This is a genomic window from Vibrio sp. Makdt (assembly GCF_027587015.1).
GTDB classification, from domain to species: domain Bacteria; phylum Pseudomonadota; class Gammaproteobacteria; order Enterobacterales; family Vibrionaceae; genus Vibrio; species Vibrio chagasii_B.
Genome location: NZ_JAPPTH010000025.1, coordinates 1 through 57,350 on the forward strand (window position 1 = coordinate 1; position 57,350 = coordinate 57,350).

General features: G+C 44.7%; 58 protein-coding genes and 4 tRNA genes (1 of these 62 running past the window's edge). 21 read left to right on the forward strand and 41 right to left on the reverse strand.

The genetic code is table 11. The features are described 5' to 3' along the window. Positions 1–76: 76 nt before the first annotated feature. From OH460_RS22310 to lolB, 8 genes are all read right to left on the reverse strand, one after another. A tRNA-Gln gene (locus tag OH460_RS22310) sits at positions 77–151 on the reverse strand. Positions 152–180: 29 nt separating this feature from the next. Beyond that, positions 181–265 (reverse strand) — tRNA-Leu (locus OH460_RS22315). Between the two features lie 66 nt (positions 266–331). Continuing rightward, positions 332–408: transfer RNA gene (locus OH460_RS22320), tRNA-Met, on the reverse strand. A 281-nt stretch (positions 409–689) separates the two neighbouring features. Continuing rightward, positions 690–1,781, reverse strand: a complete 1,092-nt coding sequence (gene ychF / locus OH460_RS22325) for a redox-regulated ATPase YchF (RefSeq protein WP_061034150.1) — start codon at positions 1,779–1,781, stop codon at positions 690–692. Positions 1,782–1,791: 10 nt separating this feature from the next. Next, the gene (gene pth, locus OH460_RS22330) at positions 1,792–2,382 is read right to left on the reverse strand and encodes an aminoacyl-tRNA hydrolase (RefSeq protein ID WP_004739815.1); all 591 of its coding nucleotides are present in this window, start codon (positions 2,380–2,382) and stop codon (positions 1,792–1,794) included. A gap of 200 nt (positions 2,383–2,582) precedes the next feature. Beyond that, positions 2,583–3,527: a ribose-phosphate pyrophosphokinase gene (locus OH460_RS22335; protein WP_004739814.1), complete on the reverse strand. Its 945-nt coding sequence runs from the start codon at positions 3,525–3,527 to the stop codon at positions 2,583–2,585. A 27-nt stretch (positions 3,528–3,554) separates the two neighbouring features. After that, positions 3,555–4,430: a 4-(cytidine 5'-diphospho)-2-C-methyl-D-erythritol kinase gene (gene ispE / locus OH460_RS22340; protein ID WP_102424663.1), complete on the reverse strand. Its 876-nt coding sequence runs from the start codon at positions 4,428–4,430 to the stop codon at positions 3,555–3,557. Then, a complete protein-coding gene (gene lolB / locus OH460_RS22345) occupies positions 4,427–5,074 on the reverse strand; it encodes a lipoprotein insertase outer membrane protein LolB (protein WP_061034148.1) in 648 nt (215 codons plus the stop codon). The genes ispE and lolB overlap by 4 nt, the downstream gene beginning before the upstream one ends. Before the next feature lie 160 nt (positions 5,075–5,234). Between lolB and hemA the strand changes: the two genes are divergently transcribed. From hemA to ybaK, 8 genes are all read left to right on the forward strand, one after another. Beyond that, positions 5,235–6,494, forward strand: coding sequence for a glutamyl-tRNA reductase (gene hemA, locus OH460_RS22350; protein ID WP_008224514.1), 1,260 nt, complete (start codon positions 5,235–5,237; stop codon positions 6,492–6,494). 28 nt (positions 6,495–6,522) lie between these two features. Continuing rightward, positions 6,523–7,611: a peptide chain release factor 1 gene (prfA, locus tag OH460_RS22355; RefSeq protein WP_116870164.1), complete on the forward strand. Its 1,089-nt coding sequence runs from the start codon at positions 6,523–6,525 to the stop codon at positions 7,609–7,611. 5 nt (positions 7,612–7,616) lie between these two features. Next, on the forward strand, positions 7,617–8,489 hold the full coding sequence (gene prmC, locus OH460_RS22360) for a peptide chain release factor N(5)-glutamine methyltransferase (RefSeq protein WP_116870165.1): 873 nt from the start codon (positions 7,617–7,619) through the stop codon (positions 8,487–8,489). Between the two features lie 196 nt (positions 8,490–8,685). Further along, a complete protein-coding gene (locus OH460_RS22365) occupies positions 8,686–9,069 on the forward strand; it encodes a SirB2 family protein (RefSeq protein ID WP_004739804.1) in 384 nt (127 codons plus the stop codon). A 27-nt stretch (positions 9,070–9,096) separates the two neighbouring features. Beyond that, the gene (locus OH460_RS22370; protein WP_061034146.1) at positions 9,097–9,906 is read left to right on the forward strand and encodes a SirB1 family protein; all 810 of its coding nucleotides are present in this window, start codon (positions 9,097–9,099) and stop codon (positions 9,904–9,906) included. Positions 9,907–9,931: 25 nt separating this feature from the next. Continuing rightward, positions 9,932–10,783, forward strand: coding sequence for a 3-deoxy-8-phosphooctulonate synthase (gene kdsA / locus OH460_RS22375; RefSeq protein WP_116870166.1), 852 nt, complete (start codon positions 9,932–9,934; stop codon positions 10,781–10,783). A gap of 446 nt (positions 10,784–11,229) precedes the next feature. Continuing rightward, the gene (ushA, locus tag OH460_RS22380) at positions 11,230–12,891 is read left to right on the forward strand and encodes a bifunctional UDP-sugar hydrolase/5'-nucleotidase UshA (RefSeq protein ID WP_116870167.1); all 1,662 of its coding nucleotides are present in this window, start codon (positions 11,230–11,232) and stop codon (positions 12,889–12,891) included. Positions 12,892–13,008: 117 nt separating this feature from the next. After that, on the forward strand, positions 13,009–13,482 hold the full coding sequence (gene ybaK, locus OH460_RS22385) for a Cys-tRNA(Pro) deacylase (protein WP_269999559.1): 474 nt from the start codon (positions 13,009–13,011) through the stop codon (positions 13,480–13,482). 90 nt (positions 13,483–13,572) lie between these two features. Here the strand turns inward: ybaK and rluF are convergent, their stop codons facing one another. The 3 genes from rluF to OH460_RS22400 form a co-directional block, all read right to left on the reverse strand. Beyond that, entirely contained in the window at positions 13,573–14,718 is a 1,146-nt protein-coding gene (rluF, locus tag OH460_RS22390) for a 23S rRNA pseudouridine(2604) synthase RluF (protein WP_105059140.1), read from the reverse strand. A gap of 168 nt (positions 14,719–14,886) precedes the next feature. Further along, the gene (smrA, locus tag OH460_RS22395) at positions 14,887–15,468 is read right to left on the reverse strand and encodes a DNA endonuclease SmrA (protein ID WP_008224527.1); all 582 of its coding nucleotides are present in this window, start codon (positions 15,466–15,468) and stop codon (positions 14,887–14,889) included. A gap of 166 nt (positions 15,469–15,634) precedes the next feature. Further along, a complete protein-coding gene (locus OH460_RS22400; protein WP_004739790.1) occupies positions 15,635–15,775 on the reverse strand; it encodes a DUF3149 domain-containing protein in 141 nt (46 codons plus the stop codon). Between the two features lie 255 nt (positions 15,776–16,030). On the opposite strand from OH460_RS22400, the gene OH460_RS22405 reads away from it, so the two are divergent. Next, positions 16,031–16,107 (forward strand) — tRNA-Pro (locus OH460_RS22405). Positions 16,108–16,444: 337 nt separating this feature from the next. Here OH460_RS22405 and OH460_RS22410 read toward each other — a convergent pair. The 3 genes from OH460_RS22410 to OH460_RS22420 form a co-directional block, all read right to left on the reverse strand. Further along, positions 16,445–17,113: a LuxR C-terminal-related transcriptional regulator gene (locus OH460_RS22410; RefSeq protein WP_269999560.1), complete on the reverse strand. Its 669-nt coding sequence runs from the start codon at positions 17,111–17,113 to the stop codon at positions 16,445–16,447. A gap of 493 nt (positions 17,114–17,606) precedes the next feature. Further along, entirely contained in the window at positions 17,607–18,464 is an 858-nt protein-coding gene (locus OH460_RS22415) for a curlin (protein WP_269999561.1), read from the reverse strand. Positions 18,465–18,547: 83 nt separating this feature from the next. Further along, complete coding sequence (locus OH460_RS22420) at positions 18,548–19,159, reverse strand: curlin subunit CsgB (protein ID WP_269999562.1); 612 nt, start codon at positions 19,157–19,159, stop codon at positions 18,548–18,550. A gap of 320 nt (positions 19,160–19,479) precedes the next feature. Between OH460_RS22420 and OH460_RS22425 the strand changes: the two genes are divergently transcribed. The 3 genes from OH460_RS22425 to OH460_RS22435 are packed head-to-tail and all read left to right on the forward strand — an operon-like array spanning position 19,480 to position 21,230. Further along, positions 19,480–19,956 (forward strand): curli production assembly/transport protein CsgE, encoded by a 477-nt coding sequence (locus OH460_RS22425; protein WP_269999563.1) that lies wholly within the window; start codon positions 19,480–19,482, stop codon positions 19,954–19,956. Between the two features lie 10 nt (positions 19,957–19,966). Next, positions 19,967–20,377 carry a curli assembly protein CsgF gene (locus OH460_RS22430; RefSeq protein ID WP_004739781.1) on the forward strand — a complete coding sequence of 137 codons (411 nt, stop codon included), beginning with the start codon at positions 19,967–19,969 and terminating at the stop codon, positions 20,375–20,377. A gap of 16 nt (positions 20,378–20,393) precedes the next feature. Beyond that, positions 20,394–21,230 (forward strand): CsgG/HfaB family protein, encoded by an 837-nt coding sequence (locus OH460_RS22435; RefSeq protein ID WP_128161703.1) that lies wholly within the window; start codon positions 20,394–20,396, stop codon positions 21,228–21,230. Between the two features lie 84 nt (positions 21,231–21,314). Here the strand turns inward: OH460_RS22435 and OH460_RS22440 are convergent, their stop codons facing one another. Beyond that, on the reverse strand, positions 21,315–21,737 hold the full coding sequence (locus tag OH460_RS22440) for a hypothetical protein (protein WP_269999564.1): 423 nt from the start codon (positions 21,735–21,737) through the stop codon (positions 21,315–21,317). 121 nt (positions 21,738–21,858) lie between these two features. Next, the gene (locus OH460_RS22445; protein WP_269999565.1) at positions 21,859–22,746 is read right to left on the reverse strand and encodes a TraB/GumN family protein; all 888 of its coding nucleotides are present in this window, start codon (positions 22,744–22,746) and stop codon (positions 21,859–21,861) included. A gap of 403 nt (positions 22,747–23,149) precedes the next feature. Between OH460_RS22445 and OH460_RS22450 the strand changes: the two genes are divergently transcribed. Then, on the forward strand, positions 23,150–25,801 hold the full coding sequence (locus OH460_RS22450; RefSeq protein WP_269999566.1) for a beta-N-acetylhexosaminidase: 2,652 nt from the start codon (positions 23,150–23,152) through the stop codon (positions 25,799–25,801). 533 nt (positions 25,802–26,334) lie between these two features. Then, the gene (locus tag OH460_RS22455; protein ID WP_105059144.1) at positions 26,335–27,048 is read left to right on the forward strand and encodes an oligogalacturonate-specific porin KdgM family protein; all 714 of its coding nucleotides are present in this window, start codon (positions 26,335–26,337) and stop codon (positions 27,046–27,048) included. A 239-nt stretch (positions 27,049–27,287) separates the two neighbouring features. On the opposite strand, the gene OH460_RS22460 is transcribed toward OH460_RS22455, so the two are convergent. Together OH460_RS22460 and OH460_RS22465 are read right to left on the reverse strand one after the other, a co-directional pair. After that, positions 27,288–27,728 (reverse strand): DUF411 domain-containing protein, encoded by a 441-nt coding sequence (locus OH460_RS22460; RefSeq protein WP_017631063.1) that lies wholly within the window; start codon positions 27,726–27,728, stop codon positions 27,288–27,290. Beyond that, complete coding sequence (locus OH460_RS22465; protein ID WP_269999567.1) at positions 27,718–30,531, reverse strand: heavy metal translocating P-type ATPase; 2,814 nt, start codon at positions 30,529–30,531, stop codon at positions 27,718–27,720. Before OH460_RS22465 ends, OH460_RS22460 begins: the two co-directional genes overlap by 11 nt. 300 nt (positions 30,532–30,831) lie before the next feature. Here OH460_RS22465 and gltX point away from each other — a divergent pair, with 300 nt between their 5' ends. After that, positions 30,832–32,259 carry a glutamate--tRNA ligase gene (gene gltX / locus OH460_RS22470; protein WP_008218185.1) on the forward strand — a complete coding sequence of 476 codons (1,428 nt, stop codon included), beginning with the start codon at positions 30,832–30,834 and terminating at the stop codon, positions 32,257–32,259. Between the two features lie 89 nt (positions 32,260–32,348). Here the strand turns inward: gltX and OH460_RS22475 are convergent, their stop codons facing one another. The 18 genes from OH460_RS22475 to OH460_RS22560 all read right to left on the reverse strand — a co-directional run bounded on the left by OH460_RS22475 (position 32,349) and on the right by OH460_RS22560 (position 48,537). Next, positions 32,349–32,813 carry an Sbal_3080 family lipoprotein gene (locus tag OH460_RS22475; RefSeq protein ID WP_061034130.1) on the reverse strand — a complete coding sequence of 155 codons (465 nt, stop codon included), beginning with the start codon at positions 32,811–32,813 and terminating at the stop codon, positions 32,349–32,351. 8 nt (positions 32,814–32,821) lie between these two features. Further along, positions 32,822–34,045 carry a beta-ketoacyl-ACP synthase gene (locus OH460_RS22480; protein ID WP_061034129.1) on the reverse strand — a complete coding sequence of 408 codons (1,224 nt, stop codon included), beginning with the start codon at positions 34,043–34,045 and terminating at the stop codon, positions 32,822–32,824. Then, positions 34,042–34,767, reverse strand: coding sequence for a 3-ketoacyl-ACP reductase FabG2 (locus OH460_RS22485; protein WP_019824153.1), 726 nt, complete (start codon positions 34,765–34,767; stop codon positions 34,042–34,044). Before OH460_RS22485 ends, OH460_RS22480 begins: the two co-directional genes overlap by 4 nt. Further along, a complete protein-coding gene (locus OH460_RS22490; RefSeq protein ID WP_004739763.1) occupies positions 34,764–35,228 on the reverse strand; it encodes a hotdog family protein in 465 nt (154 codons plus the stop codon). Before OH460_RS22490 ends, OH460_RS22485 begins: the two co-directional genes overlap by 4 nt. Continuing rightward, the gene (locus OH460_RS22495; protein ID WP_269999568.1) at positions 35,221–36,420 is read right to left on the reverse strand and encodes a beta-ketoacyl-[acyl-carrier-protein] synthase family protein; all 1,200 of its coding nucleotides are present in this window, start codon (positions 36,418–36,420) and stop codon (positions 35,221–35,223) included. Before OH460_RS22495 ends, OH460_RS22490 begins: the two co-directional genes overlap by 8 nt. A 5-nt stretch (positions 36,421–36,425) precedes the next feature. Continuing rightward, a complete protein-coding gene (locus OH460_RS22500; RefSeq protein WP_269999569.1) occupies positions 36,426–37,049 on the reverse strand; it encodes a DUF3261 domain-containing protein in 624 nt (207 codons plus the stop codon). Continuing rightward, positions 37,046–39,418 carry an MMPL family transporter gene (locus tag OH460_RS22505; protein ID WP_269999570.1) on the reverse strand — a complete coding sequence of 791 codons (2,373 nt, stop codon included), beginning with the start codon at positions 39,416–39,418 and terminating at the stop codon, positions 37,046–37,048. Before OH460_RS22505 ends, OH460_RS22500 begins: the two co-directional genes overlap by 4 nt. Then, positions 39,390–40,070, reverse strand: coding sequence for a LolA family protein (locus OH460_RS22510; RefSeq protein ID WP_269999571.1), 681 nt, complete (start codon positions 40,068–40,070; stop codon positions 39,390–39,392). The genes OH460_RS22505 and OH460_RS22510 overlap by 29 nt, the downstream gene beginning before the upstream one ends. Next, on the reverse strand, positions 40,057–40,560 hold the full coding sequence (locus OH460_RS22515) for an acyl-CoA thioesterase (protein WP_269999572.1): 504 nt from the start codon (positions 40,558–40,560) through the stop codon (positions 40,057–40,059). Before OH460_RS22515 ends, OH460_RS22510 begins: the two co-directional genes overlap by 14 nt. A gap of 90 nt (positions 40,561–40,650) precedes the next feature. Then, complete coding sequence (locus OH460_RS22520) at positions 40,651–42,195, reverse strand: HAL/PAL/TAL family ammonia-lyase (protein WP_008218206.1); 1,545 nt, start codon at positions 42,193–42,195, stop codon at positions 40,651–40,653. Continuing rightward, positions 42,173–43,972 (reverse strand): glycosyltransferase family 2 protein, encoded by a 1,800-nt coding sequence (locus OH460_RS22525; protein ID WP_269999573.1) that lies wholly within the window; start codon positions 43,970–43,972, stop codon positions 42,173–42,175. The genes OH460_RS22520 and OH460_RS22525 overlap by 23 nt, the downstream gene beginning before the upstream one ends. Next, on the reverse strand, positions 43,965–44,327 hold the full coding sequence (locus OH460_RS22530) for an ApeI family dehydratase (RefSeq protein ID WP_061034120.1): 363 nt from the start codon (positions 44,325–44,327) through the stop codon (positions 43,965–43,967). Before OH460_RS22530 ends, OH460_RS22525 begins: the two co-directional genes overlap by 8 nt. A gap of 88 nt (positions 44,328–44,415) precedes the next feature. Beyond that, a complete protein-coding gene (locus OH460_RS22535) occupies positions 44,416–45,804 on the reverse strand; it encodes an AMP-binding protein (protein WP_269999574.1) in 1,389 nt (462 codons plus the stop codon). 6 nt (positions 45,805–45,810) lie between these two features. Further along, positions 45,811–46,368 carry a septation protein IspZ gene (locus OH460_RS22540; protein WP_269999575.1) on the reverse strand — a complete coding sequence of 186 codons (558 nt, stop codon included), beginning with the start codon at positions 46,366–46,368 and terminating at the stop codon, positions 45,811–45,813. Further along, positions 46,368–46,625, reverse strand: coding sequence for an acyl carrier protein (locus tag OH460_RS22545; RefSeq protein ID WP_004739745.1), 258 nt, complete (start codon positions 46,623–46,625; stop codon positions 46,368–46,370). Before OH460_RS22545 ends, OH460_RS22540 begins: the two co-directional genes overlap by 1 nt. A 10-nt stretch (positions 46,626–46,635) precedes the next feature. After that, a complete protein-coding gene (locus OH460_RS22550; protein ID WP_004739743.1) occupies positions 46,636–46,896 on the reverse strand; it encodes a phosphopantetheine-binding protein in 261 nt (86 codons plus the stop codon). Between the two features lie 105 nt (positions 46,897–47,001). Next, positions 47,002–47,772 carry a lysophospholipid acyltransferase family protein gene (locus tag OH460_RS22555; protein WP_269999576.1) on the reverse strand — a complete coding sequence of 257 codons (771 nt, stop codon included), beginning with the start codon at positions 47,770–47,772 and terminating at the stop codon, positions 47,002–47,004. Beyond that, on the reverse strand, positions 47,773–48,537 hold the full coding sequence (locus OH460_RS22560) for a beta-ketoacyl synthase chain length factor (RefSeq protein ID WP_269999578.1): 765 nt from the start codon (positions 48,535–48,537) through the stop codon (positions 47,773–47,775). Positions 48,538–48,609: 72 nt separating this feature from the next. Between OH460_RS22560 and OH460_RS22565 the strand changes: the two genes are divergently transcribed. The 3 genes from OH460_RS22565 to OH460_RS22575 are packed head-to-tail and all read left to right on the forward strand — an operon-like array spanning position 48,610 to position 51,369. Then, positions 48,610–48,999, forward strand: coding sequence for a hypothetical protein (locus OH460_RS22565; protein ID WP_269999579.1), 390 nt, complete (start codon positions 48,610–48,612; stop codon positions 48,997–48,999). A gap of 29 nt (positions 49,000–49,028) precedes the next feature. After that, on the forward strand, positions 49,029–50,102 hold the full coding sequence (locus OH460_RS22570; protein ID WP_105059159.1) for a methyltransferase: 1,074 nt from the start codon (positions 49,029–49,031) through the stop codon (positions 50,100–50,102). Positions 50,103–50,127: 25 nt separating this feature from the next. Further along, entirely contained in the window at positions 50,128–51,369 is a 1,242-nt protein-coding gene (locus OH460_RS22575; RefSeq protein ID WP_269999581.1) for an NAD(P)/FAD-dependent oxidoreductase, read from the forward strand. 121 nt (positions 51,370–51,490) lie between these two features. On the opposite strand, the gene OH460_RS22580 is transcribed toward OH460_RS22575, so the two are convergent. Next, positions 51,491–51,997 (reverse strand): Fe3+-citrate ABC transporter substrate-binding protein, encoded by a 507-nt coding sequence (locus tag OH460_RS22580; protein ID WP_269999583.1) that lies wholly within the window; start codon positions 51,995–51,997, stop codon positions 51,491–51,493. A 139-nt stretch (positions 51,998–52,136) separates the two neighbouring features. Then, complete coding sequence (locus tag OH460_RS22585) at positions 52,137–53,270, reverse strand: flagellar assembly protein FlgT (protein ID WP_269999585.1); 1,134 nt, start codon at positions 53,268–53,270, stop codon at positions 52,137–52,139. A 192-nt stretch (positions 53,271–53,462) separates the two neighbouring features. On the opposite strand from OH460_RS22585, the gene OH460_RS22590 reads away from it, so the two are divergent. Both OH460_RS22590 and flgP read left to right on the forward strand, forming a co-directional pair. After that, positions 53,463–54,098, forward strand: a complete 636-nt coding sequence (locus tag OH460_RS22590) for a FlgO family outer membrane protein (RefSeq protein ID WP_032498316.1) — start codon at positions 53,463–53,465, stop codon at positions 54,096–54,098. A 9-nt stretch (positions 54,099–54,107) separates the two neighbouring features. After that, complete coding sequence (flgP, locus tag OH460_RS22595) at positions 54,108–54,539, forward strand: flagellar assembly lipoprotein FlgP (protein ID WP_008218224.1); 432 nt, start codon at positions 54,108–54,110, stop codon at positions 54,537–54,539. A 233-nt stretch (positions 54,540–54,772) separates the two neighbouring features. On the opposite strand, the gene OH460_RS22600 is transcribed toward flgP, so the two are convergent. From OH460_RS22600 to flgA, 3 genes are all read right to left on the reverse strand, one after another. Further along, complete coding sequence (locus OH460_RS22600; protein WP_004739725.1) at positions 54,773–55,198, reverse strand: flagella synthesis protein FlgN; 426 nt, start codon at positions 55,196–55,198, stop codon at positions 54,773–54,775. A gap of 62 nt (positions 55,199–55,260) precedes the next feature. Beyond that, the gene (flgM, locus tag OH460_RS22605; protein WP_061034108.1) at positions 55,261–55,578 is read right to left on the reverse strand and encodes a flagellar biosynthesis anti-sigma factor FlgM; all 318 of its coding nucleotides are present in this window, start codon (positions 55,576–55,578) and stop codon (positions 55,261–55,263) included. 178 nt (positions 55,579–55,756) lie between these two features. After that, positions 55,757–56,503: a flagellar basal body P-ring formation chaperone FlgA gene (gene flgA, locus OH460_RS22610; RefSeq protein ID WP_032498317.1), complete on the reverse strand. Its 747-nt coding sequence runs from the start codon at positions 56,501–56,503 to the stop codon at positions 55,757–55,759. Between the two features lie 77 nt (positions 56,504–56,580). Here flgA and OH460_RS22615 point away from each other — a divergent pair, with 77 nt between their 5' ends. Beyond that, positions 56,581–57,350: the 5' portion of a chemotaxis protein CheV gene (locus OH460_RS22615; RefSeq protein WP_004739721.1), read on the forward strand. Its footprint extends 157 nt past the window's final position; 770 of the gene's 927 nt are visible here — the first part of the coding sequence; it begins with the start codon at positions 56,581–56,583; its stop codon lies beyond the right edge, outside the window.

The following is a 57,350-nucleotide window of genomic DNA, read 5'->3' on the forward strand; positions in this document are numbered from 1 at the left end:
TCTGAGAGCGAGACAATATAATATAATCTTGCTTTCAATGCCATTATCTTTTTAAAGATAATTACACTTTAAATTGTGGCTGGGCTACCTGGATTCGAACCAGGGAATGCCGGCATCAAAAGCCGGTGCCTTACCGCTTGGCGATAGCCCAACAATGATATCATTTAAGACATCTCAATATGGTGCGGACGGAGAGACTTGAACTCTCACACCTTGCGGCGCCAGAACCTAAATCTGGTGCGTCTACCAATTCCGCCACGTCCGCTTTATTTCCTAAAAACTCTTTATAGTTAAAAACAAGTGTTTAATAACGAATAGAGTGCTTAGGAAATGGTGGCTACTGCGGGATTTGAACCTGCGACCCCATCATTATGAGTGATGTGCTCTAACCAACTGAGCTAAGTAGCCATTTCCAAATTGTTGCTCATTTTGAAACGTTGCCGCTTCGCTGTGAACGGGGCGCATTATGCGTAGTTGAGTGAAACCCGTCAACTTTTTTTTTGAATAAATCACGAATAAACATCTGTTCGGTTTCTTTTTAGTCAAAGAGGCGTATTTGTCGGCAAAAAATAGGTCAAAAGGGCGATATATATAGGAAGTTAACTTTCTGATGTCGAACTCTTGCTAAAGAGTAAAAACAAAAAGGCCAGTGAAATTCACTGGCCTTTTATCCGATATTTAATCAGCAATTATACGTTGAAGCGGAAGTGAACAACGTCACCATCTTTTACGATGTATTCTTTGCCTTCTAGACGCCATTTACCTGCGTCTTTTGCGCCGCTCTCACCGTTAAATTCGATGAAGTGATCAAAACCAACAACTTCAGCTCGGATGAAGCCTTTTTCGAAGTCCGTGTGGATCTTACCAGCCGCTTGTGGAGCTGTTGCGCCTACAGGAATTGTCCAAGCGCGAACTTCTTTAACACCCGCAGTGAAGTAAGTTTGAAGAGTAAGTAGTTCGTAACCAGAGCGGATCACTCGGTTTAGACCTGGTTCTTCGATACCCATGTCCGCTAGGAACTCTTCACGATCTTCGTCGTCAAGCTCAGAAAGCTCAGATTCGATAGCAGCACATACTGCAACAACAACGTTGTTCTCTTTTTCAGCGTATTCACGAACAGCGTCTAGGTAAGGGTTGTTTTCAAAACCATCTTCAGCAACGTTTGCGATGTACATTGTTGGCTTAAGTGTTAGGAAGTTTAGGTAGCCGATTGCTGCCGCTTCTTCTTTCGCTAGTTCAACAGTACGCGCCATACCACCTTCAGTAAGAACTGGTAGTAGCTTTTCTAGTACAGTGATTTCGAATTTAGCGTCTTTGTCGCCGCCTTTTGCTTTCTTAGCGTTACGTTGAATTGCACGCTCACAGCTGTCTAAGTCAGCCAGTGCAAGTTCAAGGTTGATCACTTCGATATCTTCGATTGGAGATACTTTACCAGAAACGTGAACGATGTTTTCGTTTTCAAAGCAGCGTACAACGTGACCGATCGCGTCAGTTTCACGGATGTTCGCTAGGAATTTGTTACCAAGACCTTCACCTTTAGATGCACCAGCAACTAGGCCAGCGATATCAACGAATTCCATCGTTGTTGGAAGGATCTTTTGTGGATTAACAATTTTTGCTAATGCATCTAAGCGTAGATCTGGAACCGGAACGATACCTGTGTTTGGTTCGATCGTACAAAATGGAAAGTTTGCTGCTTCGATGCCTGCTTTAGTCAGTGCGTTAAACAGAGTTGACTTACCAACGTTTGGTAGACCAACGATGCCACATTTAAAACCCATGATATAAACCTTATTCTGCTTTGAACGTATGTAAGCGATTTTGTGCTTTTGGTAGGCCATCTTTTAATAAGATGTCTAGGCTGCGAACCGATTCGTCAACGACGGCCTCGATACACTCTTGCTCTTTTTGCGGAGCTTTGCCTAATACATAACCTGCAACTTTATCTTTGTGTCCGGGATGGCCGATGCCTAATCTCAGACGATAGAATTCTTTATTGTTACCCTGTTTGCTGATGATGTCTTTTAGACCGTTGTGTCCACCATGACCACCACCTTTTTTGAACTTTCCAATACCAGGAGGAAGGTCTAACTCATCATGAGCAACCATGATCTCTTCTGGTTTAATTTGGTAGAACTTTGCCAAAGCTGCAACTGCTTTGCCTGACAAGTTCATAAAAGTCGTTGGGATCAGCAAACGAAGATCTTCACCATGAACCATGATACGACCCGTTAGGCCAAAGAACTTTGGTTCGTTCTTCAGTGTTACGTTGTGTACACGTGCTAATTCTTCAACTACCCAAGCACCCGCATTGTGGCGAGTTTTGGCGTATTCTGGACCTGGATTAGCCAGTCCAACGAGAAGTTTTATTTGTTGGCTCAAGGTATGGATCTCTCTTGGGATTTCAAAAAGCGCCGTATGATATCACAGTTTATGAAAAAGGTGCGAGCTAGCTGATGGCACCATGATTATTCCGAGCTGTGATAAACAACAGTCACCAGATATAAAAAAAGCACTTCATCAAATGAAGTGCTTAATGTCTTTCTCTAACGAGTTTCTAAAACAAAGCTAAATAGCCTTGATTAGTTGAACATCGCTGAGATTGATTCTTCGTTGCTGATACGACGAATCGCTTCAGCAAGCATGCGAGAAAGGCTAAGTGTTGTTACTTTACCTGTCGCAGCCATCTCTGGAGATAGAGAGATAGAATCCGTTACGATAACTTGGTCTAGAACAGAGTTCTTGATGTTGTTTGCAGCAGTACCCGAGAAAACAGCGTGAGTTGCGTAAGCGAATACACGCTTAGCACCGCGCTCTTTAAGCGCTTCAGCTGCTTTACATAGTGTGCCACCTGTATCGATCATGTCATCAACGATAACACAGTCGCGGCCTTCAACATCACCGATTAGGTTCATTACTTCAGAAACGTTAGCACGTGGACGACGCTTATCAACGATAGCGATATCAACGTCACCTAGCGCTTTAGCCGTTGCACGAGCACGTACAACACCACCAAGGTCTGGAGAAACCACAACTGGGTTTTCTAGACCACGGTTAGCCATGTCTTCTAGAAGAACTGGAGTACCGAAGATGTTATCAACTGGTACATCGAAGAAGCCTTGGATTTGCTCTGCGTGTAGGTCGATAGTAAGAACGCGGTCTACGCCAACGTTAGAAAGGAAATCTGCAACAACTTTTGCAGTAATTGGCACACGTGCAGAACGTACACGACGATCTTGACGGGCATAACCGAAGTAAGGGATTACAGCAGTAATACGGCCAGCAGAAGCACGGCGCATTGCGTCAATCATTACCACCAATTCCATTAGGTTGTCATTGGTTGGTGCACAAGTTGATTGAATCAGGAATACATCGCTACCACGAACGTTTTCATTGATTTGAACAGCGACTTCGCCATCAGAAAAACGGTCTACAGTAGCATCGCCAAGAGAGATGTATAGACGATCAGCAATACGTTGGGCTAGTTCAGGTGTTGCGTTACCAGCAAATAGCTTCATATCAGGCACGGTGGAAACCTCGGGTTGCGTCCAGTTTTAAATAGATTGTGGGTGGGCTGAGTGGTATTCAGCCAACGTTTCTTTTAAAGGAGAAGTGTTTCGTCCTTTCGCTACAAATGCGGAAACGGTGTCAGGCAGTTTTTCTAGCACCAATTCGGCTTCTTTTTTGCTGCTAAATTCAGCAAAAACGCACGAACCTGTGCCAGTCAATCTCGACGGCGCGTATTGTAGCAGCCATGAAAGTTGCTTATCAACCTCTGGGTACAGCATTCGAACAATTTTTTCGCAATCGTTTACGTATTCTTGCTCTAGAAGCGTTGATAGCGCTCGCTTTGGCGTATTTCTGGTTAATTCTGGATGTGTGAATATGTCTACAGTTGCTATGCTCACTTGAGGCTTAACCACGAGATACCATTTTTCATCTGGATTAGCAGGTAGCAACTGCTCACCAACGCCTTCAGCAAACGCGGCATGGCCTCGCACAAACACTGGTACATCAGCGCCAAGGTTCAGACCGATCTCTGCAAGTTGATCATCAGAAAGATTCAGTTGCCACAAGTAATTAAGCGCCACTAACACAGTTGCAGCATTTGAAGAGCCTCCGCCAATACCACCACCCATTGGTAGCACTTTCTTTAACTCAATATCGGCACCGAAAGAGGTCGAGGTGTACTGTTGAAGTGCAGTAGCGGCTTTCCAAATTAGGTTGTCTTCAAGCGCTACACCAGGTATTTCTGGCGTGATGGTTATCGAGCTCGTTTCTGAGTTTGCGGTAACCGTCAGTTCATCACCAAAGTCAACGAACTGAAAGAGTGTTTGAAGCTCGTGGTAACCATTATCACGTCGGCCAGTGATATAAAGAAATAGATTCAGCTTTGCTGGAGAAGGCCAGTGTGTTGGTGTTGTAATCATTTTTTCAGTGTCCACTTTGAAACTACGATGTTGATTTTGTTTTGGTCTTGCTTGAAAGAGAGTCGAGTAGGGAGCGGAATCGTCTCCACATTTACTTTGTCTTCACCAGATTGCAGTGTACTCGGCATCTCTGTATTGCGATAGTTAGCAAAACTCAGAGTCCATAGTTGGTTGCTGACTTGCTTGGTTAGTGACTCAAGGGTGTTCGTTGTATTTAGCTGATAGCTATCCGCTTGGTCTGGAATGCCAAGGAACCATTGTGGCAGATGATCAACAGGGATCTTCAAGCCTGTAAGCTGCTCAACCAAAATAGAGGCGCTCGCGTGGGTAAATACTTGGTCATCATAAGTGACGACTTTGGCGCCAGATGGATCAATGGTCAGGTTTAATGCGGTTTGACCAAGGAAAGTGGTGAGTCTTAATTGACTTTGATTTGGAGAGTGCTTCCAAACGAAATTGAGGCTTTGGCGCTGCTCGGGAGAGATGTAGGCAAGCTTACCTGAAGCTTGATAGTTTTCTATCTGTAATAGGCGGCTTTGGTGTGTTTGCCATTCAACACTCGTCGGTTGTTCCGGGATAGACGAGCAACCCACCATGATTATGGTAATAAAAATAAGAGACGCGATTTTACGAAGCTTGCCCATATTTGCTCACAACTTGTTCAAATTCATCTAAAAAACGCTTCAACTATAGCATTGAATTCACGAAGTCAGGAAAACAAATCCCGCTTGCTCTTTAAATAGAGCCATGCATCAAGTAAAATTCGCCCCTTGTTTCCATTCCCTGATCGAGAACTTCTGATACATGTCTTTGCTTGCCGTAGGTATCAATCACAATACAGCGTCGGTTGAATTGCGAGAAAAAGTCGCTTTTGGTCCAGATAAACTGTCTGAGGCACTCAAGCAACTTAACGCAAATGCACACGTAAATGGAAGTGTCATACTTTCTACCTGTAACCGAACTGAAGTGTATTGTGACGTTAAAAGCGGAGCGAAAAACAAGCTTATCGATTGGTTGTCGGTTTTCCACCAAGTGAGCCCTGAAGAGCTAAAGCCAAGTCTTTATATCCATGAAGAACAGGCTGCTATTAAACATTTAATGCGCGTTGCTTGTGGTTTGGACTCTTTGGTTTTGGGTGAGCCGCAAATCTTAGGTCAGGTTAAGCAAGCTTATACAGACTCTCGTGGTAGTAAGTCTGTCGATGCTTCAATGGAAAAGCTGTTCCAGAAATCATTTTCTGTGGCGAAGCGCGTTCGAACGGAAACAGAAATCGGCGGAAGTGCGGTGTCTGTGGCTTACGCAGCTTGTACTTTAGCCAAGCATATTTTTGAGTCGATTGCTGATTCAACCGTGTTGTTGGTTGGTGCTGGTGAAACGATTGAACTTGTGGCTAAGCACCTTTCAGCAAATGGCTGTACTAAAATGATTGTGGCTAACCGAACTCGTGAGCGTGCTTTAGGGTTAGCCGAAGAGTTTGGTGCTGAAGTGATCAGCTTAAATGAAATTCCAGATCACCTGCACAGAGCAGATATCGTGATCAGTTCAACCGCAAGCCCGCTGCCAATTATTGGTAAGGGTATGGTTGAGACCGCTCTGAAAACAAGAAAGCATCAACCTATGTTATTGGTTGATATTGCAGTGCCTCGTGATGTGGAATCACAGGTTGGCGAACTGAACGATGCTTACTTGTATTCGGTTGATGATTTGCAGTCGATTGTTGATGGCAACATCGAGCAACGTAAAGTGGAAGCAATCCAAGCTGAAGCGATCGTCAGTGAAGAAAGTGCCGCGTTCATGAGTTGGATGCGCTCACTACAAGCGGTCGACAGTATTCGTGAGTACCGAAAGTCAGCGAATGAAATCCGCGAAGAATTATTGAGTAAAAGTTTACAATCACTTGCCGCTGGCGGTGACCCTGAGAAAGTTTTACTGGAGCTTAGCAATAAGCTCACAAACAAATTGATCCATGCTCCAACCCGCGCACTACAAAGTGCTGCTGAGCAAGGAGAACCTGCGAAATTAACGGTCATTAGACAGAGTTTGGGCCTAGAAGACCCTCAATAATATTAGACCTCCAACAAGATAAGACATTATGAAAGCCTCGATTCTAGTAAAGCTTGAAACACTTGTTGAACGCTACGAAGAAGTTCAACACCTGCTTGGCGATCCAGATGTGATCGGTGATCAAAACAAATTCCGTGCACTATCTAAAGAGTACTCTCAGTTAGAAGAAGTGACTAAGTGCTTCCAAGCTTACCAGCAAGCTCAAGACGATCTAGAAGCTGCCGAAGATATGGCGCAGGAAGACGACGAAGAGATGCGCGAAATGGCGCAGGAAGAAATTAAAGAAGCGAAAGAAGCGATTGAGCGTCTAACTGATGAGCTTCAGATTCTTCTTCTACCTAAAGATCCAAACGATGAGCGTAACTGTTTCCTAGAGATCCGTGCTGGTGCGGGTGGCGATGAAGCGGGTATCTTCGCGGGTAACCTGTTCCGTATGTACTCTAAGTTTGCAGAGAAGAAAGGCTGGCGCGTTGAAGTAATGAGCAGCAATGACTCTGAGCAAGGCGGCTACAAAGAGATGATCGCTAAAGTAAGCGGTGAAGGTGTTTACGGCGTAATGAAGTTTGAATCAGGCGGTCACCGTGTTCAACGTGTACCAGAGACTGAATCTCAAGGCCGTGTTCATACTTCTGCATGTACTGTTGCTGTTATGCCTGAAATCCCAGAAGCGGATCTTCCAGAAATTAAGTCTGCAGACCTGAAAATCGATACCTTCCGTGCTTCTGGCGCGGGTGGTCAGCACGTTAACACCACGGATTCAGCTATCCGTATTACTCACTTGCCAACAGGTACAGTAGTAGAGTGTCAGGACGAGCGTTCTCAACACAAAAACAAAGCGAAGGCGATGGCTGTTCTTGCTGCACGTATTGTACAAGCTGAAGAAGAGCGCCGTGCGGCTGAAGTATCAGACACGCGTCGTAACCTGCTAGGCTCGGGTGACCGTAGTGACCGTATCCGTACTTACAACTACCCGCAAGGTCGTGTTTCTGATCACCGCATCAACCTAACACTTTACCGTCTGAACGAAGTGTTAGAAGGTGACATGCAAAGTCTGATTGATCCAGTTTTACAAGAGCACCAAGCAGACCAACTTGCTGCGCTAGCTGAGAACAACTAAACCTTATGCAATCTGCCTATACGGTTGAAAGTGCATTAAAAGCAGCAATCGTAGCGCTTCAAGAGGGTGACAACACGTCACCCTCAATTGATGCTGCGGTACTGCTTTGTCACGCCTTAGATAAACCAAGATCTTACCTACTTACTTGGCCTGAGAAGCATCTCACCTCAGAGCAAGAGTCTGAATTTCAAGCCCTTTTAAAACGTCGCTTAACCGGTGAGCCAGTGGCTTACATTGTTGGTGAGCGTGAGTTTTGGTCGCTGCCGCTAAAAGTTTCGCCATCTACTCTAATTCCTCGTCCGGATACCGAGCGTTTGGTCGAAGTCGCGTTGGATAAAACTTATGGCAAACAAGGCGCGATTCTCGATTTAGGGACAGGTACTGGTGCTATCGCATTGGCGTTGGCGTCTGAGATGCCAAATCGACCAGTGACGGGCATTGATCTTCGTCCTGAAGCTCAAGCGCTTGCAACAGAGAATGCGAAACGCTTAAACATCACCAATGCCACGTTCTTGCATGGCAGTTGGTTTGATCCGCTTAGCGGTCTGGCTTCTGATGGCGATGAGGTTAAGTTCTCTCTGATTGTCTCTAACCCACCTTACATAGAGAAAGATGATCCTCATCTATCTCAGGGCGATGTGCGTTTTGAGCCGATTACTGCGCTTGTTGCTGAAGAGAAAGGGCTTGCTGATATTCGCTACATTTCTGAAAACGCACGTGGCTTTTTGGAAAATGAAGGCTGGTTGGCGTTTGAACACGGTTACGATCAAGGCTTGGCTGTACGCGAGATAATGCAAGCACTAGGTTATCTCGATGTGGTTACAGAGAAAGATTACGGCGGTAATGACCGAGTTACATTAGGTCGTTATTGCTCATAGTTCGTTGTTGTTTGCTTGGGGGCTTAGTCGTTGCTAGCCACTCATGTAACCCTAGAGGGCGAACTTACGAAATTGATACCTTTAACGCGAAATTACATTTGACTCGGTAATGCATTTAACGCAGAAATACAGAGCACTAACGGGTACTGTGTCGCTCGTGTTAACGAAAGCACATATAAAAATATAAAGGAATACCATGTACGAAGGTTTAAAACATTTTCACCTACTAACGATTGCGATAAGCGTGTCACTTCTTTCAATTCGTTTCGTTCTTATGATGGCGAACTCACCAAAGCTTAAGCACCCTTTCTTGCAGCGTTTCCCTCATATCAACGACTCGTTGCTATTGCTATCGGGTATTGGTTTGATTTTTATCACTGGCTTTATTCCATTTACTCCAGCTGCGCCATGGCTAACAGAAAAGCTAACTTGTGTGATGGCTTATATCGCACTCGGTTTCTTTGCGCTTAAGTTGGGTAAAAACAAGTTATTGAGAGTATTCTCGTTCTTCGGTGCGCTTGGCTGGTTAGCGATGGCTGGCAAAATTGCGATGACGAAGACACCAACATTTTTCGGTTAATGATCTCCTTATTTCGGTTAACTACCTATGTACGAATTTTTTGACGAAGACTTTGACCAGCTAGAATTAGCTGAGGGTGCATTGATCTTAAATAAAGCGATTAACCCAGAGACTCAAGATAGTTGGGCTGAGCAAGAATTGGCGAGATTGTTTAAAGAAGCTGAGTTTGCTTTGGTTCATGAAACCGACGAGCAACAGAAGTTTGAGTCCTTTATTCGACTATTCTTCTATGAATGGGGCTTTGCTGGCGATAAAGATGCCTACTTCTCTTCAGAGAATGCTTTCATCGATAAAGTGCTAGAGCGTAAGAAAGGTATTCCAGTCAGTCTTGGCGCTATCTTTCTTTTTCTAGGTCGCAAGCTAGGCTTTCCTGTAGAGGGTGTCTCTTTCCCGACTCAGTTTCTGCTTAAAGTGACTTGGTACGGCCAAGCAGCAGTGTATATCAACCCCTACAATGGTGAATACGTTGGTGAACAGACACTGCGAGCGTGGTTGATCGGTCATGATGGACCATTGGCTAAGCTTAAATCAGAGCATTTAGAAGTGGCTGATCATCCAACAATCATTGGTAAGTGGCTAGCGCTACTAAAGAGTGCACTACTGAGAGAAGAGCGCTATACGCTTGCATTGAAATGTACAGACCTTGCATTAACGTTTGTACCGGACGACCCGTATGAAATCCGCGACCGTGGCTTTATCTATCAGCAGTTGGATTGTCACCAAGTGGCGGCGACGGATTACCAATATTTTATCGACCAATGCCCAGATGACCCTGCATCTGAGTTACTGAAATCTCAAGTGAACGTCATGAATGAAAAGACCGTGGTTGTTCACTAATTAATAATTATTTAGAGAGAATATGATGGAACAGAAAACAGTTCATATTGGCGACATGCCAATTGCTAACGACAAGCCATTTACGCTATTTGCAGGCATGAACGTTCTTGAATCTCGCGATCTAGCAATGCAGATCTGTGAGCACTACGTGAAAGTAACTGAAAAGCTGGGTATTCCTTATGTATTTAAGGCCTCTTTCGATAAGGCAAACCGCAGCTCAGTTCACTCATACCGTGGCCCTGGTATGGAAGAAGGTCTAAAAATCTTCCAAGAATTGAAAGACACATTTGGCGTAAAGATCATCACTGATGTTCACACCGAAGCACAAGCTCAGCCAGTTGCTGATGTAGTTGATGTTATTCAACTTCCAGCATTCCTAGCTCGTCAAACTGACCTTGTTGAAGCGATGGCTAAGACTGGTGCAGTTATCAACGTGAAGAAGCCTCAGTTCATGAGCCCAAACCAAGTTGGTAACATCGTGGATAAATTCGCTGAATGTGGCAACGACAAGATTATCCTTTGTGAGCGTGGCTCTTGCATGGGCTATGACAACCTAGTTGTAGATATGCTTGGTTTTGGCGTAATGAAGAATTCTTCAAACGGTAGCCCGATCATCTTTGACGTGACGCACTCTCTGCAAATGCGTGACCCTTCAGGTGCAGCATCTGGTGGTCGTCGTGAGCAAACGGTTGAACTTGCTAAAGCTGGCTTAGCGACCGGTATTGCTGGTCTATTCATTGAAGCTCACCCGAACCCAGACCAAGCACGTTGTGATGGTCCATCGGCACTGCCTCTGGATAAGCTAGAGCCGTTCTTGAAGCAGATGAAAGCACTTGATGACCTTATCAAAGGCTTTGACCACATCGATATTAAATAATCGAACTGTATAGAATTAAGAGCCGGCGCAAGTGCCGGCTTTTTTGTACCTATTGCTAAGTGAATGGCTACTAGCTTGAGCTCCTTAAGCTTGGCTTGTGATGTTATAACATACCCATTAAGGCTCTGATAAATCGAATAAATTTAACGAATGTCACTCTATGGGGAAGCGGGATTGAGTAAATCACAAATAATCTAAAAAATGATGAAAACGTTTGCCTGTGATCACTTATTTGCTCAAATGTAACTTTGTCGCTTTGTTACACACTCGATAGGGGATTAAGGTGATCTATCCTACATAAATATGAAATCACTCTGTTAGGTTTACCGTCTTAATTTAAACTACTTCAAGTTTTACCATTCTCTAACCATGTTTATTAAGTAAGCATTGGCTCTATGGGAGTGGGAGAAGCAGTGGATTCCCCTAAAAAGTTCAAAGGTATGACAATGAAGCAACGCCTTATTCTAAAGACAGCACTAAGTGCTGCAATTCTAGCGACTTTAGCTGGTTGTGCGTCTCAATCTGCTCATGATTGGAACCAAGACGAAACTTACAAGCTAACGATTCTTCACACTAACGACAACCATGGTCGTTTCTGGCAGAACAAATACGGCGAGTACGGCATGTCTGCGCGTAAAACGCTGGTTGATCAACTTCGTGCAGAAGTTGAAGCAGAAGGCGGTAGCGTGTTGCTTCTATCTGGTGGTGACATCAACACGGGTGTACCAGAGTCAGATCTTCAGGATGCAGAACCTGATTTCAAAGGCATGAACAAGATTGGTTATGATGCAATGGCATTAGGTAACCATGAGTTTGATAACTCACTAGAGGTTCTACAAAAACAAATCGATTGGGCTAACTTCCCAATGCTATCTGCAAACATCTACGATAAAGCGACTGGCGAACGTAAGTTCCAAGCTTATGAGATGTTTGAAAAGCAAGGTATTAAAATCGCGGTTATTGGTTTGACGACTGAAGATACCCAAAAGATTGGTAACCCAGAGTTTATCGCAGGTATCGATTTCCGTGACCCTAAAGAAGAAGCGAAGAAACTGATCGCTGAACTTAAAGAAACAGAAAAACCAGATCTTATCTTTGCTGTGACTCACATGGGTCACTACGAAAATGGTCAGCGTGGCGTTAACGCACCAGGTGATGTTGCACTAGCGCGTTACCTAGACGAAGGTGACCTAGACATGATCGTTGGTGGTCACTCTCAAGAGCCTGTATGTATGGAAGGCCCTAACGTTGCGAAGAAAAACTTCAAGCCGGGTGATGAGTGTAAACCTGACCTTCAAAACGGTACTTACATCGTTCAAGCTCACGAATGGGGTAAATATGTAGGCCGTGCTGATTACGAATTCCGTAATGGCGAGTTAGAGATGGTGAGCTATGACCTAATCCCAGTTAACCTGAAGAAAAAGGTTAAGATCGACGGTAAGAAGCAACGTGTACTTATCCAAGACGAGATCGCACAAGATCCTGAGCTACTTGAATTCCTACGTCCTTTCCAAGAGCAAGGCCAAGCACAGCTTGAAGTTAAGATTGCTGAAACAAATGGCAAGCTTGAAGGTGACCGTAACGTGGTTCGCTTCCAACAAACAAACCTTGGTCGTCTGATTGCAACTTCTCACATGGAGCGTGCAAAAGCAGACTTCGCTGTGATGAACTCTGGTGGTGTTCGTGATTCAATTGAAGCGGGTGAAGTAACATACAAAGATGTACTAACAGTACAACCTTTTGCAAACATCCTGACTTACACAGACATGACGGGTAAAGAAGTTCTAGATTACCTAAATGTAGTGGCAACTAAACCTATCGATTCAGGTGCTTACGCACAATTCGCTGGTATCTCAATGACGGTAGCGAACGGTGAAGTATCTAACGTATTCATCGGCGGCAAGCAACTTCGTTTAGACGAAACATACCGCTTCACAGTACCAAGCTTTAACGCTGCTGGTGGTGACGGCTACCCTAAACTGTCTGATCACCCTGGTTACGTAAATACAGGTTTTGTTGACGCTGAAGTATTGAAAGAGTACCTAGAAGCGAATAGCCCAGTTGACGTGAACAAGTACGCACCTTCAGGTCAAATTGTTTACAAGTAATTGAATTCGAAAAATTGAATCATTAAGCGCTAAATTCGATTGACTCTAGCGCCATGATAAATTTAACTAAAGCGACGCTCCGGCGTCGCTTTTGTTTATCTATCGTTTGGATTTGTTATGACCCCTGCAATCAATCTTGCCAAGAAAAAGAAAATCGCTCATACGGTGCATCAGTATCACCACGATGCTAACAATACCAACTATGGATTAGAAGTCGTTGAGGCGCTTGGTCAGGATCCTAAACGTGTATTCAAAACGCTGCTATTCTGCCTAAATGGTGTGGCTAAAGACTTGGCTGTTGCGGTGATTCCTGTCGACCAGAAATTGAATTTGAAACTTGCAGCTAAAGCGGCAAAAGGTAAAAAAGCAGAGATGGCTAACCCAGACATTGCTCAGAAAACCACAGGTTATGTCGTAGGGGGGATCAGTCCGCTTGGTCAGAAGAAAGCGCTGCCGACTTTTGTTCATTCCAGTGCGACGGATTTTGAAACGATCTGCGTAAGTGCAGGCAAGCGAGGGTTGGAAATTGAACTTGCCCCTAAAGATTTAGCTCAACTAACTCGAGCTCAGTTTACTGATTTGTGCTTGTAAGCTGTTGATTAGCCGTCGTCAGTCATGATGTATGAAGCAACAAATAAAAACGCCCACGACTAAGTGGGCATTTTTGTATAAGGAATCACTCTACTTTTTCAGACCTAGAGTACCACCAACACGTTTTGCTGCTGGCTTATTTGGTCGGTTTGACTCTTGGTGGCGATTAGTCGACTTGCCACCTCGGTGGTCGGCATTACCACGGCCAGCGCGATTGCGATCTGAACTCTTGTTGTCTGAGTTAGAGCGCTCTGATCGAGAATTCGATTTCCAATTCTCTGTATTGCCCTTGCTTTGGCCTTTGTTTTCGCCATTCGATGAATTACGACCACGCTTTGAATTAGGTGCATGACGGAATTCGTCCGCGTTATTACCGCGGTAAGTACGAGTACGGTTTTCTTTTTGATTACGGCGAGCGGTAGAAGCTTGGTTCTCTTCACGGCTATCAAACAGCTTAGCGTCTGTCGCCTTGCGGATACGCTGACCCTTCGCATTAATTTTAGATGCGTCTTCTGTACTTACAGAACCTTCACACATCGCTAGAATTTCTGCGATCTCTTCTTCGCTCAAGTAACGCCACTTGCCATTAGGGATACCGTCCAAAGAGATGTTCATGATACGAACACGACGCAGTTTGAAAACTTCATAGCCAAGTGCTTCACACATACGACGAATCTGGCGGTTCAGACCTTGCGTTAATGTGATTCGGAATGAGAACTTAGTCTCTTTCTCAACCTTACATGGCAAAGTCACCGTATCTAGGATAGGCACACCCGCTGCCATTTTCTGTAAGAACTCACCAGTGATTGGCTTATCGACACGAACCACATACTCTTTTTCGTGGTTGTTACCAGCACGAAGAATCTTATTTACGATGTCACCGTCGTTTGTTAAGAAGATCAAACCATCAGATGGTTTATCCAAACGGCCAATCGGGAAGATGCGCTTATGGTGACCGATGAAATCGACGATGTTCCCAGGAATATCACGTTCAGTGGTGCAGGTAATGCCTGTCGGCTTATTCAAAGCGATGTAGATTGGCTTCTCTTTTGAGCGAACTGGTTTGTTGTCGATCTCAACATCATCACCTGGCATTACTTTGGTGCCCATTTCTGGGATCTTGCCGTTAATAGTAACTCGACCTGCATCAATCAGTTTGTCGGCTTCGCGGCGTGAGCAAAAACCAGTTTCACTGATGTATTTGTTAAGGCGTTTAGCTTGGGATTCTTGTGACATGATATTCTCTTAGCGTTTCACAACGGAAATATAGGAAAACAAAAAAGCAACTACAGAGCAGTTGCTTTACGTTTGAATTCGTTAACTGATACCAATTTTAGCACTTGCTTTGAGTCTAGGCACTAAATATCGATCTTGGGGTGAAACCCCTATCCAGAATTTCAATGATCAGCTAGTGCGCTTTTGATGACGCTCTCTGTTTTCTAGTTTCTTCTCATTGCTCTTTCTAAGCATGACATAAACAGCACCGGTACCACCGTGAAATTGCTGTGCAGAGTGTACACATTGCACATCGTTGATCTGAGTAAGCCAGTTGGTAACGTAGCTTTTCATCATCGCTGGTGGATTTGAACGTTCTCCTTTTCCGTGAACGATAATGACAGTGCGAACATCCATTCTTAAGCATTGGCGTAAAAATGACAGCACTTCGTTGCGAGCATCTTTCAGCGTCTTTCTATGGAGATCGAGTTTGGCCTGAATGGGGTACTTACCAAGGCGCAGTTTTTTGTATACGCCTTCCTGAACACCATCTTTCTTGTAAGCAATAACGTCGTCTGGCTTAACCATCGGAGAGTAATCGAGTGATAGGTAATCTTTCTCATCATCAGAGAGCCACATAGCGGCTTCACGCTTAGCAAGGTGAGACTCTGTAACGCGATGTACTTTCTGGTGTTCTGCGGTGTCATGGTCGATACGTTTAACATCGCCCATCATTTGTTGGAATAGATCTAAATCGTCATCATGAGACATAGTTTGCATCTCAAGTTGGTAAGGATGGAGTAAGTATACCTAAGTTGGGGTAGGGTTTAAAAATGAAAAAACCGGAGGAGACAAGAGAAGTCAGCTCCGGTGCAAAGCGTTTTCAAGTTTACCTATAGCAACGAGGCTTGAGGTAAATGATTTAGGCTGAGCGACTCTAGTGAGGAGATTTGTCAGTCATAACTTTGTAGATGAAGAAGCCTCCATAAAACATCATGAGACCCAGAGCCCCGAAGATTACTATCATTGAAGATAGTCCCACCGCATTACCAAATAGGAGATCTAGCCAAAAGTCCATGTGTATACCTCAAAGTTATATGACATGGCTTAGTGTATTAAGTAGCATTATCAATTTACTGATCTGGATCAATCCTGTTGCATAAGTTAAATACTTGTTGGTAACTGTGTGTTTTTCGTCACATTGAGCTTGTTGCTGTATGTCTTTTGTTCGAACGATTCAAAATCGCAATAAATATGATAAAAAGCCCTTGCGGATAAACTCAGAATCCGTATTATACGCTCCATCGACAGGCAATGAGCCAGTAAGATATCTCGGTGAATAGCGCAGCTTGGTAGCGCATCTGGTTTGGGACCAGAGGGTCGGGGGTTCGAATCCCTCTTCACCGACCACATTAAAGAAAGCCGTAGCAGAAATGCTACGGCTTTTTTGCATTTACATTTACGGTTTCGATTTGGTTTAGACTCAGAGGGTGGGGGCTGGAATGCCAGTCCAATCGAATTCCTCTTCACCGACCACTTATAGAAAGCCTGCTCAATGAGCAGGCTTTCGTCGTTTAGGAGCGTAGAAAATAGGATTAGAACCCAAGCGGGGTTCGCCTGATGTTCAAAATAAGCTCTTACCGGCCGCATTAAACAAAGCCGCAGCACTCTCTGCAATAGAAGGGGCTACGGCTTTTTTGCATTTGAACTGCTTTGACCGTTTATGGTTTAGAGCAGAGAGTTAGGTCTATTGGACGAACTCATTAGTCGCGACATTATTCTTCACCCAGATCAAAGCTTGTAAGCGATTCTTCACCTTAATCTTTTTGAATGTATTGTGAAGGTGTGCCTTAACGGTATTTTCGCTTACATAGAGCGTGTCCGCAATTTGCGTGTTAGACGCGCCATCGCCGAGTAGTTTGATGATCTGCTGTTCGCGTTTAGTGAGCTTGAGGTAATAAGGACTGGTTTTCGCGCACTGCCTCTCTCTATAGAAGCTAATGTATTGGTAAATGAGCTTTCTGCTCATCCACATTTCGCCCTGTAAGATACAGTTAAATCCTGTCACTAGCTTATCAAGCGTGTCAGAGGCATAAAAAATACCAACGAGATACTGCCATTTGAGCATTTCAGAGTGAGGGAAGTCGCTGGGCGTATTGAGCAATACTTCATGAACATCACTCTCGATGTCATCTCTAAGCTCTTGATATTTTTCGGTGTACTGTTTACTCATTGTAGGGTAATCAATAATCACCAAATCTAGGTTAGGAGCTTGTAATGACTTAGTCGATAGCCTTTCTGGTGACACTAGTTTTATGTCTAAATTTACCTTTTGTTCTATAGATTCTTTGAGCAGCGTTGATTGCAAATTGTTCTCTGCTATTAAAATGGCTTGATGAACTCCCGGACTAGCCATGTGTAAACTCCTTTTACTGATCACCGCGTACTTATTAGACTTTAAAGTTTATAGCACGGACTAGTATTCCGCTAATCTGACCATTAAATATTTCAATTATTTTCAGCCTAATTAATAGAACACGTGAAGGTATATTCTATTCTTAACTGGAAGTGTATGTTTACTCTTAGTTTGTTTTCATTTTTTTGTGATTTTACAGGATTTAGAAATTTTCCATGCTTCGCTGTCGGTATGATTCTCTAATGTTGCAGGGAATTGATCTAAGCCTAATATTAAAGTTGTCTTACCACTATTAACTTTCTGATTATACACTGAATTGGCCTGTGTTTTTAACATTAATGAGAATGGAGAGTCGTTCTCAATTTTCAATATGATATCTTGTTTTTTTATTGAACACTCAATCGTGTCCAACGTTTTAGCGTAGGTATTTAAATGTGTTAGGTAAAATAAAGCGGCGATGAACGCCGCTTTGCCATATATAAAATATGTCATATTAATTTTGGTAGATAAGACCAACGTTTCCGTTTGCACCGTTACCTAACACAGCTGCATTATCGTAAGACGTTTGTTCAATCAGGAATTGGTTCATATCACTGTTGGTTAAACTAACCGTAGCGTTTGAATGAGAGCCGGTTTGAAGAGTGAACACGCGGTTATCGTTACTGTTCATTAGGTCGATATCAACATCGTTTCTATCACCACCACCAACATCGGTATTAACGATAGTTTCTACGTAGTTACCATCACCCCAGATATCGATAGCCACATCGTTTCTGTCAACACTGCCGTTACTGAACTCTGTGTAAGTCTTGTTAGAGTTACCGTTGATGTACACGTCAGCTTCGTTGCGGTCAGCACCACCTTTCGCTTTTACTACCGAAAGGTTCTCATCACCCATTTGCGTGACTCGTAGATCGTTATTTCGACCCGCTCCTTTCACTTTCACTCTAGCTTGGTTATGTAAACCGTCTTGGTCTATGAGCGCGTTGTTTCTTTTGTAACGTAGCTTAACGTGAGCTTCATTGAGATTACCACTTTGCTCAACAACCACATCTGATTTATAACTCGCATGTGTGTCCACAAGAGCCACATGACCATCTGTAACACCTGATGTATTTTGATTAATGGTTACGTTAGCCATGTCACCGCTACCCATTTGCCATACAGCAGTATTATCCATAGCCAAAGGCTCTATAGCTGCAACTTTTCCTTTGATACCAAGATCAGTTGTACCTTCTTTAACTCCGATTGCTGGCTCTGGAGCCGGGTAAGGTGCAGGAAGTGGATCTGCGTGAGCTGCATTAAAACCAATAATGGCACCGACTATAATTCCAATTTGTGTAAGTTTCATAGGTTGTATCCTTATACATTTCCATGTCGACTATGTGTCACTTCCAATGAAGCGACTTTGAATCAAGCTATCCATACTGCGCGCTAATTTGCTTGATTGATGTAGATCCTCATTGAGCTCGATGCATTGACGATCGCAAAGTCGTGCCCGTCTTGAGAAATCCCTAAGTTGTCCCCTCCTGAGCCAGCCATAAACGCCACATTGTGATTACCTTTTTGGTCAATGCTTAATTGGCTACCTTGTCCAGAGAAGTTTGCTTGTCCTATTACCGCCAAATTGTGGTTTCCATCTTGGGAAATTAACGCTTCGCTGTTCCCGCCGATCTGCCCAATTGCAGCGGTATTGTTGGATCCGTCTTGATTTATGTATGCGACATTATTCCGTCCCACTTGGTTAATATTCGCAGAATTAGAGTGTCCACTTTGTTTTATCTTCGCTCTATTATTTGCTTTTATTCCCGGGCTGTATTGAATAATGGCAGAACTTGAATCAGAACTGTTTGTTATATCTATTTCTGAGTAGTTATCTAAATCTCCAGAAGAGATGTTATATAAATCGCTGTAGTCATTAATAATGTCCTGATCTACATTATGTAAAAAGTCCCCTTCAACACCAGAGGCTGCAGCGATATTTAAACTACCTATTGATAAATATAAAAAAGTTAAGCTGGCAAGTGATGCTGTCCTACTTATCATTATCTTTACCTTAAAGTATCTGATGCTCGTGTATTCAACTAAATAATATATTCCGTGTTGAACGCCTTGTAACTCACTAGCATGACGAAATAGTAGGTTCACAGGTGAATATCATCTATAAACTTAAAGGTGAAAATATTTAATTGCATATGATAAATTTAATTAGTAATTGGCTTTTTTATCCCTTCATTAGTTAATTAAATCCTCTTAGAAATTAGTCCAAAAGTTTATATATGCCACTGGGAGCATGAATTAGGCTTTAATTGTGTTTCGATGAATCACATTCTCATTTTGTAAACGGACTTTGAATGGGAGCCCTTATGAAAATCAAGCTGCTTACAATTGCTCTACTGTCTTGCGTTGTGAACGCGGGCGAAAAGAGCCATGGTCTTGAAAATGGTGCTCCTTTGGAAAATGGAACAAAACTTGAGGATTCGACAAATAACCTGAAGGAACAGTTTAACGACTTTAGTGAAGTGAACGGAATAATAGTGGATAGAACAATCACGCGCTTAGGTGATGATTTCTATTTCTTCTTCTCGCAATCACTCAATGAGAGTTATCCCGACCTAAAGGAGAATTTGACGGTAAAAGAGAGGCCAACCGCTTTATCAGGAAGCATCATAGAGGTTCAACACTCTAGAAAACCGATCTTCCGTACAGCGTTGTCCCCCGGTCGTAGACAAGCAAAAGAACGAGCTGCTGATGCAACACGAGCTGTGGGAAATTACATCATTAGATGGCAAGCGGAAAGGCTCTTTCAGGATACTTACGACCTAGACCATGATGAATTTTAAGGAGCCAAGGATGTCGATACTTTTCAGAAAGGCAGCGCTTATTGCGTTGTTAGCTTCCCCTTCGATTTACGCGAGCGAATTGGTTTATACGCCCGTAAATCCAAGTTTCGGTGGAAACGCTTTAAATAGTTCTCATCTATTTAATCACGCTAATGCTATCAATGATTACGAAGACCCAAGTGCTAGGGATATTTTCGATGAACAAGAATCCGCATTAGATCGTTTAGCCTCCAGCTTAGAGTCTCGCTTGATTAGCCAATTGCTTGCTGACGTAGGCAATGGCAATACTGGGCAACTAGAAACGGAAGACTTCTTCCTAAACATCGTTGATGACTCAGGGACGTTATTGGTTCAAATCGTCGACAAAGCGACTGGTGAGTCAACTGAAATCAGCGTATCGGGATTAAATCCAGACCTCTAATCACAAGGATTGTGTTATGAAATCGATTATTATCGTCTTTCTAACCTTCGTGTTAGGGGGATGCACTTACTCTATGCAAATTCCAGAGACTTCTGAAACACCTAAGCTGATGCCGAGAGGATCGACTTACACCGATCTCATCTCATTACCTCAGCCTCGCGGTAAGATATTGGTGTCAGTCTATGACTTTAGAGACCAAACGGGGCAATACAAACCGCAGCCAAACAGTAACTTCTCGACGGCTGTACCACAGGGCGGTACATCACTACTCACGACAGCGTTGATTGATTCACAATGGTTCGTCCCTCTAGAACGTGAAGGGCTACAGAACTTGTTGACGGAACGTAAGATCATTCGTGCAGCTCAGAAAAAAGACAAAGTTGTGAATAATCATGGTGCGGATTTGTCATCCTTGAGTTCCGCTAACATTGTTATCGAAGGGGGGATTGTGGCTTATGACTCAAACATTGTTACCGGAGGGGCAGGCGCTAAGTATTTAGGTATTGGTGGTTCCGGGCAATACAGAACGGATCAAGTTACGGTGAATTTGAGAGCCGTCGACGTTCGAACTGGGCAAGTTCTTTTGAGTGTCACGACGACTAAAACCATTTCCTCCCATGAAATCGGCTTCGGTGCATTTCGCTTTGTTGACTATAAAGAGTTGTTAGAAGTTGAGATGGGCTACAGCCAAAATGAACCAGTGAATATTGCCGTAATGTCTGCGATAGATGCGGCAGTGATCCATTTAATCGTTAAAGGAATGAAACGTGGTATGTGGTCGCCTGGTGACCCGAACGCAATGCAAAACCCAATCATTGCTCGTTATTCCGAAGCGAGTACAGACATACTTTAAGCTACCGAGTAAGCAGCAAAATAGGGCTATGCGGAAAACGGACCTTTCCCTTAGCCCTGTTTTTTTCTTCAATCAACTCAATGATCAATTCACATCACACGTGATGTCTTTTATTGGTGTTTCCGAGGTAACAAAACAAACATACGCTTCCGCTGGCTTATTCGGGCCTATTCGAATGTAACCTGCCTTTACTTCACCTTCATCAAACGTCACCGAGTGAGAGCTTCCCGTTTGGTTGTCGTAAAAGTTTGCTTCAAAATTGTTGTTCATTTGGCTTGCGATACGGTTTCGTGTTGTAGATGTTGTGAACGTAATATTGGCGCAGCGCATCGGTGGTTTCTCAGTAATCAAAAACTGCCCGCTTTCTTTGTCTAATACACCGCCTTTGGTATCCGGTTGTATGTCTATCGCCTGAAACTGTTCGATGGTGCATGTTTCTTTGGCTGAGGCTATTGAGGGCATCAGCATCGTGAGGGCTAAAGGGAAAGCAAAAAGTACTGGTTTCATTAGAACAACGCCATAGGAAAAAAGAGCGAAAGATAATAGCACCGCAATGGTGCTATTAAATGTAAAGATTCTGTTATTAAGGAAATGCTTTTATAACGAAAACAAAATGAGGTGAGTATTGTTAGCCTTTTGGGCTAGCCTCAAATTGACATTGGGCTGGTTGGCTTTGCGATTGCTGGATGACACTGAAGCCTTTCTTTTCTAATAACTGTATAAGGTTACCTTCTCCAATTAGGTGCAAGGTGCCAACTACTATCAAGTAGTTCCCTTTAGACTTAAGTTTCCAATTATTGGCGGATAGCTTGTTTGCCCAATCAATGTTGCGATCCGTTAGGAACGCTTTCTCAAGATCGGTTGGCATTTCAGACAGCTCCGCAAAATCCTCAAGTTTGGTTACATCACCCGCCTTCCAGCTCTCAATTAGGCAATGAACCACACGGTCTGTTTTGTCAAATTCTTCAATGCCTGTCACTAGCCACTCTTTACCAGAATCTTTTTGCCCTGCAATAAGGTCTATTTGAAATTGTAGTGGCTCTAAGCTGATCACTGGAACGTCTTGTATTGTCGCTTTATAGGCGAGTGTTGCGTCTACACCGCCCGCCGAGCCATAGCCGAGATTCTTTAATTGCTGCATTTGTATCGATAGAGATGTCGCCCAAGGTGGAGAGCTCAATAGTTGCTGAGTCGGCATCCCCAAAGATTTTGAAATGCTTGTTAGTAGCTGCTTTTGTTCTGCGCTGAGCACATCAGCCGTGGTCACTGTTGTAGCCGGGTATACGACACCTTCGGATTTCCTGATATCCGTTTCGATGATTAGGCCATCGCTCTCTTTTAATGTGTCGGTAATCTGCGTGGGAAGTGGATACATGCTTTCATCCCCAACGTGTACAGAACCTAAAATTGTTAAGGTCAGGTCATCTTTTTTGGCTTGCCAATACAGAGGTTCTGCTAAAGCGTGCTTAGTCGTAAAGGTAAGAGCGAGTAACGTTAAGTATAAGAATGTGCGCAAAGAGAGCTCCTAGAGGAAGACGTAACTCGTTAAAAATGATTTTGACGGAGTTTTTTAACGGTTTTTTTTGAGAACAATGTCACGTTGTTTGTACGAAAAGTATAACAATACGCTGAAACTCTAAATCCTTTCTGACTACCAATGACACGATTTTATGAAATCGGTAAAAAAGATTGTGATTCATTTCTCAAATTTTACGTCAAAATTAAAATGACGGAAGTGCCGTTGCTTGTAACTTGATGATTTTATTTAAATTAAATTTATCAATATTTTTGAGATTTGAAGCCGATCACTTTATTAACTCGATTTAATTCACGGTAAAAAATAAGCCCATATAGTTTATCTAACTTTCGAAGCGCTCCATTTTGCTTCTTACTCAATTTTTAATTTATGGGTGAATACGATGTTGAAGAGAAACTTACTATCTGTAGCTGTATTGGCTGGCCTAACAGGTTGTGCAGTAACGCAAGCACCAGAACAAAAAGTAGTGAATGCACTGGCTGATAATCTTGATGTTCAGTACGAAATTCTAACTAACCATGGTGCGAATGAAGGCTTAGCTTGTCAGGACCTAGGTGCTGAATGGGCGTCATGTAATAAAGTGAACATGACGCTAACCAATGACGGTGAAGCGATTGACTCTAAAGATTGGAGCATCTACTTCCACAGTATCCGTCTTATTTTAGATGTTGATAATGAGCAATTTAAGATCACTCGCGTTACTGGTGACCTTCACAAGCTAGAACCTACTGAAAAATTTGACGGCTTTGCGGCTGGTGAAGAAGTGGTTCTTCCGTTAACGAGTGAATACTGGCAACTGTTTGAAACTGACTTTATGCCAGGTGCATTCGTGACGGCGCCAAACGCAGAACCTAAGATGATTGCATCATTGAATACAGAAGATGTTGCATCGTTCGTAACCGGCCTTGAGGGTAATAACCTTAAGCGTACGCCTGATGATAATAACGTAATGGCGACAGCGGTGACGCGTTTTGAAAAGAATGCTGATCTAGCAACTCAAGATGTATCAACAACGCTATTGCCAACGCCAATGTCGGTAGAAGCGGGTGAAGGTTCAGTAAGTATTGCTGGTGGTATTGCTTTACCAAAAGACGCATTCGACGCTGAGCAGTTCGCTGCAATTGAAGAACGTGCAGGTGTGGTAAACGTAGATGTGAGTGGTGACCTTCCTGTAAGTGTTGCCGTTGTTCCTACTCAGTTTACGGGTGATTTAGCAAAATCTGGCGCTTATGAACTAAGCATCTCGGAAGAGGGGATTGCGATTAAAGCGTTTGATAAAACGGGTGCTTTCTACGCAGTTCAGTCTATTTTTGGCCTAATAGATAGTCAGAACGCTGAATCATTACCACAACTGTCAATTAAAGATGCGCCGCGCTTTGATTATCGTGGTGTGATGGTGGACGTTGCTCGAAACTTCCACTCAAAAGATGCCATCCTAGCAACGCTAGATCAAATGGCGGCATACAAGATGAATAAACTGCACCTTCACCTAACGGATGATGAAGGTTGGCGTTTAGAAATTCCAGGTTTACCAGAGCTAACGGATGTAGGGTCTAATCGTTGTTTTGATTTGGATGAACAAAGCTGCTTACTGCCTCAGCTAGGTTCTGGTCCAACAACAGACAACTTTGGCTCTGGTTTCTTTAGTAAAGCGGATTACGTCGAGATCCTAAGCTACGCTAAAGCGCGCAGCATCGAAGTTATCCCTGAAATTGATATGCCAGCACACGCTCGTTCAGCTGTGGTATCAATGGAGGCACGTTACACGCGTCTCATGGCGGAAGGCAAAGAAGCAGAAGCGAACGAATACCGCTTGATGGATCCGCAAGATACATCGAACGTAACCACGGTTCAGTTCTACGATAAGCAAAGCTTCATTAACCCATGTATGGAGTCATCAACTCACTTCGTCGATAAAGTAATCTCTGAAGTGGCGGCAATGCACCAAGAAGCGGGCGTCCCGCTAACGACTTGGCACTTCGGCGGCGATGAAGCGAAAAACATCAAGTTAGGCGCAGGCTTACAAGATATTAATGCAGAAGATAAAGTGGCTTGGAAAGGCAACATCGACCTGTCTAAGCAAGATAAGCCGTTCCAACAATCACCACAATGTCAGTCATTGATCGCTGATGGTACTGTAAGTGATTTCGGTCATCTACCAAGCCACTTCGCAGAACAGGTGTCTAAGATTGTTGCTGAGAAGGGTATTCCACACTTCCAAGCATGGCAAGATGGTCTGAAATACAGCGAAGGTGAAGAAGCATTTGCAACCGAAAGCACTCGCGTGAACTTCTGGGACGTTCTTTACTGGGGCGGAACTTCATCAGTATACGATTGGTCAGCAAAAGGGTATGACGTGATTGTCTCTAACCCAGACTACGTATACATGGATATGCCATACGAAGTTGATGCAGCTGAGCGCGGTTACTACTGGGCAACACGTGCAACCGATACTCGTAAGATGTTTGGCTTCGCACCAGAAAACATGCCACAAAACGCAGAAACATCATTAGACCGTGATGGTAATGGTTTCTCAGGTAAAGGTGAGGTTGAAGCGAAACCTTTCTACGGATTATCTGCACAGCTTTGGTCTGAAACAGTGCGTACTGACGAGCAATATGAATACATGGTGTTCCCTCGCGTATTGGCAGCAGCAGAGCGTGCATGGCACCGAGCTGAGTGGGAAAACGACTACAAGGTTGGTGTTGAATACTCTCAAGAAACTAACTTAGTGAATAAGCAAGCGTTGAACAGTGACTTTAATCGCTTCGCGAATATTCTTGGTCAACGTGAGCTAGCTAAGCTAGAAAAAGCGGGTATTGATTACCGACTACCAGTTCCAGGTGCGAAGGTTGTTGACGGTAAGCTAGCGATGAACGTTCAATTCCCAGGTGTAGAGCTGCAATACTCTGCTGATGGCGAAAACTGGCTAACGTACGATGAGCAACAACGTCCATCAGTTTCTGGTGAGACTTACATCCGCTCTATTTCAGAAAGTGGTGAGAAAGTAAGTCGAGTGACCTCAGTTAAATAATCGATAAGCACTATTAATAGAAGAGCTCCTGACCTTTATCTTATTCAAGATAAAACGGGAGCTCTTTTTGTTTACTGCGAATTAGGTGTTTATCCAAAACTGAAACATATAGAAATCGCCTTTGTTCATATCATCAACAATGCACATAAGGTGACTTTAATCCCAAAAGTGACGAGCCTCTCATTATTCTCTTCAAAAAATAAGTCCCCAATAAAAAACTCTAAATCAGATGTGATTCAACTATCTAAATCTAATTTTTCTACGTGAAATAACGTGATCCCGATCTGTACGCTTTTCCATCTTGAGTTTTTTATCAATTTTTATATTTTTAAATTGCTGATTTTAAAGGGTTAAATAACTTGTCTTTTTTTGATAGTGAGAAGGATCACTCTGTCGGCCCTTTTATTTTGAAACGCAAATTAATTCGAGCAACATAGATTTCATGCCAGGGAGGCGACCAATTACTCAAGCGGTGAAGGTGAATGATGTACCGAAGATATGCCGCTGAAAAAATCAAACTAAGGCAGTTTACTATGAAAAAAATTATCGCTCTAAGTGCTCTTTCTCTTGCTTTCGCTTCTAGTGCTTTTGCTGGTTCTTCTTACGTAACAGGTAACATCCAAATTCACGATGACGGCCGTATCCACGGTTCTGATATGACTTCTACGCTAGAAGCTGGCCACACGTTTGACAACTCTCTAGGCGGCTTCACGGTTTACACTGAGTTTGACGGCATCCAACTGGGTGAGCTTGAAGGACTAACTGCTGCTGAAACTGGTGGTTTGCCAACGACTGGTCAAGCGAACGCATTCATCACGGTTGGTGGTGAGCAAGCGTTCAATATCACTGACAACCTATGGGTTGCGGCGGGTTACCAACATGTATTCTCTGCGGGTGAGAGCATTCAATTCCGTCCATTAGTTAAGATCGGTTACAACTTCGATAACGGTATCTCGATTAGCAACCGTACTCGTGCTCACATCGATGATACTTCTGCTGATGCTGATACAGACTACCGCATGGATAACCGCATTGCTTACACAGTGAATGAAGACCTAGCACTTAGCTACAACAACGTTTACATGATTGACGCTGAAGCGATGGACCACGAGCTACGTGCAACATGGACTCGTCAAGGTGTTCAACCTTACTTTGAGTTCCGTAGCCAAGCTAACGGCGTAGATTTCGCAAACGGTGCTTCTAAGCAGAACAACGCATTCGTATTCGGTGCTTCTTACGGCTTCTAAGCTGATTCGCTTAGCTGCTTAGTCGATTAGATTATTAGCTGAGTGAACTTCTTTGTTAAATAGCTTGTTAGCTAATTAGCGGGGGAATATAGCGGTACTAACAGCCCGGTTGGTACCGCGACAAGATTTGCTTTACTGTCCAAAAGCAAAGAGCCTAGTAAGCAAACCACAGTCTTGGGTTTGCTTGATACTAGGCTCTATTTTTATGCTTTCAATTCTACCGTAGGTGAATTGGTACTCTAGTTACCTTTATAGTGACGGTACTCAAACACCTGACCCTTATCATTAAACGCGTACACCGAGTACTCGTCTTTCTTATCGCCATATTCCATACCCGGTGAGCCCATTGGCATGCCCGGAACCGCCAAACCAATCGCATTACGTGGTGGGTTTTCTAAAAACGCTTTTACGTCTTCTGCTGGAATGTGACCTTCAAATACATAACCGTCGATCTCTGCGGTGTGGCATGAAGCCAGCTCTTGCGTTACGCCTAACTTTTGCTTGATAGGGTTCATATCATCGTGGAGCTTCTCTGTTACATCGAACCCGGCATCACGCATATGCTCCGTCCATTCTGTGCAGCAGCCGCAGTATGGAGATTTATGGTTTAGAACATCAGTAGCTAAAGCCTGTCCTGAAATTGCAGCGAGTGCAGTAAGAGTCATAACTTTACGAATCATGGTTAACCTCATGAATATGGTTTTTATTGATATTAGAATGAGTGGGCTTGAACAATCTCAGCCTGTTGGCATTGCTTACCACAGTAATTGACGACATCGCCATAGCAGCTCCTGCAACTACTGGGCTAAGCAGAAATCCAAAAAACGGGTAGAGCACACCGGCAGCAATAGGGATGCCAAGCGAGTTGTAGATGAAGGCCCCAAACAGGTTTTGCTTCATGTTTCTTACGGTCGCTTGAGATAGCTCGATCGCGTTGCTTACAGACAGTGGCGACGAGTTGAGGAGTGTCATTTGTGCACTTTCAATCGCAACATCACTGCCACTGCCCATTGCGATACCTATATCGGCTTGAGCCAGTGCTGGTGCGTCGTTAATACCGTCTCCAACCATGGCTACACTATTATATTGTTGTTGAAGTTGAACAATATGTTGCGCCTTCTGCTCTGGAAGTACTTCAGAGATAACCTCATCGATACCGACGCTTTTGCCAATCGCTTGAGCAACCGAGTGGTTGTCACCAGTGAGTAGCACAGTGTGAATTCCGGCGGATTTTAGTTGAGCAATAGCTTGTTTGCTATCTATTTTTAACGCGTCTGAAATGCCTAATATGCCTTCCAGTTTTTGGTCGATGACTACGAAGATGGGTGTCCATGCTTGTGTACGGCAAAGCTCGATGAAATCTGTGCCAATTTCTGTATTTACGCCTAATTGTGTTAGGTATTTCAGCGAACCGACTTGAACGTGTTTTCCGTTAATGTTGGCTTGTACGCCAAGGCCGCGGCTGTTTTCAAAGTCGCTGTGTGGGATTGCTGAAACTTCTAAGTTCTCGGCATATTGGCAAACAGCTTTGGCGAGTGGGTGCTCAGATCCTACTTCCACGGAATAAGCGTAAGCCAGTAATTCCCGTTCCGTTAGATTAGGGTAAAAGGCCTGTTGAACGCTTGGTTTACCTTGGGTTAGGGTGCCCGTTTTATCAAATACCACAGCATCAATTTTGCTCGCTGACTGCAATACATCGGCGTCTTTGATTAGAACACCAAACTCAGCAGCTTTTCCGACACCGACAGTAATAGAAAGTGGAGTGGCTAAGCCTAAGGCACACGGACAAGCGATGATCAGCACAGTCGTGGATACCACAAGCATGTAACTTGCACTTGGTTGTGGGCCAACAAAAAACCAAACTAAGGCGGCAATGGCAGCGATCGCGACTACAACGGGTACGAAAACGGCAGATATAGAATCGGCTAGTTTCGCAATTGCAGGTTTACTGCTTTGTGCTTGGCGAACCATCTGGATAATGCGAGCCAACATAGTGCTTGAGCCAATTCCTGTCGCTTCAATAAGTAAGCTGCCATCACCATTAATGGTACCTGCAGAAACGCCATCATTAACTGATTTTACGTTGGGAAGCGGCTCACCAGTTAGCATGGATTCATCGATGTAAGACTCACCTGATACCACAACGCCATCAACCGGTACTTTCTCACCCGGTTTGACACGTATCTGCATACCCACTTGGATAGCTTCTACAGCAATGATTTGCTCTTTGCCATCGACGATAACCATCGCTTTTTGAGGTTGTAAATTAATCAGTGCTTGTAGCGATTTCGTAGTGCGTGCTTTGGCCTTGGCTTCGATGTAGTGACCCAAAGAAATAAGGCCTATTATCATCGCGCTTGCTTCAAAGTAGACATGGCGAGAGGCTTCTGGAAACCATGATGGAATCAGCACAATCAACATTGAGTAGAACCATGCTGCGCCTGTACCCAAAGCAACTAGCGTGTCCATGGTCGCACGTTTATGCATCAGAGATTGCCAAGCATTGGTGAAGAAGCTGCGTCCAGAGGTGGCCAGCAGCACTAAACAGACCACACCAATGAATCCCCAAGCCAGTTGGTCGTTAAATGTAGTAATGGTCATGCTGCCGCCGAATACACCCCAAGCCATCAGCGGAGCTCCCAGCAGTAGCGCACTTACTGAGTTTTTCAGGAAGGCCTGTTGAGTGCGAAGTTGTTGTTCTTGCTGTTTTTGTTGTTGTGTTGCCGCATCATCAACAAACTCGGCGCCATAACCTGCAGTTTTAACCGATTCGATGAGCTCGTTTTCGATGAGGTCACGTGTTTTAGAGGTGAAAACCAAGGCAGTTTGCTCGGCAAGGTTGATCTGAGCTTGGTCGACGAACTCGTTCTTTTTCAGTGCTTTTTCGACTGAAGAGACACAACTCGCGCACGTCATTCCTTCAAGGACAAGGTGGTAAGTGTATTGACTCGCAACGGGGTCAGTTGGCGTCGCTTCTGTAGGATCTAATTTTTTATCTTCTTCTAAATCTGAACTCGGTGAGAGCTCATTTGCTTCAGAGTAGGGAGCTGCGTGGTAACCCAGGCTTTCGACCAGCTTAATCACCTCAGACTCAGAAAGCATAGTAACCAGTGATAATTCATGTTTGCTGATTTCTAGGTTTGAGGCTTGCTCAGTTTGTTCAAGCGCTTTAGTCAGTTTGCTCACACACTTGCCGCAGCTCAGACCGGATAGCGAAAGGTGCAGCTGATTACCCATAGAATAGCCAAGCGTTGCTAACTGTTCGTTGAGCTGAATGTAACTAAATGGAGTCGAAATATCGATGTAGGTCGGCGATATGTCATTAATCATCGTGCTGTCGAGATCGCTAAACAGTGTGCGAACTTTCTTCGCGCAACCCATGCAATTTAGGCCGTTGAGCGCCGTTGTGTAGTGGTTCATATCGATACTCCAATTCTCATCTACGCCTAACATAAACCTTCCCGTAAGGGTAAGGTCAAACATAAATTCAAGAATTTGATCTTGGTGGAGTGCTAGCTGGTGGTTTCAGTTTGAAATGGAAGAGGGAAATTAAGAATGTGCGGCTATAATCTACTGGCTAAGATTATCTATTTACGACTTTAAGGGCGTAATTGGCCTTTCAATAACGGCTTTCGTACAACAACAGCGCATTAATCATTCACTACTGATTGTAGATTTAAGCGGTGGTGATAAAATAGCGCCCAAAATTTAGTGATGTTTGACTATTGCAGGTCTTGTAATAGGCTCCACTAAAAGAATCACCTACATAATCAAGGTATTTAAATGACGGTTAAAACTCGTTTTGCTCCTAGCCCAACTGGCTATCTTCACGTTGGTGGTGCACGTACTGCACTTTACTCTTGGCTATTCGCTAAAAACCAAGGCGGTGAATTCGTTCTACGTATCGAAGACACAGACCTTGAGCGTAACTCTCAAGAAGCGGTTGATGCAATTCTAGAAGGCATGCAATGGATGGGTATGGAATGGGACGAAGGTCCTTACTACCAATCTAAGCGTTTTGACCGTTACAACGAAATGGTTGATAAGCTTCTAGCTGAAGACAAAGCATACAAATGCTACGCGTCTAAAGAACTGCTTGATGAAATTCGTGCAGAGCAAGAAGCAAACAAAGAGATGGCTCGTTACGATGCGAACCACCCTAAAATTATTGCAGCAAATGAAGCAGCACAAGAAGGCGATGCGTGCGTTATCCGTTTCCGCAACCCTAAAGAAGGCAGTGTAGTATTTGATGACCAAATCCGTGGTCGCATCGAAATTTCTAACAGCCAACTTGATGACCTAATCATTCGTCGTACAGACGGTGCTCCTACTTACAACTTCGTAGTTGTAGTGGATGACTGGGACATGGGTATTACACACGTTGTTCGTGGTGAAGACCACATCAACAACACACCTCGTCAAATCAACATCTACGAAGCACTAGGCGCGCCAGTTCCAACTTTCGCTCACTGTGCAATGATCCTAGGTGATGACGGTGCGAAACTGTCTAAGCGTCACGGCGCTGTATCAGTAATGCAATACCGCGACGAAGGTTACCTACCAAACGCACTAAACAACTATCTTGTTCGTTTAGGTTGGTCTCACGGTGACCAAGAGATCTTCTCTCAAGAAGAGATGATTGAATTCTTCAGCCTGAACGCAATCAGCAAGTCTGCATCAGCATTCAACACTGAAAAGTTACTTTGGTTGAACAATCACTACATCAAGACTTCTGAGCCTGAGTATGTTGCAAAGTACCTACAATGGCACCTAGACGCACAGAAGATCGATACCACAAATGGCCCAGCGATCACTGAAGTGATCAAGCTAGTTGGCGAGCGTTGTAACACGCTTATCGAACTTGCTGAGCAGTCTCGTTACTTCTACGAAGATTTCTCTGAGTTTGAAGCGGGCGCAGCGAAGAAGCACCTACGTGGTGTTGCTAAAGGCCCACTAGAGCTTGCTCTTGCTAAGGTTGAAGCTCTTGAAGAGTTCACGACAGCAAACATCAAAGATGGTGTGATTGCAGCAGTATGTGAAGAGTTAGAGATCGGCATGGGTAAAATCGGTATGCCACTTCGCGTAGCAGTAACAGGTGGCGGTCAGTCTCCTTCTGTTGATGCAGTGATGGAGCTTGTTGGTAAAGAGCGCGTAATCGCTCGCATCAAGATGGCTCTTGAGTTCATCGCAGAGCGTGAAGCTAACGCTTAATTGAGCAGTTGTTAGATTCAAAAAAGGGTCAGTAACTTGGTTACTGACCCTTTTTATTTGTCTCAAATTTTATTGTCTAAATAACTTTGCTATAGCTGGTCGTCGGCAATCATTTGGGTTGCTTGCGCGGCTGATTTCTTATCGAACAAGATATCCATCATCGCTTTGATGCGTTCCATATCGTCACCAAACTTGGAAAAGTTGCCGCTATTCGGCGCCTTAAACTCTACGTTACCAACGCGCTGTTGATCTTGATAAGCCGAGATCTTTGCGTCTGCCACAAAGGTTCTCAAATCCCAGCTCCAACGAGATACGTAATCTAGCGTGACTTCTTCAGGCTTGTGTTCAGAGCCGTCTGCGACAACCTTACACTTAACTTGATTGTTCAAACACCAATCGAGCATCGAATCAAGAAACACAGTGCGCGTCTTGGTGTCTTCTACGATGGTGATGTTTTTAATGTTGTTTGCTTCTGGCAGTGCGTTTCCTGAATATTTAGGAGCACTACAACCTGCGAGTAAAGCGACAGCAGCAACGGCTAACCAGTTTTTCATTACGTATCCTAGATTTTCTTGAAGATGATTGAAGTGTTGATGCCGCCAAAGGCAAAGTTGTTGCTCATCAGATATTCAACATCCAATTCGCGACCTGAGCCCGTGATGTAATCGAGCTTGCCGCACTGTTCATCGACATTCTCTAGGTTTAGGGTTGGGCTGAACCAACCGCTGTGCATCATCTCTAGGCTTAACCAAGCTTCAATTGCACCACATGCGCCAAGCGTATGCCCAAAGTAACTCTTAAGAGAGCTAATTGGCACTTCACCAAAGATATTCGCTGTTGCATTACTCTCTGCAATGTCGCCTTTTTCAGTCGCAGTGCCATGAGCAGAAACGTAACCAATCTTCTCTGCTGGAAGTTGTGCGTCTCTCAATGCTTTTTCCATACAGATTTGCATGGTTTCCATTTGAGGTTGAGTGACATGAGCAGCATCGCAGTTGCTAGCGAAACCAATGATTTCGGCATAGATTTTTGCGCCGCGAGCAACCGCATGTTCGTATTCTTCAAGGATCAGGGTTCCAGCGCCTTCGCCGATAACCAAGCCATCACGCTCGCTGTCGTATGGGCTAGGGGATTTCTTGGGTGTGTCGTTTTTTAAACTGGTAGCGAAAAGGGTATCGAAAACGGCAGACTCAGTTGGGCATAGTTCTTCACCACCACCGGCAACCATCACGGTTTGGTAACCATGCTTGATCGCTTCATAGGCGTAGCCAATGGCTTGGCTTCCTGAAGTACATGCGCTGCTGGTGGGAATCACGCGACCACGTAGACCAAAGAATAGACCTACGTTTACCGCGGCTGTGTGCGGCATCATTTGAACGTAAGTGGTTGCTGTGATTGCTCGTGTCGACTTCTCATTGAGCATCACACCAAACGCACCAACCGCATCAGTACTGCCGGTTGAAGAGCCGTAAGCGATACCAGTCTCACCATTGGTCAATACATCGTGACCAATTAAGCCGGCTTGCTCTAATGCATTCTCAGTAGCAACCGTTGCTAGGCGTGATACACGGCCCATGCCACGCACTTGCTTACGCTTGTAGTGTTTCGGCAGTTGGAAGTCATCAATAGGCGCTGCAAGCTTAGTGTTGAGACCGTCATATTGCTCGAAGCTTGGCATATATTGAGTCGCATTTTCACAGGCTTTTAGCTTTGGCTCTATCTGTTGCCAGTCGTTACCAAAAGCAGTGACACCAGACATTCCAGTTACAACAACGCGGCGGGTCATACTAAGCCTCCATTTACTGAAATCACTTGGCGAGTTACGTAGCCTGCAATATCAGACATTAGGTAGCTCACTAGACCTGCCACCTCTTCCGGCTCACCCATTCGGCGCAGTGGTACTTGAGGAAGCGCATGATCTTTCACGTGCTCGTCAACCATACCTGTGTCAATTAAGCCAGGAGCGACACAGTTTACCGTGATCTTGCGTTTTGCGAGCTCTAGAGCAAGAGACTTAGTTGCGCCAATCACCCCCGCTTTTGCCGCTGCATAGTTAGTTTGCCCACGGTTACCCATAATGCCTGATACAGACGCTAGAGTGACGATACGGCCACCTTTACGCTTTTGAACCATAGGCATAACACAAGGGTGAAGTACGTTGTAGAAGCTGTCTAGGTTGGTGTGGATCACGCCATCCCACTCTTCTTCTGTCATCGCAGGGAATGCAGTGTCGCGAGTAATGCCTGCGTTGTTTACCACACCGTAGTAAGCGCCATGTTCAGCAATATCTGACTCTAGCTTTTCACGACATTCGCTGCGGTTGCTGATATCAAATTGGATAAGACGTCCAGCGCCACCTTGCTCGGTGATCGATTGTAGAGTCTCTTCAGCACCTTGCTTGTCACCCATGTAATGAACGGCGATTTCAAATCCGTCTTTCGCGAGTTGAATAGCGATCGCTTTACCAATGCCTTTGCTGGCACCAGTGACTAAAACCTGACGGGTCATGATGGGCTCCTAGTTTTCATTTCTTGTAATTTTTGTTCGGTCGGCACGTAAACATTGAGTTGGCATTGAGCTACCAACTCGCCTTGGTCTTCGACTCTTGCGGTAAATACGGCCATACCACTGTCTTCCATAAGCTGTTCGGCATAGATATCAAGGGTCTGACCTTGAGTAAACTCATCACACAGTGACTTATAGCGACGAGAACCAAGCAGGAAACCGATAGGGGGAGTGGTGCCGTTTTTCAGCGCATGGTATCCAGACCATGCCGCTACAGACTGCGCCATAAACTCGATGCCAACATAAGCTGGTACTGTTTGAGATTCGGCATTAAAGAACAGGTTATGGTCACCGATATCGACCTGACAGTGGATCGACAACGCCTCTACGCTGATAGCACGATCGATTAATATCATCGGATCATCGTGAGGGAGAAGTTGGTCTACAGAAGGGATATCAGTCATTTACTACACCAAAAATCAGGCTAATGTTGTTACCACCAAAAGCAAACGAGTTGCTTAAGATGTTCTTTACTTTAAGTTTCTGGGTACAGTTTACCAAATCAATCTCAATATCTTCAGCTTTATCCTGACATTTTTGTAAGGGAAGCGGTAAGTCATATTTTAAAATATGCCATGCAATCGCCGCCTCAATCGCACTTGCTGCGCCTAGAGTATGCCCGGTAAGCGGCTTGGTAGAACTTACGGGAACCTTGTTTGCAAAAATACGATGGATGGCTTTGCTTTCCATTGAATCGTTGAGTGGCGTTGCTGTGCCATGGGCATTGATATAACCGATGTCCTCTGCTTGTAACTGTGCAGAATCTAACGCTTTTTTCATGGCTTGCTCGGCGCCATTGCCTTCAGGGTGGGGCGCTGAAATATGGTGTGCATCAGAGCTATCACCACAGCCTAATAAGGCAATGTTTGACGTGTCTTGCGCTGCATTAACACCGGCTAGTTTTGTTCTGCTGAGCAACATAAATGCCGCGGCTTCGCCGATGTTAATACCATCTCGGGTTGCACTAAATGGCTTACAATGTGTGGTTGAAAGAGCTTCAAGACCATGAAACCCATTGAGTGTCAGCTTACATAAGGTATCAACACCACCGACTAACACAGCATCAGCCATGCCTGAATCTAGCAAACGTTGCGCAGTCAGAAATACGCGACCACTGGATGAGCAAGCCGTAGAGATGACATAGTTTGGTCCCGTTAACGCGCAATATTGGCTAACGAACTCAGAAGTGTCACCAAGCTCTTGTTTTGAGTAATGGTAATCTTCTGGAAATGCACCATTTGCCAGTTTCTGTTTAAATGCCGCTTCACCGTCTGAGATACCCGAAGTACTGGTGCCAATTACCACAGCAATTCTATCTGCGCCAAATTGTGACTTTGCTTTCTCAATAGAGTCTTCAATTTGATTTAGAGCCGACAGCGCCAGTTGATTGTTGCGAGTGGCGTATTGCGCAAGATCTGAAGGAATAGGTGGCAGTTCACCCGCGATTTGACCAACGACAGTATGTTTACCATCGTTCAGCATATCACTCACTTCAATCATGTTTGGTTCACGTTCGCCTTTTAGGCAGCCATGAATGTCAGTAATACTTGAGCCTAGCGCTGAGTGGAAACCACAGTCTTGGATATAAATAGGCATAGTGTTTAGCTCTTACTTGGGTTATCGATAATCGTTGAATTCAACGTTTGTATCGTAATGGTGTAGCCTTGGGTCAAATGTTTAAAAACAATGTTGCCTGCTGTTTTGTGTGTATTCGGTTGCGCTTGGTAATCAATTCGGATGATTGCCTGCTTCTTGTCATTAAACACAGTGCGGCTGTTATCTGTATCGACCAAATGCCATCCTATACCTTGTAGCGGTTGGGCCCATGCTTCTGCAGGCCACAAGGTGAGCATTAAATTAAACAGTACCTGTTCGGGCTGCGGTAGGGTAGCTCCGAGGCCAGATAGCACTTGTGTTTCAATGGCTTGGTTTTGATACTGCAGCGATAGGATACGCGTACCCCAAGAAGAGAAGCCCGCTAAAACGACCTTATCAGGCGTGACTTCAACTTGAACCGGTAACTGCTGGGTATCCTCTTGCCAAGTCGCGCTGATCAACTGACTTGCCGTCAATGAGTATCCAAGATCCGCAGGAAGGGGTAAGGCTAATTCTGTCTCTGGATCGATTGCGACACTTGCACCTGTCGGTTGCTGAGAAACCATTGAACAGGCGTTGAGTAGTAACCCTAGCACGATGGCGATCACTATCTTGATTGTCTTGTTCATCTAAATGCCTCACGAGGTTTGTTCTTTTCTGTGGCTTGCTCATTGTTGATCGCGAGTGGGGAAAGCAGCCACGCCACAAAAATTCCGGTTAACACGGTAATCCCGAAGCTATGAATGGCATGAGTCTGACTCAGTGACAGTAAGCCGAATGACAGCAGTGTCGTGAGGCCAGACAAAGTGATCGCTAATAGGGTGCTTAGCGACTTCTTCTGCTCCGCAAAGAACAGGGTATAGTCGATACCGATCCCTAAAATCAGAATCAAACCAAGCAGATTAAATAGGTTCAATGTTGAGCCTAAAACGCCAGTCACCGCTAACCCCGCTACACCTGCAATAAGAGATGGTAGAAGCATTAATAGGCTTTGTTTCACGCCATATCGCCAACCTAGCACCATGCCAATAGCAGCGAAGGCAATCAATAACAGCTCGGTAATTTTGACGCGGTACTCAGCAAAAAGAGATGAGATTTCATCTGCTTTATTGAGGTATTTCACACCTTGTTGCTGAGCGAAGTCTGACTCCAACCACTGTGAGAACAGCTCAGTGTTAATGACGTCTTTGATCATGATAACCGACGCTGCTTGGTTATTGATTGGTTGTAACCAAAGCGGACGAATCGGCTCTGATACAGGCGACAATAGAAACTCATCGAGCGTGATCGGACTGTATTTAGGAAGCTCTGGGAAGCTCGGCCAGCCAAGCGTACTTTGCAATGTGGTGTTTTGACTATCATAAAGTTGCTTAACTAGCTGATAGTTTTGGTGTTGTTCTTGTTCACTTGGTAGGTGTTGATTGACGCTGCGATAGCCTGAGATAGCTTGCTGAGCGACTACGTTATCAAGATTAGAACTGATCAATGCTAACTTATTGAGCAGCGCTTGGTTGCTTTCGGCAGTAACTAACAGCATGTTCTGAGCACTGCCTAGGCCAGATATTTCTGATATGGCCTGCTCTTGTTGTTTTAGCTCGTCAGGCATTGCTTGAAGTTGCCTGATATCGTCGTCGTAGCGGACCTGGGTGATTGACGCCAAACTTAAGACGGTCACTATCAATGGCAAGCCGATTCTAAATCTGGGGTTGCTCCACAAGTTTAACCATGTCTGCCAAAGGCCGGCTAAAGGAAGCGCTCGCTCTTGGCTTGGTTTAGAGGCCAATACAGGGTACCAGCACACCACGCTGGCGTAAGCCGCGATAAGCCCGATAGATGAGAATAGCGCAAGTTGCTGTAGACCAGGGAAAGGCGCAACCAGCAGCCCAAGGTATCCGATTAAGCTAGTGATTAAGCCTAGGGTGATCGCAATGAAGATGTATTTTAAGCCTTTATCGCTTTGCCACTGACTTCCTGCTGCCAAACGGTCAGTGAGGTAATGAAATGAGTAATCGATGGATACGCCAATCAAGCTCGCGCCAAATACCAAGCTGAATAGGTGGACCTTACCAAAAATAGCGACGGTGCTCGCCAATGCGACTAATAATCCGGTACTAATTGAGAGCAAAGACAAGGCAAGTGGTAGTGCGCTACGAAAGGTTAACCACACCAGCAGAATCACGCCAGCCAAGGAGCCTAAGCCAATGGTGCTGATTTCAGACTTCGCACTTTGGGTGCCGTAATTTGCGTAGAAAACCACACCAGTGTGCTGAACTTTGACGTCAAACTGCTTCTCGATTTCTCGCTCTAAAGTATCTAGCGCAGGCAGCTGCTCTTGAATCGTCAGGCTATAAGGAGAGCCCGCCAGCGTTGCCGTAACGAGAATATGTGATTGCTCTTGAGATTGAGCGGTGAGATAGCCATCTTTAAGCCCAAAGTTACTCGAACGAGTGCCAACCTCGCTTATATAGTCACGAAATAACAGGAATGGGTCTAAGTTTAGCTCAGTCGCTGTTACGCCTGAAAAAGGGTTGTACAAAGATTGAATCACATATTGAGCACGTGATTCTGGTGCGTGTGTTAGTGTTTCTTTCTGTTGCTCTGTCAGTAGCTGAGCTCGATGACGGAAGTAGAAGTCACTCCATTGGCTTTGCGTACTTGAGTTGATTTTACCTTGTACATGCTTGAAGAGTACTGAACCACCTGAAAATGAGTCGTGATTGAGTGCTTTTTCAAAGGCTTTGGTTGCCGCGATGGTGTTCTTGATGTCTGATCCACTCAAGATAAATACCACTTGCTCACTCATCGAGTTGGAAATCTGCTGGAAAGCTTGTTCAACCATAGGATCTTGCTGATTTTCAGGCAGCAATTTCATGATGTTGCTTTCGATCGGCACTGAAGAAGAAAAAGCGAACTGTTTAATCAACAGTCCGCTAAAAAGCGCCGCAATTACTAGCCAGACAAGGGCGAGCTTAGAGTTGAAATTGTTGCGCTTCGGCATCTGACAATACTTCCGGTTGGTGGCTTAGCTGGCTAAATTCGATCACCGTGCTATCTCCACGAATCTCTTTTAACTCGATACGCTCAATATCACCGTTGCCTTGCAGCGTGATGGCCTCAAATACTGCATTCATTGGCGCGCTTTTGGGCTTAAGAGTCAGTGTCCAAGAGCCTGTATTTTCATCTGAGCTTTGCACGGTTGCAGGCTGGAATGACAGTGAGAATTGGTCTTGAAGTTTTTGTGTATCACCGTGGAACACAGATAGGAAAATATGGCTGAAATAAAACGCCATTGGGTTTTCTTTATCAGTGATGATCTTTGCGGGCTGGTCGGCAAACCTTTGGCTCAACTTGTTGTCGGTGAGCACTAAGTTCACCGGAAACGGTGTGGTTTGTGTCCAGAGTAAGCCGTTTGATTTGTCTAATAGGAATGTACCTTGCGACGTCAGAGGCTGGGCGAACATCTCCATATTGCGCGTTTGAGTAAACTCGCCACGAACAATGCTATTTTCGCTGAGTACCGTCTGCAGCTCTGAGATAGAACCGACAGCAGCAGTGCTCTCTTCAGCGGTTACAAGGCCACTCGTTATTATCGCTGTAAGCCCAAGTAGCACAATATTGATGTGTTTGCGGCTGCGTTTAAACAGATTCATGATTCACCTGCTGTGTGCTAGAGGCCTGAGGTTGCTGTTCAGCTGTGAGAGGTAAGCAACCAAACTGGTGCCAGTGTTCTACTTTTTCAGTAAACACTTTCGGTGAAGCAAAGCACATTTCTTGCTCTTCAATGGTTACCGCAACCTGCATAGTGTGTGCTCGAGTCATGCGAGCACCGGTTAGGGCATCATGAATCTCATAGTCGACGCGCAGGCGGTTTTCCCACTCGGTGAGCTTCGCCGTGACCTTAATCTTGTGATTAAACGGTATCGCTTTAATGTATTTTACGCGGGTATCGATGATAGGCCACATGTAACCTGAATCCTTCATCTCATGGTAGTTGTACTCAATCTTATCCATCATGATGCGTCTTACTTCTTCAAAAAATCGGAAGTAGTTGCCGTGATAGATCACGCCCATTGGGTCAGCATCTTGGAATGAGGTGACAAGTGTCACCTCAGATTGTAATGGATGAAGGATTTCAGACATAAATCGCTCTCAACAATATTGCGTAAAGGGGTGGTTACTATATGAACTTAGCTACTTTATGAAGTTAACTACTCTATGAGTAAAGTTCTTTTAGTAAAGTGACCAATGCTGATTTTGAATACGAGCAATAAAGTGGCGTAGATCGCCTTCAAGCGGGCGGTCCTCGACTATAAACTCAAACTCTTTCAGTACTTCGTCGCGAATGTGCTTGAGATTCTCACTCATGTGGTGCTCATCAAGTTCATTGTGGCGTTTACGTAGTTCAAGCGCTTGCGTACCAGCCAGAAGTGACGCTGCCGCGACTTGTTCGGTTAGCTCTAGAACACGTAAACAGTCACGAGCAGCAATGGTGCCCATGCTTACTTTGTCTTGGTTGTGACACTCAGTTGAGCGAGAGAACACACTTGCAGGCATGGTGTGTTTCAATGCTTCTGCTGTCCAAGCTGACACGCCGATTTGTACTGCTTTGAAGCCGTGGTTGATTGGCTTACGTTCGCCTTCAGCACCCGTTAGATTGAATGGCAGACCGTTGTTGAACTTGTAATCCATCAGCTGGGCCATTTGGCGATCAAGCAGGTCAGCAAGGTTGGCTACGGCAGTTTTTAGTGTATCCATTGCCATTGCGATATGACCACCATAGAAGTGTCCACCGTGCAGTACGCGTTCGTTATCACCATCGATAATTGGGTTGTCGTTGGCACTGTTTAACTCGTTCTCGATCATCTGGCGAAGCCAAGGTAGAGAGTCCTGAACTACACCGATAACATGGGGTGCACAGCGCAGAGAGTAACGATCTTGTAGGCGGTCACTGTTACGTGGCGGGCGATCTGCTTGCAGATCATCACGAAGCCATGCCGCAACCTGTTGTTGGCCTGGATGAGGTTTCACAGCAAACAGCGCTTCATCGAAGTGGAAGTCATTGCCGTGCATACCGACCGATACCATAGCCGTGATCTTAGTTGATAGCTGAGCTAGGTATTCTGCACGCTTATAAGCGATGCACGCTAATGCTGTCATTACAGATGTGCCATTCATCAATGCCAAGCCTTCTTTTGGCTTAAGCTTGATAGGGCTAATGCCTAGCTCTTTGTAGACGTCACTGGTTGGGCGCACTTCACCTTTGTAGATGACATCACGCTCACCAATCAACGCGGCTGCTAAGTAAGACAGAGGTGTTAAATCGCCACTGGCACCCACCGACCCTTCTTGAGGAATACGTGGTGAGATATCTTGGTTGATTAGGGTAACGATCTGGTTAAGCAGATCATGAGTCACACCAGATACGCCTTGTGATAGCGAACAAAGACGAGTTGCAAGTACCGCACGTGCTTGCTCGTGAGACAGTATGTCACCCAAGCCACAACCGTGGAAGCGTGTTAGGTGAAGAGGTAGTTCATCGACAAGGCTTGGCGGAATCGCAACCGTACAAGAGTCACCGTAACCTGTTGTTACGCCGTAAATCACACCTTCTTCTTTAAGTAGGCGCTCTAGGAATGCCACACCGCGGTCGATTTTTGAAGTGAACTCGTCACTGGTGTTCATCGAGGCTTTTGCGCCCTGTGAGATAGCGACAACATCCTCAATTGTGAGGCGTTCGGCACCAAAGGTGATGCTATTTGGATTCTTTTTCGTCATGGTGCTTGCTCAATGTCCAAAAATTAAAAAAGTTATACCACTGAAGCGGTGCTTTCAGTGTGTAGTGCTGAAGTCGGTCTGCGTATTGTTGAACGACTTGCTTTAAAGATTGTTCGCGTGTTTTTCTGGGTAGCTCGATTCTGTCGCTAAAATGCTCGAAATAGACATTAAAGTGCGGCTTTACTTGCGAATCGTCACGTAACCCAAATAGCAAAAATACGGGTGCTTTGAGTACAGAGGCTAACATAAATGGCCCTTGAGGGAACGGCGCTTCCTTACCCAAGAACTCTGCCCATACCGAGCGGCTCTCTTTGCTGGTGGAAGTTCTATCCCCGACAATCACGATCCACTCACCTTGTTCTAACTTCTGCTGTAAAAGGATAGCCGTATCAGGCCCCATGGAAGTCACTTGAATTAGGTTTAGATCTGACTGCGGATTAACCGCTTTCATTACTGAATTAAAACGCTCTGCGTGTTCTGTAAAAACCAGCGCATTGATTTTGATGTTTGAGTGTCTGCGACCTAAAGCGCGACATAATTCAATGTTGCCTAGGTGTGAGCCTAAAATCAGCACACCTTGCTTATTTGCCACCATGTTTTCGAATTGGTCTTGGCCATAGATGGTGAGGTTCTCTACTGAGAAATCACCTTTCCATGCCGCGAGTTTGTCGAGCATGGTATGCCCAAACGAAAGCAGATGGTTGTAGCTGGTTAGTTCGCCGGGCAACTCAATATTTTGCTGTTCCGCATAGGCCTTCAACTGAAACAAGTATTGCTCAGAAGCGTTTCGCGCGCGCTTGCCCGTTAAGTGGTAGTAACGCATGACGGCACGCAGAATGAGGTTGAACACACCGCGACCTAACAAGGTATAAATGGCTAATAACAGTTTGATACCTAACACGGTGCCGCGTTCCTGGGTGCGAGACCAGTGCGGTTGCTCTGAAGTTTTCAGTTCTGAAACCGCTGTTGAACCTAGGTTACTTTCAGTAGAGTCAGATTTGAAATGGCGAGCAATCAGCTTTGGTGCTCTTGGCAACATGCCGAAGAACAGGCGTGTATGCATCCAACTGATTTTGATGTTATCCCACAATGCATCGAAATGAGAGATGCCGTTTTCAGGATAGATGACTCGAGTTTCAACGAAGTCTATGTCGCAGCCTTCCCAATACAGGCGAACTAGAATTTCGATATCGAAGTCCATTCTAGAGCCAACATCGTATTTGCTAAGTACCGCTTGTGTTTGGTTGATAGGGTACGCTCTAAAGCCGCACATGCTGTCTTTAATTGATAAAGAAAGGGTTTCTATCCATACCCAAATGTGTGTCGCGTAGCGCCCGTACAGTCTCGCCTTGGGCACACTCTCGTCGTAGACAGGCTGGCCTGATATCAGACGTTGTGGCTTAGCTTGTGAGGCCTCAATTAATGTTGGTAAGGCTTCAAGGTCGTGTTGTCCGTCAGCATCAATTTGAATGGCGTGGCTAAAGCCGAGTTCGTGTGCTTTTTTGATACCGGCCTTTACTGCACCGCCTTTGCCTTGGTTCTGCTCAAGTGTCACCAAGGTTACGTGTGAGTGCTCTGCAAGAGGAGCCAGAAACTGTTTTGTGGTCAGTTCACTGCCATCGTCGACGATGATGATCGGCAACTCAAAGTGATGGAGCGACGAGACCACAGTAGGCATGGTTGCGCCATGGTTAAAGCACGGGATAAGGAAGCAAGCCTTGTAGCTGCTTTCTTCCGTTAGGTGTTGAGAATTAGCCTCGACGGGAGCGCTATTCACTTTTTTCTCCCAACTTCATTTTGCCTGAAGAGTGGGTCTGTTCACCGTTGTTCGAGGTGTAACTAAAGCTCAGCTTGTCTTTGTCAGCATCCCATTTGAGTGATAGCTGGATTGTAGCGTCAGGCAGGATAGGCTCTTGGAACTTAATGACTTCCATGCCTTTAAAGAAACCAGGAACGCCTAACTCTTGGACTGCGTAGTGAAGTGCCCAATCAATTTGCGTGACGCCCGGTAGAATAGGGAAGCTCTTGAAGTGTCCCTTAAAATCGGTGATATCTCCGCTAACATGAAGTGTTAGGGTCGATTCATTTTCTACCGTGTCTACAGCAATGATGTTTGGTTTTCTTTTATCCATAGGGCGTGCTTAGAATCCTTGGGCAAATATTGGTTCTTTGACAAAAATATAAAAAGATAATCTCAGTGTAAAATACGATCAGCGGTTTCTATGATTTTATTAGCTGTTCTATGTGAGATGTTAATCGTTTGCCTTGGCTGTTGAGAGGAATCTCATCAACAATACGATACTTTCGTGGGATAGCGATTGGCTCTAACCACTTTCTGAGCTCTGTACGCAGCATCAACCAGAATTTACCTTTGCTCGTGGTCGATAGAGCGGCTTGGCCTTCATCTGATAATACCAAAACAGAGGCTAAGATTAATCGCTCAGGCTCCTCAAATGGAATCACCACGCACTCACTTATCCAAGGCAGTTGCTCCAGTCGTTTCTCCACTTCAACCAGTGATACTCGTTTTTCTTCTATCTTGATCACTCGGTCGGTTCGGCCCTTCAATATGAATTGATTCTCCGAGACCATCTCGCACTCATCAGCGGTTTGATACCAGTTGTTCTTATCGATATACGGCGACAATAACTTAATGCAATTCTCACTGTTGAGACTAGCCTCAATACAGTCAAAAAGCTGCCAAGGGGTTTGAGCGCTCTCTTGTTGGCGAAAGGCGATGCCACCGGTCTCTGTGCTGCCAAATACCTCGATAGGTAAATGTCCTAGTAGATCTCGTGACTGGTGAGCCGACTCGGTAGGCAATGGGCCACCCGAAGAGAAGATTCCTGCAAGTTGTACCTTGTTGGTCTCATGCTTTAATCGCTTCAGTAGTGCAGGGCTGCTGATCAGAACACAGTTTTTATTGGCATGAGACAGAATTTGTTCAGGGTACTCGAGGTTGTTGCGAGCAAACGGAATACCAGAGCAGAGTGGCCATAAAATTCTAAACAGTAAACCATAGATATGTTGGTGCGAGACCGTACTTTGGACTCGGTTATTCTTGAGTAATTCGCCCCAGTTTTTGTTTAACTGAGCGGTCTCAATATCTAGGTGTTCTAACGTTTTATCTATCGCTTTTGGCGTACCGCTGGAACCTGAAGTAAACAGAGTTAATGGGACTGTTGCCAAATCAATGGTCGTAAGAGCACCGATTAGAGGCTTTTGTAGTTCGGTGCTTGAGTCCAATAAGGTTTGGATATTGCGAACGTCACTCACCTCAACTTCGCCAATCGAGTCATCAACTAGCAGGCAATCAAACTGTTCACTTAACTCAGCAAGTGCACAAGGTTGGTAGTTACCCGGTAAGATGATGTGTTTGTTCGCTGCTGCACACGCTAAAAATGCTATCGAAAATAGGTAGCTATCTTGGGTACAAATCGCAACTCGTTGAAAAGGGGATGAAGATAAAAGGTGCACGAGTTGAGATAAGTCGTCGTTAAAGGTTTGCCACGTAATTTCACTATTGTCGTCAAAGCAGACAATAGATTCAGGGGCTCTGTTCTGGCTGAGAAGTTCAGACAACGAGGTGTAAGATACGGTTTGGGTCATAACAATTTAACTCTGACGAATGCGCTGTCTTACTACCCATTCCCCTGCAAAGAGCACCCCTGCAAACAGATAGCTGAGTAAGCCATTGTATAGGGTCCATACTTCTAGCGGTTGGAAGCAGGTGTAAAAAGCAATAGAGCCGTTGATAACGAAGAACAAGCACCAGACTTTGGTGACTTTTCTGGTGTAATCAATGCCACTTTGTGGAAGCTCAGGCTCTTGAAGGCGAGCAAGACGTTCGATGATCGTTTGTGGTTGCCATAGGCTTGAAGCAAATAAAGCCAGCATACAAACATTAACGATAACGGGATAATAGGTTAGCCAGCCATGCTGCTTAAAGGCTAAACCTAATGTCAGCAGAACAATACCAGCACTTCCACTGATCCAAGCTAGGTGTTTTAGCTCTTTGATTTTTGCCTGGCCGCCGGTAAAAATGCGAACAGCAAAGATAACGGCCAACACGATACCCACGGTTTGCAGGCCAAACTTGTTGAGTCCAAAGTAAACCGCTATTGGATATGTGAAAAGTATGATTGCCGACAGCAAAGTCAGCAGAGGACGCATTATGCGTCCTTCAATAGTTCAACCACAGACTCTACAACGTCATTAACGGTGCGCACTGCTTTGAACTCTTCAGGCTTGATCTTCTTACCTGTTACGTTCTGTAGGTGAACGACCAAATCAACCGCATCAATGCTGTCTAGGTCTAGATCAAGATAAAGATGAGCTTCTGGTGTGATATCTTCAGCATCAAGCTCGAACAGCTCAATCAGCGCATCTTTAACCTGGTTGTATACTTCTTGTTGGTTAGCTTGTGTCATAAAGATCTGTCTAGTTGTTCGTTTGAGATGAGATGTAATTCGCTAGGTTTGCAACCGATGCAAAATGCTCGCGAGTGTTTGAATCATCAGCATCAATTACGATGTTGTACTTCTTCTTGATAGCAAGGCCAAGTTCTAGTGCATCAATAGAATCTAGTCCTAGTCCATCACCAAACAGTGGAGCTTCCGTTTCAATCTCATCAATGCTCATGTCTTCAAGATTTAATGCGTCGATGATCAGTTGTTTCAGTTCGTTGTGTAATGTTTCCACTTTGGCCTACTTAATGCTTTGTCTGAATGCTGCTTTAAGGGGGCGATTCTACATTATATGAGGTATTTCCGAAATGCCGATATCGCCTGTTATGTTATTGATACGCTAAATGTTTTCTTCGGAAGGGAAAATTGTTTGTGCAAGATGATGATTAAGGCGTCTTGCTGCCGAAGTTAAATTATTTGAGCCTTCAATAAATGGTGCAACTTCTATTTTACCTTTCACCGCGACATGAAAAAAGGGCTTCGTCACAGGAACTTGATACCATTTTTTCTCTTTCGTTAAGAATGTCGGAGAAACCGTAATATGAATCACCCGTAAATCGGTTTGTGTTCGGGTGGCAATTTGTGCCGCACCACGCTGTAAGGATGGTTCAATTCCGGGCGTTGTGCGAGTGCCTTCTGGAAAAACAAGTAGCACATTCCCGCGCGAAAAGCGCTCTTCACAGCGTTCTAAAAGATCGTCAGGTGCTTGGTTGGGAATATATCCCGCCGCTTTTACAATCCTTTTCATAAATGGGTTTTCCCAAATGGCCGCTTTAACGAGGCAGTCGCATTGAGGAAGCTGAGACGCGATCAGCACATAGTCAATCAAGCTTGGGTGATTGGCGACGATGATGCAGTTGCGATCTTCTCGCAGTAGTTCCGCACCATCAATTCGGTAATCAATCGCGCCAGTGAATTTCATGATCTGGCAGAACGCATTGAATGAGAAACGAATCAATCGCTGGGCCTTAAGCTCTCGTTGAATTGTGTCTGACGTGATGAGGGCGATCGATGGCAAGATCAAGAAGCTAAGCACTAAGCCTCCTAAACCGAAGATGGCAAAGCAGAGGCCTGTCGCGAATACTCGCCAATATTGGTCGACCTTGCTCATTTATACTGCTCCGGCTTTTGCGTTATTCACCCAAGTCCAATCTTGGTGTTTACCTGCTACTGTCCAACTCTCTGAGTTCTGAAGGATGTTCTGTAGCGCTTGCAGGCCTTGAGGCAATTCAGCTACTGAGCTTTCGCTAGTTACGGCTTTTGATAACGATACGTTTCTTGATACCGAGTAGTCATTGCCAGAGGTAAGCACTAAGCCCAGCGCATAGTCGGCATAGCTTTGAGTTTCGAACTCTTGATAGAGCTCTGGTAGAGGTTGGTCGAAATCGATAACTAAAACACGATGCGATGGATATTGATTCAGGTAAAGATAGGCTTCAATCAAAGCGTTGTGGAAAGTATCTTGGCCGGCCGCGATAGAGGTCAGAGGGATTGGTGCTTTCGCTGCGATGGTAGTTAACCCTGCGGCTGTATTATGCACGGACTGTGAAAACGCCATTGGCGAGGCATCATCACCTTCCAATATCGACTGGATCAAGGTTGCGGTTCGGTGCAGTTCACCATGTCGACTGGCAAAAACCAGATAATCAATCGAGTTGTCTCTTAAGAGTGTCAATGCAGTTTGAACGGCCAATTTACTTTGTAGGCTCATTCGGCGGCGCATCATCGGTGGGATCGCTTTAAATTCAGTTGAGCCATCTTGCGGCCAATCTAAATTAGTGCTCCAGGCTTGCCATTCGGCATCAGAATTGAGACCAGCCGAGTTTGCAGACCATTTCTCAATATTAAACGACATTAATTGGGATTGATTTGACATAGAGTATTGATTTGCTTTGGGTCTAACTAAATACTATGCGTGCTTATAAATAAACACAGGTAAGGAATTTAAATGAAATTACTAACAATAGCCGTTTCAATGTTATTCATATTGGTTCTTGCAGGGTGTGGACGTGTCCAGCCTGTAATGAATGTTGAGGATACTCCAGTTGCACATAATCTTCAAAGTAAACAGGTGAAATCAGCTATTTATGAATCTGCTGAAAATCGAGGCTGGTTAGTTTCTGAGATTAAACCTGGTTTGATCCGCGCTGAATTGTATGTTCGTTCACATCACGCAGTGGTTGATATCCCTTATAACGACAAATTTTACTCTATTCTTTACGTTGAATCAGAGAATTTGAAGTATGACGATGGTGAAATACACCGTAATTACAACCGCTGGGTTAATAACTTAAACGTTGATATTAAACGTAAGCTTGCACAAATGGCAGCTGAGTAACCCTCTATTATTTATAAGTTAGGTTTTTCGTGTCGGAATATAAATTAGATCCATTCAATGCATTAGAAGCAAAAACAGAAGCACAAAAATTATCTTTTGCTCCTATTGTTTTTCATACTGCTCGTACACTTCGTGATTTAGGTATTTTAAAAGCGCTCGATGATGCGGGGAGCGATGGCTTACCTGCTGAGACTATTTCAGAAATAACAGGTGTATCTGAATATGGTGTGAAAGTGTTACTTGATATGGCGCTTAGCGCTCATATTGTTGTTTGGGAAAAGCCTAACTATAAGATAGCCAACCTTGGTTTCTACCTGTTGCATGATGGCATGACCAACGCAAACATGGATTTCACAGCTGATGTTTGTTATGCCGCGATGATGCACCTCACTGAAGCGATTGAAGAGGGCACTCCTGCTGGTTTGAAGGAGCTAGGGGATTGGGAGACGATCTACCAAGGCTTGTCTCAATTACCTGAAAAAGCGAAAGAGAGCTGGTTCAAGTTTGATCACTTCTACTCTGATCGCTCATTCCCTGTTTTGCTTGAGAAGGTTTTCAGCAAGAAACCTAAATCGCTGGTGGATATTGGCGGCAATACCGGTAAGTGGGCAATGCAGTGTTGCAACCATGATTCTGATGTTGAAGTCACGATTGTTGATTTGCCACAGCAGTTAGAAATGGCAATGGCGAACGCTAAGCAACATGGCCATCAAAACAGAGTGACGCCTTTCCCGGCCAACATGCTAGATAAGCAACAAGCGCTGCCAACGGGTGCGGATGTGTGGTGGATGAGTCAATTCCTCGATTGTTTCTCGCCAATGGAAATCCTTAGCATCTTAAAGCGTGTCCGCTCTCATATGTCAGAACAAGCGACCGTTTATATCCTTGAATTATTCTGGGATGCACAGAAATACGATGCAGCTTCGTATAGCTTAAACGCGACTTCGCTTTACTTTACGTGCTTGGCAAACGGCAACAGTCGTTTTTACCGCAGTGAAGATTTCTTAGAGATAGTTGAAGAAGCTGGCTTTGAAGTGGTGACTCGCACCGATGATATCGGTCTTGGTCATACGCTTCTTGAATTGAAAGCTAGCGCGCAATAACACATAACAAACATGGCTAAAATTAATGAAAAAACTGTCTACTCAAGTAGTGATCATCGGAGCTGGGCCATCAGGGTCTATTGCCGCGTCTTTATTGCACAAGAAAGGCATCGATGTTCGAGTAATCGAAAAGAGCGTGTTCCCTCGCTTCTCAATTGGCGAAAGCCTATTACCCGCTTGTATGGAAGTGATTGAACAAGCTGGCATGACCTACGCGGTGACCAAGGCTAACTTCCAATACAAAGATGGCGCCGCATTTCGTAAAAATGGCGTGTACACCGCGTTCAATTTTGAAGATAAGTTATCTACAGGGCCGGGAACCACTTTTCAGGTTCAACGTGGTGCTTTTGATAAGGTGCTTGCAGATACTGCTGAGGCACAAGGCGTCACTATCGATTACCAGCATGAGTTGACGGGCATTAATTTTACCGACGGCAGCACTATTTTAGATGTTCAAGTGCTTGATGGAGAAAGCTATCAGCTAGAAGCACAGTACGTTTTGGATGGCAGTGGTTTTGGTCGAGTATTGCCGAAGATGCTTGATCTGGAAGAGCAATCATCACTTCCACCTCGTAAAGCTATTTTCACGCACATTAACGATCATATTGCTGAGGTGGATACTGAGCTAGAATACGATCGAAATAAAATTCTAATCTCTGTGCACCCAACCAACCCTGATGTCTGGTATTGGTTGATCCCGTTTAGCAACGGTGTTTCTTCATTTGGTGTGGTAGGGGAGCCGAAGTTCTTTGAGTCTTACCCTGAGGATAAGATTGCCGCGATTAAGCAATTGGCAATGGAAGAGCCGGGTTTGGCTGAAATATTGGCAAACGCTGAGTACCCAAACCCTGCGGGTGAAATCGGTGGTTACTCTGCCAACGTTAAACACCTTGCAACTGACAAATACGCACTACTGGGTAACGCTGGTGAGTTTCTTGACCCTGTGTTCTCGTCAGGCGTGACGATTGCTATGAAGTCGGCGCAGTTTGCGGTTGATTGTGTGGAAAAGCAGCTCAATGGTGAGACGGTCGATTGGGAGCGTGAATACGCGGATCCGCTGATGGTTGGCGTAAACACCTTCAGAACGTACGTTGAAGGTTGGTACTCCGGTACTCTGCAGGATGTGATTTTCTATCAGGATCCTAACCCTAAGATTAAACAAATGGTGTGCTCGATTTTAGCGGGCTACGCATGGGATCAAACCAATCCTTATGTGAAAGATTCAAAACGCCGATTGACGACACTGGCAGAGATTTGCCGAAGCTAGATGGTCTATTTAGTGCTTTGTAATCGTGATAGTTCTATCTAATTGCTCTAAAAATAAAAACAGCCGCAGATGCGGCTGTTTCTGTATCTGATTCACTAGGTAAACTGATTGGAATTTAAGGCTACTTCAGGTCGATGCTGTTGAGGCGTCCCATGAATATGAGTAAATCAATCACGTCTTTGTGAGCGTCAAGTAGTGCGCGCTTAGTTTGGCTGTATGCGGCCAGTCGACCGTGCTTTCTGATGGAGCAGACCTTGGTTTTGTATTTGTAATCGCCGTTATCGGAGAACACGCGCCATTTGGCGATATAGCACTCATCACGATGTTCAGGGTCAGTTTGTGTTGGGTTTGGCTTGAATACAATCTTAGGCTCTAAACTATGCGGAAGGCGCGTCATTAAGTAAGGCTCCTTGAGAACCTTCTTCCAAAACTTACCCCAAAGCTCTTTACCCAGCTCGTCTCTCAATTTGATGGTTTTCTTGAGTGCTTTTTCTTCGCCCATACGAACAAAACCGATAGACCGGTGCAGCACCGTGTCTTCTGGTGTGTGGATGTGGATCTTAAAAGCGGTCTTACCTTTCGAAATAAAGCGATAGCCGGTAGCACCAATTAGATTATTCTGACTCATAGCTTGCTAAATGATGATTATGTTATTAGTAAGGTTACGACAAATACGTAAAAACCGAAACTAATACCCTTGAAAAAATTAAAGCCTTAACAGAGGTGCTAAGGCTTTATTAGAAACTATGAGTTTAGAGTGCTGCTAACTACATGATTTTTTGCATCACATCACCAATTTGAATGCTTCCCGCCAGGCTTGGCTGATCAATCGTCAGTTCAGCTTCGTTCTCGTAGACGCGAGAAACAGTCAGTGTGATATCGCTTTGCGAGACTTTATTGCGAGGTAAACCTCGCTGATCGATAAACGAACCTGTGTGCCATAGCTGCAGTTGGTCACCCTGTTGTACGCCATGCATTCGGCCTAAATCAATGGTCACTGTGTTACCGAAGACGGCTGCAACTTCAGGAAGCGTGATCTTACAAGACACTTCAGACTCTAAGTCCAACATGATGTTACGGCTAACACGAAGCATCATGCTGCCGTAGGTCGATGCCCAGAAACGAGCACTGCGAGTGTCAACTTCACTGGTTTTAGCAAATGGCCACTTTGCTACTTCACGATAGCTACGGGTGTAGATTTGATGACCTGTCTTACCATCAAATACTTGCATCTCTAATGCAAACTGACGGTTGATGATGTCATCTTTTAATAGCTTGGATTCGATGGTTGCCGTTAAATCGGTAATGTCACCACCGATAATGTATTGCGCGCCCGTGTCTTGAGCGATCATCTTGATCACTTCAGGTTGACGTTTGTCGATGTCGTAATTGGTGGTACCGACAGAAACAAAGCTGCGAGACTCTTTTGCTAGCTGCCTATCAACCACGTGGCCGAAATCATCACCGATGTTGTAGATTCTTCCCATCACGGCTTGTTGTGGAGAGGTGACATCGATATTCCCCACCAAGAAGGTTTTCTTGTATTGGCTCTCATGGCAAGCATTTGCCGAAGGGTAGATGTCGACTCTTGCGGTGATCATTAAATTGCCACCGCGTTTCTTCTCTTTATCAACCAAGATGTAGCGTACTTCGTGGTTAGTAAATTGGTATTCCTTTTTCTTCCCATCGAGATAAGGCGTCAGGTTCGCAATACTGCCAATGTCAGCCCCCGAGAACTGAACGGCCTTATAGACCGCGTCTTCCAGAGCGTGGATCCTTGCCGTCTCTTCTGACGAGACGATAGTTGCGGTACCGGTAACTTCATACCATGAGGCATGAGCACTGAAGCTTATGATTATCAGTGAACCTATTGAAAATAAGTAAGAAATTATTTTTTTCATCTATTCGTTACCAGTTGGGTATAAATATTGCTTAACAAATAACTATAAGCTTGAAGCTGACTTAAGTGCGTTTTTCTTAATCTGAACCATTAATGAAAAGCAAAGACTGTTCCAACATTGTAATCCATTGAAAAGAATAATGGCGAGAACATATTGGAACAGGTAGCACTAAAACTATCTGGAGATTAGAGAATGAAAAAATGGCTCGTAGTAATGAGTGTCATGTTGCTGACATCATGCGCTTATTCGCCGATCTATAACGGCAAGACTGAGTATGCCGGCAGTCAGTTCATGCTGATGGACAGCCCTCGTCACACCATGGATTTCTTCGTTGAAAGCATGACTGAAGACTTGATCGTGTCGAACACCAGTATCTCAGCAAGAACGCCTATCGCGATCACCTCGTTTGTTGACCTGCAACACATGGACACAACAAACTGGCTTGGTAATTCAGTATCTGAAGGTTTCATTCATCAGTTTCAGCGTCGTGGCTTCAAGGTGGTCGATTTTAAAACCACGGGTTCTATCCAAGTGACTCATCAAGGTGACTTTGCGATTAGCCGTGACTGGAAAGACTTAGCTCAAGAGCAAGACGTTCAATACGTACTAACGGGTACTATGCTGCGCCAAGAGGGCGGTGTGCTTGTTAATGCTCGAGTGGTGGGCATGCAAACTCGTATTGTCGTGGCTTCGGCACAAGGCTTTTTGCCTGCAGACCGTATTGGCCGTGACCTCGATACTCTGAACAGTATTCGAACTCAAGATGGCGTGATCATTCGTTCTGACCCAACGATCAGTCAGCCTTATACTGTTATTCTTCGCCCTTAGGAGTTCGAGATGAAGAAGTTAATATTTGTGGTTGCTGCTTTACTGCTTGTTGGCTGTCAGCCTTTGCAGAGCATGAGACCAGACGATTTCTTGGTTGCTGTTGGTTACGCGAGTATCAGTGAGCAAAAAGGTCGCAACGACGAAGAGAAGCGCATCCGTGCGATGAGAGCCTCTAAGATCGATGCCTATCGTGAACTTGCGGAACAAGTTTATGGGATGCGAGTCAGTGGCCGTGCTGAACTTGAAGACCAACGCCTTGGTACAGAGCGCACATCAGGTGCGGTTGATGGGGTTATCCGCGGTGCAGAAGTCGTGCGCAGTTACCCAGTTGGCGATAGCTATGTGACTGAGCTTCAATTGGATATCCGTAAGATGGATCAGCTACGTAACTACGGTGAAGTTCAAGCAGTACCAGAGAAGAGACAGCAAACACTGTTCTAGTATCTGTGAAGAAATGAATGATATTGGTTGTCAGTCGCTTTCCAGATGGCGTATCGGCAACCAATAACTTATATCAATGAGAAAGCGGCAAGTATGAAAATACTTGCCGCTTTTTTGTTTATCGTGGTTATGGGTGTACTTTCAGGAGTGTGGCTTTTGATTGGAGTCGAAATATAGATAGTCTGAGATATAGATAAGAAAGGGCTAGTGGCGTTGTCGAAGAGGCAGCTTGTCTAAGCTTTTACGTTGGTTCCCAACGTTGAAATAGTGTGCGTTTGACCGCCGGCGTTGTAAGTCATGCCAATTTTGCCGTGGCTTTGTTGCATCATGTTGCTGAGTTTTTTGAAGCTGAGGTGTGCTCGATTTAGGGCTTCGCCATTCACCAGGTTCGCTTGATGACAATCGTGCACAATAGACTTGATGGTTGAGACTAACTGAGCAAGTTCAGGATTCTCGGTCAGTTCTGAGATATTGCTATGGGCAGCGATGCGTTGATCGGTTGATCTTAGCTGTTCGACAAGGACCACTTTTTCCTTGGCAATTCGCTCAATATCTGTCGATTGTCGGCTTGTAATAGCGGTTTTCTCTGAACTTAGTAGCTCAGATAAGGCTTTGGCATTTTGAAGTTGGAAATTAACTAAATCTGCTAGTGCCGCCATAACGTAACCTATCAATAATCTTGTGTGTCTTAAGTTAAGCACTCAGTACAAGAGGGGAGAACTTAAAGACCTTTTAATTCGTTTTCGAACTTCATCATATTGTCGGCCAGTTTTTCTGGGTCAACTGTGTATGAACCGTTCGCGATCGCTTCTTTGATTGCTGCAACTTTTGCAGAGTCAAAGCTTGGGTTTGCTGCCATGTCTTGGTGGAGTTGGCCGATCGCTTTGCCTTGTTGGCTTAGTGAAACCGCATCTTTGCTCGCTGGTGATTTAGTTGAAACATCAGAGCGTGATGACTCGGAACTAGAATCAGAGCGTACTGCTGATCGGTTAGTGGTCGTTAGGGTTTGCCCTGAACGAATGTTATCAATGCCTGCCATAGTTAAGCCTTTTTCTTCAAAAATGGGAACCTGTACAGTCAATATCGACCAAGGGTTCGATTACTTTAGCAATTTTTCGCTCTTTAGTCGAAAAGGGATATAACACTGAAGCTACGTATTTCAATGCTAGAGTCGAAAGCGAAATAGCTAACGGTACCGCCAATTGAGAAGTAGAGAGTTAAAAGTAAACCGTGACTTCAGACATGTTGGTAACAATACCTTCAATTATACGCTGTGATTTATCATTTTTCACTCTTACTTGATCACCCATAGAGCCATCAGTTAGCGCTGTGCCTTTAGTCGTAATGGTCATGCCACCTTTTACTGCCTGTATGATAACCTTCTCGTTTCGACATACGACACAAATGTCACCCCTTTCGACAACGTCACCCGGCCTTAGGTTCTTTTTTACCTTGGCGCCGATAACTTGCTCTGGAGCGGTGAAGCCTTGGCGACGGAATTTGTTAAGAGAAATCATCGCGGTTGTCACATCGTATTGACCGATAATTTCGCCTCTCGCTAGTGCTCGAGTAGTCGTCACAAGCGGCACCGACATCGAAAGACGTACCGGTACATAAACTCGCCACTCATCAGGAACACATTGCACTAAAACCGTAATACTGCTGCGGGTATTGGTGGTGGTTGAGGCACTTGTCTCAAGAGGAACCGGGCAGTCTGTTGCTTTGATTCTTGAGTCAACATTTGCTGAATTAACAAAGAGTTCGCCGCCTCGTGGCTGTTCAACGGTATCAAGGATGTGTTGCTCGGCCGCAGACTGAATCATCTCAATTTGTTCTGGGGTCGCAGCTTGCACAAAAAAACTAAACAATATTGATAAAATGCCGATAAACTTAGCGACAGTTTTAAAAGTAGCTCTACACATTGCTATGGAAAGAGGTGGCAAATTTGTTTTATAATACGTCATTCCGTTTCTCTGGTGGTTCGTAGCCTGCAGTAGACTAACACTTTTTATACAAAAAAGTTTGATATGGAGATGAGCTCATGACGGGTATTCTTGATTCGGTGAATCAGCGTACGCAACTCGTCGGTCAAAACCGATTAGAATTACTAACCTTTCGCCTAATGGGGCGTCAGCGTTACGGCATTAATGTCTTTAAAGTAAAAGAAGTGCTTCAATGCCCTAAGCTGACGAAGATGCCAAACTTGAACCCACTGGTTAAAGGTGTCGCACACATTCGTGGCCAAACGATCTCTGTGATCGACCTGAGCTTAGCGATTGGTGGCCGTCCGACAACGGATGTTGAAAAGTGTTTTGTGGTTATCTCTGAGTTCAACCGAACCATTCAAGGTTTCTTGGTAAGTTCAGTAGAGCGCATTATCAACATGCACTGGGAATCGATTCTCCCGCCGCCAGATGGCGCTGGTAAAGCGAACTACCTGACAGCGGTAACCAACATCGACAATGAATTGGTCGAAATTCTTGATGTTGAAAAAATCCTAGCTGAAATTTCGCCTGTTGATGAAACCATGGACAGCAAGATTGCTGAAGAAATCGCAGAAGTAGAACAAGAAAAAGAACTCGTTCGCCGCATCTTGATTGCTGATGACTCAACCGTTGCACGTAAACAGGTTCAACGCGCTATTGAGTCGATTGGTTTTGAAGTGATTGCCGTGAAAGATGGTAAAGAAGCCTACGAGAAACTGATGCAGATGTCAGCAGAGGGCAGTATTTACGATCAGATTTCATTGGTGATTTCAGATATCGAAATGCCAGAGATGGATGGTTATACGCTGACTGCTGAGATTCGCCG

Coding starts and splice junctions, on each gene's coding strand:
- ychF (WP_061034150.1), bottom strand. CDS start 1,781: ATGGGTTTTAAATGTGGCATCGTTGGTCTACCAAACGTTGGTAAGTCA.
- ispE (WP_102424663.1), bottom strand. CDS start 4,430: ATGATTACAACACCAACACACTGGCCTTCTCCAGCAAAGCTGAATCTA.
- lolB (WP_061034148.1), bottom strand. CDS start 5,074: ATGGGCAAGCTTCGTAAAATCGCGTCTCTTATTTTTATTACCATAATC.
- hemA (WP_008224514.1), top strand. CDS start 5,235: ATGTCTTTGCTTGCCGTAGGTATCAATCACAATACAGCGTCGGTTGAA.
- prfA (WP_116870164.1), top strand. CDS start 6,523: ATGAAAGCCTCGATTCTAGTAAAGCTTGAAACACTTGTTGAACGCTAC.
- prmC (WP_116870165.1), top strand. CDS start 7,617: ATGCAATCTGCCTATACGGTTGAAAGTGCATTAAAAGCAGCAATCGTA.
- OH460_RS22365 (WP_004739804.1), top strand. CDS start 8,686: ATGTACGAAGGTTTAAAACATTTTCACCTACTAACGATTGCGATAAGC.
- OH460_RS22370 (WP_061034146.1), top strand. CDS start 9,097: ATGTACGAATTTTTTGACGAAGACTTTGACCAGCTAGAATTAGCTGAG.
- kdsA (WP_116870166.1), top strand. CDS start 9,932: ATGGAACAGAAAACAGTTCATATTGGCGACATGCCAATTGCTAACGAC.
- ushA (WP_116870167.1), top strand. CDS start 11,230: ATGAAGCAACGCCTTATTCTAAAGACAGCACTAAGTGCTGCAATTCTA.
- ybaK (WP_269999559.1), top strand. CDS start 13,009: ATGACCCCTGCAATCAATCTTGCCAAGAAAAAGAAAATCGCTCATACG.
- rluF (WP_105059140.1), bottom strand. CDS start 14,718: ATGTCACAAGAATCCCAAGCTAAACGCCTTAACAAATACATCAGTGAA.
- smrA (WP_008224527.1), bottom strand. CDS start 15,468: ATGTCTCATGATGACGATTTAGATCTATTCCAACAAATGATGGGCGAT.
- OH460_RS22400 (WP_004739790.1), bottom strand. CDS start 15,775: ATGGACTTTTGGCTAGATCTCCTATTTGGTAATGCGGTGGGACTATCT.
- OH460_RS22410 (WP_269999560.1), bottom strand. CDS start 17,113: ATGGCTAGTCCGGGAGTTCATCAAGCCATTTTAATAGCAGAGAACAAT.
- OH460_RS22415 (WP_269999561.1), bottom strand. CDS start 18,464: ATGAAACTTACACAAATTGGAATTATAGTCGGTGCCATTATTGGTTTT.
- OH460_RS22420 (WP_269999562.1), bottom strand. CDS start 19,159: ATGATAAGTAGGACAGCATCACTTGCCAGCTTAACTTTTTTATATTTA.
- OH460_RS22425 (WP_269999563.1), top strand. CDS start 19,480: ATGAAAATCAAGCTGCTTACAATTGCTCTACTGTCTTGCGTTGTGAAC.
- OH460_RS22430 (WP_004739781.1), top strand. CDS start 19,967: ATGTCGATACTTTTCAGAAAGGCAGCGCTTATTGCGTTGTTAGCTTCC.
- OH460_RS22435 (WP_128161703.1), top strand. CDS start 20,394: ATGAAATCGATTATTATCGTCTTTCTAACCTTCGTGTTAGGGGGATGC.
- OH460_RS22440 (WP_269999564.1), bottom strand. CDS start 21,737: ATGAAACCAGTACTTTTTGCTTTCCCTTTAGCCCTCACGATGCTGATG.
- OH460_RS22450 (WP_269999566.1), top strand. CDS start 23,150: ATGTTGAAGAGAAACTTACTATCTGTAGCTGTATTGGCTGGCCTAACA.
- OH460_RS22455 (WP_105059144.1), top strand. CDS start 26,335: ATGAAAAAAATTATCGCTCTAAGTGCTCTTTCTCTTGCTTTCGCTTCT.
- OH460_RS22460 (WP_017631063.1), bottom strand. CDS start 27,728: ATGATTCGTAAAGTTATGACTCTTACTGCACTCGCTGCAATTTCAGGA.
- OH460_RS22465 (WP_269999567.1), bottom strand. CDS start 30,531: ATGTTTGACCTTACCCTTACGGGAAGGTTTATGTTAGGCGTAGATGAG.
- gltX (WP_008218185.1), top strand. CDS start 30,832: ATGACGGTTAAAACTCGTTTTGCTCCTAGCCCAACTGGCTATCTTCAC.
- OH460_RS22475 (WP_061034130.1), bottom strand. CDS start 32,813: ATGAAAAACTGGTTAGCCGTTGCTGCTGTCGCTTTACTCGCAGGTTGT.
- OH460_RS22480 (WP_061034129.1), bottom strand. CDS start 34,045: ATGACCCGCCGCGTTGTTGTAACTGGAATGTCTGGTGTCACTGCTTTT.
- OH460_RS22485 (WP_019824153.1), bottom strand. CDS start 34,767: ATGACCCGTCAGGTTTTAGTCACTGGTGCCAGCAAAGGCATTGGTAAA.
- OH460_RS22490 (WP_004739763.1), bottom strand. CDS start 35,228: ATGACTGATATCCCTTCTGTAGACCAACTTCTCCCTCACGATGATCCG.
- OH460_RS22495 (WP_269999568.1), bottom strand. CDS start 36,420: ATGCCTATTTATATCCAAGACTGTGGTTTCCACTCAGCGCTAGGCTCA.
- OH460_RS22500 (WP_269999569.1), bottom strand. CDS start 37,049: ATGAACAAGACAATCAAGATAGTGATCGCCATCGTGCTAGGGTTACTA.
- OH460_RS22505 (WP_269999570.1), bottom strand. CDS start 39,418: ATGCCGAAGCGCAACAATTTCAACTCTAAGCTCGCCCTTGTCTGGCTA.
- OH460_RS22510 (WP_269999571.1), bottom strand. CDS start 40,070: ATGAATCTGTTTAAACGCAGCCGCAAACACATCAATATTGTGCTACTT.
- OH460_RS22515 (WP_269999572.1), bottom strand. CDS start 40,560: ATGTCTGAAATCCTTCATCCATTACAATCTGAGGTGACACTTGTCACC.
- OH460_RS22520 (WP_008218206.1), bottom strand. CDS start 42,195: ATGACGAAAAAGAATCCAAATAGCATCACCTTTGGTGCCGAACGCCTC.
- OH460_RS22530 (WP_061034120.1), bottom strand. CDS start 44,327: ATGGATAAAAGAAAACCAAACATCATTGCTGTAGACACGGTAGAAAAT.
- OH460_RS22535 (WP_269999574.1), bottom strand. CDS start 45,804: ATGACCCAAACCGTATCTTACACCTCGTTGTCTGAACTTCTCAGCCAG.
- OH460_RS22540 (WP_269999575.1), bottom strand. CDS start 46,368: ATGCGTCCTCTGCTGACTTTGCTGTCGGCAATCATACTTTTCACATAT.
- OH460_RS22545 (WP_004739745.1), bottom strand. CDS start 46,625: ATGACACAAGCTAACCAACAAGAAGTATACAACCAGGTTAAAGATGCG.
- OH460_RS22555 (WP_269999576.1), bottom strand. CDS start 47,772: ATGAGCAAGGTCGACCAATATTGGCGAGTATTCGCGACAGGCCTCTGC.
- OH460_RS22560 (WP_269999578.1), bottom strand. CDS start 48,537: ATGTCAAATCAATCCCAATTAATGTCGTTTAATATTGAGAAATGGTCT.
- OH460_RS22565 (WP_269999579.1), top strand. CDS start 48,610: ATGAAATTACTAACAATAGCCGTTTCAATGTTATTCATATTGGTTCTT.
- OH460_RS22575 (WP_269999581.1), top strand. CDS start 50,128: ATGAAAAAACTGTCTACTCAAGTAGTGATCATCGGAGCTGGGCCATCA.
- OH460_RS22580 (WP_269999583.1), bottom strand. CDS start 51,997: ATGAGTCAGAATAATCTAATTGGTGCTACCGGCTATCGCTTTATTTCG.
- OH460_RS22585 (WP_269999585.1), bottom strand. CDS start 53,270: ATGAAAAAAATAATTTCTTACTTATTTTCAATAGGTTCACTGATAATC.
- OH460_RS22590 (WP_032498316.1), top strand. CDS start 53,463: ATGAAAAAATGGCTCGTAGTAATGAGTGTCATGTTGCTGACATCATGC.
- flgP (WP_008218224.1), top strand. CDS start 54,108: ATGAAGAAGTTAATATTTGTGGTTGCTGCTTTACTGCTTGTTGGCTGT.
- OH460_RS22600 (WP_004739725.1), bottom strand. CDS start 55,198: ATGGCGGCACTAGCAGATTTAGTTAATTTCCAACTTCAAAATGCCAAA.
- flgM (WP_061034108.1), bottom strand. CDS start 55,578: ATGGCAGGCATTGATAACATTCGTTCAGGGCAAACCCTAACGACCACT.
- flgA (WP_032498317.1), bottom strand. CDS start 56,503: ATGACGTATTATAAAACAAATTTGCCACCTCTTTCCATAGCAATGTGT.